52 protein-coding genes, 3 tRNA genes and 2 pseudogenes (1 of these 57 running past the window's edge) are annotated in these 55,483 nt (G+C 68.2%); 34 read left to right on the forward strand and 23 right to left on the reverse strand.

The window, feature by feature from the left end:
* A protein-coding gene (locus FGL94_RS03270) for a CbtA family protein (protein WP_144920890.1) crosses the window boundary here: on the forward strand, window positions 1-153 show its 3' end. Its footprint begins 570 nt before the window's first position; only the last 153 of its 723 coding nucleotides appear in the window; the start codon falls outside the window, past its left edge; the stop codon is at window positions 151-153.
* Window positions 153-500: a (2Fe-2S) ferredoxin domain-containing protein gene (locus FGL94_RS03275; protein ID WP_144920892.1), complete on the forward strand. Its 348-nt coding sequence runs from the start codon at window positions 153-155 to the stop codon at window positions 498-500. Before FGL94_RS03270 ends, FGL94_RS03275 begins: the two co-directional genes overlap by 1 nt.
* Before the next feature lie 15 nt (window positions 501-515).
* On the opposite strand, the gene FGL94_RS03280 is transcribed toward FGL94_RS03275, so the two are convergent.
* A complete protein-coding gene (locus FGL94_RS03280; RefSeq protein ID WP_144920894.1) occupies window positions 516-1,319 on the reverse strand; it encodes a DUF7839 domain-containing protein in 804 nt (267 codons plus the stop codon).
* A 150-nt stretch (window positions 1,320-1,469) separates the two neighbouring features.
* Here FGL94_RS03280 and cbiT point away from each other — a divergent pair, with 150 nt between their 5' ends.
* From cbiT to FGL94_RS03330, 10 genes are read left to right on the forward strand one after another with little or no spacing between them, the layout of a single operon-like run.
* Complete coding sequence (cbiT, locus tag FGL94_RS03285) at window positions 1,470-2,039, forward strand: precorrin-6Y C5,15-methyltransferase (decarboxylating) subunit CbiT (RefSeq protein WP_144920896.1); 570 nt, start codon at window positions 1,470-1,472, stop codon at window positions 2,037-2,039.
* A gap of 28 nt (window positions 2,040-2,067) precedes the next feature.
* Window positions 2,068-2,811 carry a cobalt-factor II C(20)-methyltransferase gene (locus tag FGL94_RS03290; RefSeq protein ID WP_144920898.1) on the forward strand — a complete coding sequence of 248 codons (744 nt, stop codon included), beginning with the start codon at window positions 2,068-2,070 and terminating at the stop codon, window positions 2,809-2,811.
* Window positions 2,804-3,736, forward strand: a complete 933-nt coding sequence (locus FGL94_RS03295) for a cobalt-precorrin-4/precorrin-4 C(11)-methyltransferase (RefSeq protein WP_144920900.1) — start codon at window positions 2,804-2,806, stop codon at window positions 3,734-3,736. The genes FGL94_RS03290 and FGL94_RS03295 overlap by 8 nt, the downstream gene beginning before the upstream one ends.
* Window positions 3,736-4,737: a cobalt-precorrin 5A hydrolase gene (gene cbiG / locus FGL94_RS03300; protein ID WP_144920902.1), complete on the forward strand. Its 1,002-nt coding sequence runs from the start codon at window positions 3,736-3,738 to the stop codon at window positions 4,735-4,737. The genes FGL94_RS03295 and cbiG overlap by 1 nt, the downstream gene beginning before the upstream one ends.
* Complete coding sequence (locus FGL94_RS03305) at window positions 4,734-5,675, forward strand: precorrin-3B C(17)-methyltransferase (protein WP_144920904.1); 942 nt, start codon at window positions 4,734-4,736, stop codon at window positions 5,673-5,675. The genes cbiG and FGL94_RS03305 overlap by 4 nt, the downstream gene beginning before the upstream one ends.
* Window positions 5,676-5,677: 2 nt before the next feature.
* Window positions 5,678-6,754: a precorrin-3B C(17)-methyltransferase gene (gene cobJ, locus FGL94_RS03310; protein WP_186313324.1), complete on the forward strand. Its 1,077-nt coding sequence runs from the start codon at window positions 5,678-5,680 to the stop codon at window positions 6,752-6,754.
* Window positions 6,744-7,025 carry a ferredoxin gene (locus tag FGL94_RS03315; protein ID WP_144920906.1) on the forward strand — a complete coding sequence of 94 codons (282 nt, stop codon included), beginning with the start codon at window positions 6,744-6,746 and terminating at the stop codon, window positions 7,023-7,025. The genes cobJ and FGL94_RS03315 overlap by 11 nt, the downstream gene beginning before the upstream one ends.
* Window positions 7,022-7,735 (forward strand): cobalamin biosynthesis protein, encoded by a 714-nt coding sequence (locus tag FGL94_RS03320; RefSeq protein ID WP_144920908.1) that lies wholly within the window; start codon window positions 7,022-7,024, stop codon window positions 7,733-7,735. Before FGL94_RS03315 ends, FGL94_RS03320 begins: the two co-directional genes overlap by 4 nt.
* Complete coding sequence (locus FGL94_RS03325) at window positions 7,732-8,949, forward strand: CbiX/SirB N-terminal domain-containing protein (protein WP_144920910.1); 1,218 nt, start codon at window positions 7,732-7,734, stop codon at window positions 8,947-8,949. Before FGL94_RS03320 ends, FGL94_RS03325 begins: the two co-directional genes overlap by 4 nt.
* Before the next feature lie 24 nt (window positions 8,950-8,973).
* A complete protein-coding gene (locus tag FGL94_RS03330) occupies window positions 8,974-9,351 on the forward strand; it encodes a DUF3209 family protein (RefSeq protein ID WP_144920912.1) in 378 nt (125 codons plus the stop codon).
* A 17-nt stretch (window positions 9,352-9,368) separates the two neighbouring features.
* Here FGL94_RS03330 and FGL94_RS03335 read toward each other — a convergent pair whose 3' ends face one another.
* The 3 genes from FGL94_RS03335 to FGL94_RS03345 form a co-directional block, all read right to left on the reverse strand.
* Window positions 9,369-10,601 (reverse strand): RNA-guided endonuclease InsQ/TnpB family protein, encoded by a 1,233-nt coding sequence (locus FGL94_RS03335; protein ID WP_144920914.1) that lies wholly within the window; start codon window positions 10,599-10,601, stop codon window positions 9,369-9,371.
* 3 nt (window positions 10,602-10,604) lie between these two features.
* A complete protein-coding gene (locus FGL94_RS03340; RefSeq protein ID WP_139246813.1) occupies window positions 10,605-10,751 on the reverse strand; it encodes a DUF2080 family transposase-associated protein in 147 nt (48 codons plus the stop codon).
* Window positions 10,752-11,121: 370 nt separating this feature from the next.
* Window positions 11,122-11,196 (reverse strand) — tRNA-Arg (locus FGL94_RS03345).
* Between the two features lie 204 nt (window positions 11,197-11,400).
* Here FGL94_RS03345 and FGL94_RS03350 point away from each other — a divergent pair.
* The gene (locus FGL94_RS03350) at window positions 11,401-12,003 is read left to right on the forward strand and encodes an RAD55 family ATPase (RefSeq protein ID WP_144920917.1); all 603 of its coding nucleotides are present in this window, start codon (window positions 11,401-11,403) and stop codon (window positions 12,001-12,003) included.
* A gap of 57 nt (window positions 12,004-12,060) precedes the next feature.
* On the forward strand, window positions 12,061-12,483 hold the full coding sequence (locus FGL94_RS03355) for a CoA-binding protein (RefSeq protein ID WP_144920919.1): 423 nt from the start codon (window positions 12,061-12,063) through the stop codon (window positions 12,481-12,483).
* Window positions 12,484-12,511: 28 nt separating this feature from the next.
* On the opposite strand, the gene FGL94_RS03360 is transcribed toward FGL94_RS03355, so the two are convergent.
* On the reverse strand, window positions 12,512-13,492 hold the full coding sequence (locus FGL94_RS03360) for a PLP-dependent cysteine synthase family protein (protein ID WP_144920921.1): 981 nt from the start codon (window positions 13,490-13,492) through the stop codon (window positions 12,512-12,514).
* A 162-nt stretch (window positions 13,493-13,654) separates the two neighbouring features.
* On the opposite strand from FGL94_RS03360, the gene thrS reads away from it, so the two are divergent.
* The 4 genes from thrS to FGL94_RS03380 all read left to right on the forward strand — a co-directional run bounded on the left by thrS (window position 13,655) and on the right by FGL94_RS03380 (window position 18,909).
* Window positions 13,655-15,631, forward strand: a complete 1,977-nt coding sequence (gene thrS, locus FGL94_RS03365; protein WP_186313325.1) for a threonine--tRNA ligase — start codon at window positions 13,655-13,657, stop codon at window positions 15,629-15,631.
* A gap of 85 nt (window positions 15,632-15,716) precedes the next feature.
* Window positions 15,717-16,883: a pyridoxal-phosphate-dependent aminotransferase family protein gene (locus tag FGL94_RS03370; protein ID WP_144920925.1), complete on the forward strand. Its 1,167-nt coding sequence runs from the start codon at window positions 15,717-15,719 to the stop codon at window positions 16,881-16,883.
* A gap of 88 nt (window positions 16,884-16,971) precedes the next feature.
* Entirely contained in the window at window positions 16,972-18,081 is a 1,110-nt protein-coding gene (locus FGL94_RS03375) for a guanosine monophosphate reductase (RefSeq protein WP_144920927.1), read from the forward strand.
* Window positions 18,082-18,189: 108 nt separating this feature from the next.
* Window positions 18,190-18,909 (forward strand): methyltransferase domain-containing protein, encoded by a 720-nt coding sequence (locus tag FGL94_RS03380; RefSeq protein WP_144920929.1) that lies wholly within the window; start codon window positions 18,190-18,192, stop codon window positions 18,907-18,909.
* A gap of 33 nt (window positions 18,910-18,942) precedes the next feature.
* Here FGL94_RS03380 and FGL94_RS03385 read toward each other — a convergent pair whose 3' ends face one another.
* Window positions 18,943-20,241 (reverse strand): MFS transporter, encoded by a 1,299-nt coding sequence (locus tag FGL94_RS03385; protein ID WP_144920931.1) that lies wholly within the window; start codon window positions 20,239-20,241, stop codon window positions 18,943-18,945.
* Between the two features lie 521 nt (window positions 20,242-20,762).
* Between FGL94_RS03385 and FGL94_RS03390 the strand changes: the two genes are divergently transcribed.
* The gene (locus FGL94_RS03390) at window positions 20,763-22,238 is read left to right on the forward strand and encodes a DUF7282 domain-containing protein (protein WP_144920933.1); all 1,476 of its coding nucleotides are present in this window, start codon (window positions 20,763-20,765) and stop codon (window positions 22,236-22,238) included.
* Between the two features lie 284 nt (window positions 22,239-22,522).
* On the opposite strand, the gene FGL94_RS03395 is transcribed toward FGL94_RS03390, so the two are convergent.
* Window positions 22,523-22,596 (reverse strand) — tRNA-Lys (locus tag FGL94_RS03395).
* A 288-nt stretch (window positions 22,597-22,884) separates the two neighbouring features.
* On the opposite strand from FGL94_RS03395, the gene FGL94_RS03400 reads away from it, so the two are divergent.
* Window positions 22,885-24,348 (forward strand): DHH family phosphoesterase, encoded by a 1,464-nt coding sequence (locus FGL94_RS03400; RefSeq protein ID WP_144920935.1) that lies wholly within the window; start codon window positions 22,885-22,887, stop codon window positions 24,346-24,348.
* 82 nt (window positions 24,349-24,430) lie between these two features.
* Window positions 24,431-24,649, forward strand: a complete 219-nt coding sequence (locus tag FGL94_RS03405; protein WP_144920937.1) for a hypothetical protein — start codon at window positions 24,431-24,433, stop codon at window positions 24,647-24,649.
* 48 nt (window positions 24,650-24,697) lie between these two features.
* Here FGL94_RS03405 and FGL94_RS03410 read toward each other — a convergent pair whose 3' ends face one another.
* Both FGL94_RS03410 and FGL94_RS03415 read right to left on the reverse strand, forming a co-directional pair.
* Window positions 24,698-25,672, reverse strand: a complete 975-nt coding sequence (locus FGL94_RS03410) for a sugar phosphate nucleotidyltransferase (RefSeq protein WP_144920939.1) — start codon at window positions 25,670-25,672, stop codon at window positions 24,698-24,700.
* Between the two features lie 126 nt (window positions 25,673-25,798).
* A pseudogene (locus FGL94_RS03415) lies at window positions 25,799-26,092 on the reverse strand (DUF5779 family protein); the annotation flags it as partial.
* 131 nt (window positions 26,093-26,223) lie between these two features.
* On the opposite strand from FGL94_RS03415, the gene FGL94_RS03420 reads away from it, so the two are divergent.
* The 4 genes from FGL94_RS03420 (at window position 26,224) to FGL94_RS03435 (ending at window position 30,639) form a co-directional block, all read left to right on the forward strand.
* Window positions 26,224-26,943 (forward strand): DsbA family protein, encoded by a 720-nt coding sequence (locus FGL94_RS03420; RefSeq protein ID WP_144920943.1) that lies wholly within the window; start codon window positions 26,224-26,226, stop codon window positions 26,941-26,943.
* 76 nt (window positions 26,944-27,019) lie between these two features.
* A complete protein-coding gene (locus FGL94_RS03425) occupies window positions 27,020-28,279 on the forward strand; it encodes an MFS transporter (protein ID WP_144920945.1) in 1,260 nt (419 codons plus the stop codon).
* Between the two features lie 100 nt (window positions 28,280-28,379).
* Window positions 28,380-29,153, forward strand: coding sequence for an NAD(P)-binding domain-containing protein (locus FGL94_RS03430; protein ID WP_144920947.1), 774 nt, complete (start codon window positions 28,380-28,382; stop codon window positions 29,151-29,153).
* A 25-nt stretch (window positions 29,154-29,178) separates the two neighbouring features.
* On the forward strand, window positions 29,179-30,639 hold the full coding sequence (locus FGL94_RS03435) for a small ribosomal subunit Rsm22 family protein (protein ID WP_144920949.1): 1,461 nt from the start codon (window positions 29,179-29,181) through the stop codon (window positions 30,637-30,639).
* 34 nt (window positions 30,640-30,673) lie between these two features.
* Here the strand turns inward: FGL94_RS03435 and FGL94_RS03440 are convergent, their stop codons facing one another.
* Both FGL94_RS03440 and FGL94_RS03445 read right to left on the reverse strand, forming a co-directional pair.
* Window positions 30,674-30,985 (reverse strand): hypothetical protein, encoded by a 312-nt coding sequence (locus FGL94_RS03440; RefSeq protein WP_144920951.1) that lies wholly within the window; start codon window positions 30,983-30,985, stop codon window positions 30,674-30,676.
* Window positions 30,986-31,047: 62 nt separating this feature from the next.
* Entirely contained in the window at window positions 31,048-31,770 is a 723-nt protein-coding gene (locus FGL94_RS03445) for an SOS response-associated peptidase (protein WP_144920953.1), read from the reverse strand.
* Between the two features lie 86 nt (window positions 31,771-31,856).
* Between FGL94_RS03445 and FGL94_RS03450 the strand changes: the two genes are divergently transcribed.
* Window positions 31,857-32,621: a ribonuclease H-like domain-containing protein gene (locus FGL94_RS03450; RefSeq protein WP_144920955.1), complete on the forward strand. Its 765-nt coding sequence runs from the start codon at window positions 31,857-31,859 to the stop codon at window positions 32,619-32,621.
* A 468-nt stretch (window positions 32,622-33,089) separates the two neighbouring features.
* Here the strand turns inward: FGL94_RS03450 and FGL94_RS03460 are convergent, their stop codons facing one another.
* A complete protein-coding gene (locus FGL94_RS03460) occupies window positions 33,090-34,397 on the reverse strand; it encodes a Glu/Leu/Phe/Val family dehydrogenase (RefSeq protein WP_144920959.1) in 1,308 nt (435 codons plus the stop codon).
* Between the two features lie 218 nt (window positions 34,398-34,615).
* Here FGL94_RS03460 and FGL94_RS03465 point away from each other — a divergent pair, with 218 nt between their 5' ends.
* Window positions 34,616-35,080 (forward strand): PH domain-containing protein, encoded by a 465-nt coding sequence (locus FGL94_RS03465; protein WP_144920961.1) that lies wholly within the window; start codon window positions 34,616-34,618, stop codon window positions 35,078-35,080.
* Window positions 35,077-36,957, forward strand: a complete 1,881-nt coding sequence (locus tag FGL94_RS03470; protein ID WP_144920964.1) for a PH domain-containing protein — start codon at window positions 35,077-35,079, stop codon at window positions 36,955-36,957. Before FGL94_RS03465 ends, FGL94_RS03470 begins: the two co-directional genes overlap by 4 nt.
* Before the next feature lie 36 nt (window positions 36,958-36,993).
* On the opposite strand, the gene FGL94_RS03475 is transcribed toward FGL94_RS03470, so the two are convergent.
* The gene (locus tag FGL94_RS03475; RefSeq protein WP_144920966.1) at window positions 36,994-38,139 is read right to left on the reverse strand and encodes an acyl-CoA dehydrogenase family protein; all 1,146 of its coding nucleotides are present in this window, start codon (window positions 38,137-38,139) and stop codon (window positions 36,994-36,996) included.
* Between the two features lie 179 nt (window positions 38,140-38,318).
* Between FGL94_RS03475 and FGL94_RS03480 the strand changes: the two genes are divergently transcribed.
* Complete coding sequence (locus FGL94_RS03480; protein WP_144920968.1) at window positions 38,319-39,386, forward strand: phytoene/squalene synthase family protein; 1,068 nt, start codon at window positions 38,319-38,321, stop codon at window positions 39,384-39,386.
* 29 nt (window positions 39,387-39,415) lie between these two features.
* Here FGL94_RS03480 and FGL94_RS03485 read toward each other — a convergent pair whose 3' ends face one another.
* From FGL94_RS03485 to guaB, 3 genes are all read right to left on the reverse strand, one after another.
* Window positions 39,416-41,398 carry a DEAD/DEAH box helicase gene (locus FGL94_RS03485; protein ID WP_144920970.1) on the reverse strand — a complete coding sequence of 661 codons (1,983 nt, stop codon included), beginning with the start codon at window positions 41,396-41,398 and terminating at the stop codon, window positions 39,416-39,418.
* 51 nt (window positions 41,399-41,449) lie between these two features.
* Window positions 41,450-42,052, reverse strand: coding sequence for a HalX domain-containing protein (locus FGL94_RS03490; protein ID WP_144920972.1), 603 nt, complete (start codon window positions 42,050-42,052; stop codon window positions 41,450-41,452).
* A 132-nt stretch (window positions 42,053-42,184) separates the two neighbouring features.
* The gene (gene guaB / locus FGL94_RS03495; protein ID WP_144920974.1) at window positions 42,185-43,672 is read right to left on the reverse strand and encodes an IMP dehydrogenase; all 1,488 of its coding nucleotides are present in this window, start codon (window positions 43,670-43,672) and stop codon (window positions 42,185-42,187) included.
* A gap of 710 nt (window positions 43,673-44,382) precedes the next feature.
* Here guaB and FGL94_RS03505 point away from each other — a divergent pair.
* From FGL94_RS03505 to FGL94_RS18145, 3 genes are all read left to right on the forward strand, one after another.
* Entirely contained in the window at window positions 44,383-45,423 is a 1,041-nt protein-coding gene (locus FGL94_RS03505) for a DUF5794 domain-containing protein (RefSeq protein WP_144920978.1), read from the forward strand.
* A gap of 99 nt (window positions 45,424-45,522) precedes the next feature.
* The gene (locus FGL94_RS03510) at window positions 45,523-45,750 is read left to right on the forward strand and encodes a DUF5795 family protein (protein ID WP_049912230.1); all 228 of its coding nucleotides are present in this window, start codon (window positions 45,523-45,525) and stop codon (window positions 45,748-45,750) included.
* 132 nt (window positions 45,751-45,882) lie between these two features.
* Window positions 45,883-46,057: transfer RNA gene (locus FGL94_RS18145), tRNA-Trp, on the forward strand.
* 185 nt (window positions 46,058-46,242) lie between these two features.
* On the opposite strand, the gene FGL94_RS03515 is transcribed toward FGL94_RS18145, so the two are convergent.
* The 3 genes from FGL94_RS03515 to FGL94_RS03525 all read right to left on the reverse strand — a co-directional run bounded on the left by FGL94_RS03515 (window position 46,243) and on the right by FGL94_RS03525 (window position 48,038).
* Window positions 46,243-47,442, reverse strand: coding sequence for an LEA type 2 family protein (locus FGL94_RS03515; RefSeq protein ID WP_144920980.1), 1,200 nt, complete (start codon window positions 47,440-47,442; stop codon window positions 46,243-46,245).
* Window positions 47,443-47,555: 113 nt separating this feature from the next.
* Window positions 47,556-47,753 (reverse strand): DUF5800 family protein, encoded by a 198-nt coding sequence (locus tag FGL94_RS03520; protein WP_008003718.1) that lies wholly within the window; start codon window positions 47,751-47,753, stop codon window positions 47,556-47,558.
* Window positions 47,754-47,855: 102 nt separating this feature from the next.
* The gene (locus FGL94_RS03525; RefSeq protein WP_050026968.1) at window positions 47,856-48,038 is read right to left on the reverse strand and encodes a DUF5786 family protein; all 183 of its coding nucleotides are present in this window, start codon (window positions 48,036-48,038) and stop codon (window positions 47,856-47,858) included.
* A gap of 174 nt (window positions 48,039-48,212) precedes the next feature.
* Between FGL94_RS03525 and FGL94_RS03530 the strand changes: the two genes are divergently transcribed.
* On the forward strand, window positions 48,213-49,343 hold the full coding sequence (locus FGL94_RS03530; RefSeq protein WP_144920982.1) for a polymer-forming cytoskeletal protein: 1,131 nt from the start codon (window positions 48,213-48,215) through the stop codon (window positions 49,341-49,343).
* Between the two features lie 621 nt (window positions 49,344-49,964).
* Here FGL94_RS03530 and FGL94_RS03535 read toward each other — a convergent pair.
* On the reverse strand, window positions 49,965-51,665 hold the full coding sequence (locus FGL94_RS03535) for an acyl-CoA mutase large subunit family protein (RefSeq protein ID WP_144920984.1): 1,701 nt from the start codon (window positions 51,663-51,665) through the stop codon (window positions 49,965-49,967).
* Window positions 51,666-51,773: 108 nt separating this feature from the next.
* On the opposite strand from FGL94_RS03535, the gene FGL94_RS03540 reads away from it, so the two are divergent.
* Window positions 51,774-52,130 (forward strand): hypothetical protein, encoded by a 357-nt coding sequence (locus tag FGL94_RS03540; protein WP_144920987.1) that lies wholly within the window; start codon window positions 51,774-51,776, stop codon window positions 52,128-52,130.
* Between the two features lie 42 nt (window positions 52,131-52,172).
* Here FGL94_RS03540 and FGL94_RS03545 read toward each other — a convergent pair whose 3' ends face one another.
* From FGL94_RS03545 to FGL94_RS03555, 3 genes and pseudogenes are all read right to left on the reverse strand, one after another.
* Window positions 52,173-53,867 (reverse strand): potassium transporter TrkG, encoded by a 1,695-nt coding sequence (locus FGL94_RS03545; RefSeq protein WP_144920989.1) that lies wholly within the window; start codon window positions 53,865-53,867, stop codon window positions 52,173-52,175.
* A 1-nt stretch (window position 53,868) separates the two neighbouring features.
* Window positions 53,869-54,552 (reverse strand): potassium channel family protein, encoded by a 684-nt coding sequence (locus tag FGL94_RS03550; protein ID WP_144920991.1) that lies wholly within the window; start codon window positions 54,550-54,552, stop codon window positions 53,869-53,871.
* An 81-nt stretch (window positions 54,553-54,633) separates the two neighbouring features.
* Window positions 54,634-55,476, reverse strand: a pseudogene (locus FGL94_RS03555) (universal stress protein); the annotation flags it as partial.
* Between the last annotated feature and the right edge of the window lie 7 nt (window positions 55,477-55,483).

Raw genomic sequence — 55,483 nt, forward strand, 5'->3', positions numbered from 1 at the left:
TCCGCCGGGCTGACGGCGGCGTTCCGATGGCTCGTCGGCTTCTCGCAGGCCGGCCTCTGGGCGCTGATCGCCGTCGCCTTCCACCATCTCGACCGACGTGTCGGTCCACAGACCACCGACTCGCTGTCGGCGGCCGCGAGGGGAACCGACTGATGGATCGACGGACGGAACAGATGCACGAGCGCGGGGTGAGCGCGACCGTCCTCGTCTGTACCAACGACCGGACGGAATACGCCGCCTGCGCCGCCGTCGACGGCGTTGATGTCGCCGACGCCGTCCGCGACTGGCTTCGCGAACGCGATCGCTACTGGTCGGAGGTCGCCGTCGCGGAGACGTCCTGCCTCGGGATGTGTAGCGAAGACGGCGTCGCCGTCGTCGTCCAACCGAACGACGAGTGGTTCGCGGAGGTAACGGTGGGCGACGTGCCGACGCTCATGGCCGAGACGTTCGGCGCCGCTGCGGACGATACCACCGCGACGGAGCCGACGACGACCGGCTGAACAGCCCGCAGAGGGCTAGAACGCGTCCGAATCGAGCACCCGGTGGGGAACGTTCTTATCGCGGAGTTTGGAGGTGTGTCGCGGGATCTCGTCGGTCACCGCGACCAGGAGAACGTCGAGGCCGAGCATCCCCGCCTCGGCGACGCCCTCTGCGGTCCCGAACCTGATGTCCGGGTCGACGTCGCTCTGAGAAACGAGCGCATACGCCTCCGTCCCGGCGACCGCAACGAGTCCCTCGTCCGGGACGTGTGTCGAGACCATGTCCGAATTCAGGCGGTCGTCATCGGTGACGGTCGGGACGGGCAACACCGAGACGCTTCCCGTGTCGTAGTCCACGACGCCCTCGAAGTCGGCGACGCCGACGGCCTCGCCCTTTTCGGCGCTCGTGACGGTGACCGCGGTCGCCGTGCCGCCGGCGGGGTTGGCGTGGAGAACACCCTCTCGCATCACCAGTCCGACCTCTCTCCCTTCCGCCACGTCGTCGAGCGCGATGGCAGCGTCGACCTCGACGCTGCCGAGGACGTCGGAATTCACCCGTTCGAGGTACGTCTCGAGGTCGTCGGTCCGGGAGATGAGCCAGTCGACCCCCTCCTTCGTCACTTCGTACCGACCGCGGCCGCCCTTCTCGACGTAGCCCGACTCGACCAGGTCCCGGACGTAATCGCTGACCGCCTGCGAGGTCACGCCGATCGTGTCGGCGATCTCACCCTGACTCACCGCGGGCTGTCGGGCCGCGATCTCGACGAGCACCTGGTAGCGCGTCGCGCTCCGCTTGTTCTCGAGGACGTCCGGCGATCCTTCGCCCGCTGAGTCTCCCATTACCGGATGTTCAGATGCCACAAATAAAGTCTTGTTGTCTATTTCACTGTTTACTTGTGCTGAGTGCGATCCTCAGCGCCTATCCGTAAAATTGACTTTTCTTAATACAACCAAAATTGTTTTGTGACGCGGTACACTTGTACATCGCGAATGCAGGCGACAAAACTCCCGAACGACGCGAAAGCGGGCCCGACCAAGCCGGAGGTCCGTGCGGTGTTGGCGCGAAAGCTCGCGCTCGGTCCCGACGACCACTTCGTCGAGGTCGGCTCCTGTACCGGCGCGGTAACGATCGAGGCCGCTCGCCGCGCGGGGCGGGTGACGGCGCTCGAACGGAAAGCGGAACGGCTCGAAACCACCCGAGCGAACCTCGCCGCGAACGAGTACGACGCCGACGTGCGGCTCGTCAACGCCGAGGCGCCGGAGCGGCTTCCGGACGACGGCGACGTGGTGTTCCTCGGGGGATCGCGAAACTACGAGCGCGTTCTCGACGACGCCGTCGCCGCCGACTACGATCGGGTAGTCATGAACGTGTCCCGTCTCGAGGTCGCGGGTGAAGCGGCTCGGGCCTTCCGCGACCGCGACCTCCTCGACGAGGCGCTGTGCCTCCAGATGGCGACCGGCTACGACCTCGCGGGCGCGACGAGCTTCGACGCCGACAACCCGGTGTACATGCTCGTCGGCGAGCCGGGGTCCAGTGACGAACCGGGTGATAGCGAATGACTCGGACGGTCCGGATCGGGGGCGTCGAATGACCCTGTACGGCGTGGGACTCGGTCCCGGCGATCCCGACCTGATCTCCGTTCGCGGACGGGAGATCCTCGACGGAGTCGACGTGGTGTACTCTCCGGGTCGACTCTCGCGGGCGGTCGCGACCGAACACGTCCCGGAGAGCCGGATCGGGGACCTCGATTTCCCGATGACGAGCGACGAGGAGCGGCTGCGCGAGGCGTGGAAGGAGGCCGCGGCCGAGATCGCCCCCGAAGCGCGCGCCGGCGACGTCGCGTTCGTCACGCTCGGCGACCCGAACGTGTACTCCACGTTCGGACACCTCAGCCGGACGCTCGACGCGTTCCATCCCGACGTCGACGTGGAGATCGTGCCCGGGATCAGCGCGATGACGGCGTTCGCGACCGCGCTCGACGTCGAGATCGAGGCCGGCGCCGGGCTCGCGCTCCGCGAGGCCGCCGGCGGACGCGCACCTACCGGGCCCGACAGGATGGTCCTGTTCAAAGTGACCGACGCCCCCGAGACGGCCCGCAAACTCGACCGGGCGGGCTACGACGTGCGGTTCGGGCGGCGGCTGTTCATGGAAGCGGGCGAGACGGTCGTCACCGGAGACGCCGAGACGGTCGCGGACCGCGACTACTACACGCTCGCGTACGCCGAACGCCGCGGTCTCGAGACGTCGCGGGCGACCGACGAGTTCGCGGCCGACGCGGACGCGAACGGCCGCGTCTCCGCGACCGCCGACGCAGAGGTGGGCGATGACTGACGAACCGGTCGATTCGCGGGCGGCCATCGACGCCGTTGGCGACCGGACGGCGGGCGAACTCGACCCGCGGGTCCACGAGTACACCGCCGGCGAGGACCAAGACGGAATTCCGTTCGTCGGTGCCGGCCCGGGCGACCCCGGCCTCCTCACCGTGCGCGGCAAGGAACTGGTCGACGAGGCCGACCTCGTCGTCCACGCCGGGTCGCTGGTATCCAGCGCGCTCTTAGAGGAACACTGCGCGGACGCGGAGCTGGTGAACTCCGTGGGCAAGGACCTCGAAGAGCTGATCCCGCTGATGCGGGACGCCCACGAGAACGGACGAACCGTCGTCAGACTCCACAGCGGCGACCCCGCGGTGTACGGCGCCGCCCTCGAGCAGATCGACGCGCTCGAACGCGAGGGCGTCCCGGCGTACATCGTTCCCGGCGTCACCTCGTCGTTCGCGGCGGCGGCGACGCTGCGCACCCAGCTCACGCTGAACGGCGTCGCGAACCACGTCGCGTTCACGCGTCCGCGGGGAAAGACGCTCGACGCGGAGGACGACCACGTCGCCGAGTTCGTCGAGATGGGCGACGTGACGACCTGTATCTACCTCGGCACCCACGCGGTGAGTGACACGATGGACCGCCTGCTCGACCGCGACGGCGTCGACCCGGAGACGCCGGTCGCGGTCGTCTATCACGCCTCGTGGGACGACGAGGACGTGATCACCGGATCGATCGCCGACATCGGCGAGAAGGTGGAGGCGGCCGGCTACCGCGCGTCCGCGATGGTCCTCATCGGCGAGGCCGCGACGGGTGCGGGATACGAGCGGTCGTTCCTCTACGGCGACTGGGCGAACGGCGGAGCGGCGGACGCGGGGAGCGACGGATCGAATAGCGCCGGAGACGCCGCGGAGACGACCGAAACGGAGGCCGACGACTGATGAGCACCGACAGCGACGGCGGGACGAACGCGAGTAGCACCGAAGGCGACGACTCCGGCGGCGGGCACTGTTCGACGGCGGACTCGGACGGCGAAGTGGCGGAGGAGATCGCGGTCATCAGCTTCGAGCGGAAGCTCGACACCGCCACGGAGATCGTCGAGGGGATCGGCGACCGCTACGAGTCGATCGACGTGATCGAGTACCACGGCGACGTGTTCGCCGAGCACTGGGGCGAGTACGACTGCTTCGTCGGACTGATGGCCTCCGGGATCGCCATGCGGAAGACCGCGCCGCTGCTCGACGACAAGTGGGACGACCCCGCGATCGTCGTGGTCGACGAGGAGCTCACGTGGGCGATCCCGATCACCGGCGGTCACCACGGCGCCAATCAAGTTGCGGACGACCTCGCGACGCTCGGCGCCGTGCCGGCCATGACCACCGCCTCGGAGGCGGCGGACAAACAGGGCGTCGAGAAGCAGGCGAAGGCGCTGTCCGCACACGTCGTCAACGGCGATTCCACGGTCGCGACGAACCTCGCCGTCCTCGACGACGAGCTCGGCCCGGTCGAACGGCTCGACGGGCCGCGTGCGGTGGTGGTCGACGACGACGTGACGGTCCTCAAACGAAACCTCGACGACGGGGTCGTACTCGGTACGGGCTCGGTCTCCGGCGCGGACGAAGACCGCTTCCTCGACGCGTGGGACCGAGCACTCGCCGAGATCGATCGGGACTGGGCCGACGTCGAGTTCGTCGCCACCGCGACGCGAAAGGCCGACGAGGAGGGGCTTCTCGCCGCGGCCGCGACGCGTGACGTCGGGGTCGTCGCGTTCGACAAGGAGACTCTGCTCGAGTTCGAGGGACCGACGCCGTCGAAGGCGAAGGAGCTCATCGGCTGGCCGGGCGTCGCCGAGGCGAGCGCTATCGCCGGCGGCGCCGACCACGAACTCGTCGCGGAGAAGACCAGCTACGAAAACGAAGTGACCGTGGCGGTGGGGCGATGACCGGGAACGGCTCGGCGCCCGGCGGCGCGGACGACGCGCCGGACGGCATGGGAACGCTGTACGTCGTCGGTATCGGCCCGGGACTCCCGCACGCGATGACGCAGCGGGCCCGCGACGTGATACGCCACGCCGACTGCGTCATCGCGTCGAACCTCTACCAGGAGTTCCTCCGGCGGGACGGGACCATCCCGCCCGAGTCGCGGACGGAGGAGGCCGCCGCCACGGACGGCGGTGCCGCGGTCGGCTCGGTCGACGACGCCGACTGGACGGCCGGAAACGTCGGCACCCATCCCGACGGCGAGACCGTCGAGATCGTGCGGTCCTCGATGGGACAGCAGATCGAACTCGCCCGCGAGGCATTCGAGCGCGTCCGCGCCGGACAGGACGTGGCGCACGTCTCCGGCGGCGATCCCAACGTGTACGGGAAGTCCGACCTCGTCTATCTGATGGCCGACGAGGACGACGCCGACGACGTCCCGATCGAGATCGTGCCCGGCGTGACGGCCGCGCTCGGCGGTGCCGCGATGGTCGGCGCGCCGCTCTCGAACGACTTCTGTACGATCTCGCTGTCGGACAAGTGGCGCGGCTGGGAGGAGATCGCGGAGAAGCTCCGCGCCGCGGCGGTGTCGGGGTTCACGATCGTCCTCTACAACTGCTGGCGCGACTACGAGCGCGCGATCGAGGTGCTCCGGGAACACCGCACCGACGACGCCCCCGTCGCGATCGTCAACGACGCCGGCCGCGGCGAGGCCGGCCGCAACCTGGACGACGAGACGTACACGCTGACGACGCTGGGCGAGGCGACCGACCACGACGACGAGGTCGGCGGCATGGGCACGTCCCTGGTCGTCGGCACCCACGAGACGGAAGTCTGGGAGAACGACTACGACCGGTTCCTCGTCACCCCGCGTGGCGGGCGAGACGTCGACGACTTCTGACAATGAGTGACACCACCTGCGGATCGACGGACGAATCGAGCTCGAACTGCGGCGACAGCGATCCCGAGACGGTGATCGACGGGGACGCGGCGAGCGACGGTGGCCGCGCAGCGAACGACGCGGCGAGCGACGGTGGCCGCGCAGCGAACGACGCGGTGAGCGACGGCGGAGCGGCGACGGAGAACACGAGCGCGTCGTCGCCGTCGTGCGGCGCGAGCGACTCCAGCGGCTCCTCCTCGTGCGGTGCCTCGAAATCCGCGGCGACGGACGAGAAGGTCGGAGCGACTGCCGACGACTTCGACGCCGACCCGGGGCGGCTGTTCGCCGTCGGACTCGGTCCCGGGCAGCCGGAGGGGATGACCCAGCGCGCCCGGGCGACGCTGCTGGAGGCGGACCACATCGTCGGGTACACGACGTACATAGACCTGATTCCGGACGACGTCACCGAGGCCGCCGACGAGCTGTACGACACGCCGATGTGCGGCGAGGTCTCTCGGACCGAAGAGGCGGTCGACCGAGCGCTCGCGGGCAACGACGTCGCCATCGTCGGCTCCGGCGATCCGAACGTGTACGCGCTCGGCGGGCTCGCGCTCGAGATCATCGAGTCGAAGGGCGCGACGGCGTCGGCGCTCGACTTCGAGGTCGTCCCCGGCGTCCCGGCCGCGCAGTCGTGTGCCGCCCGCGCCGGCGCGCCGCTCGTCAACGACTCGGTGTCGATCTCGCTGTCGGACCACCTCACGCCGATGGCGGACATCGAGTCGCGACTCCACGCGGTCGCGGCCGAGGGGTTCACGATCGCGATATACAACCCGTGGAGCCGGAAGCGACGCGAGAACTTCGAGACGGCCTGCGAGATCCTCTTGGAACACCGACCGGCCGACACGCCGGTGGGCGTCGTCCACGGCGCCGGGCGCGACGACGAGGCCGTCGAAATCGTCGAACTCGGCGGGCTGAAGTCGCTCGGCGAGACCGACCTCGTCGACATGACGACCACGCTGCTCGTCGGCAACGAGGAGACGTACGTCTGGGACGGCCGGATGATCACCCCGCGCGGCTACGAGAGCAAGTATGACTACTGAGCGCCTCGACACCGGGACGACGTACCGCGTCTCCGTCGATCTGAACGCCTGCGACGGCGTCTTCGCCTGCCTCGTCCGCGACGACCGGTTCGTCGAGGCCGACGGGGGGCTCGTCGGCTTCGACCTCACAGACGCCGTGGACCCGGTCGAGCGCACCGCCGACGAGGTCGCCGCGACGTTCCGTGACGGGCGCATCGACGAGGCGCAGGCGGCCGCGGCGGCCTGTCCGCTGGACGCGATCACCGTCGAGGAACGCGAGGGGGAGGCATGAGCGCCGTCGAGACGACGCCGGACGACATGCTCGCCCGACACCCGGAGACGGCCTATTTCTGGGGCCACGTCGCCGGCGGCGGCCAAGTGACCGATCGAGGGATCGAGATCGAAGTCGTCGATGAGGACGCGGCGCGTCGTCTGTCCGCGATCGCTGGCGGCGGAACCGTCGATCACCGGATCGCCGAACGCGACTTCGCTCACGACACGGCAGTCACCCGGCAGGCCGACGAGTACACGGTGCAGATCATCGATCCGACGCTGGCCGCGAACGCCGCCGCGGCGCTCGGACTGCCGGTGGGATCGGACTCCGGCGGATATCGGTTCGACGCCCTCCGCGACCACCGTCGAGAGCTGCTTCGCGGGCTGTTGGAGGCGTGCGGCGTCGTCTGCTTCCGCGAGTCGAGCGCCGCGGTCGGCATCTCGTTCGTCCACGACGACTCCCGGCTGTTGAAGCGGATCCGGACGACGCTCGACGCGGCGGGGTTCGACTCCGAGGAACCGCAACCGTCCTCGTCGGGCGGCCACTGGTTCGGAGTCGCAGACGGCGACACGACCGCGTTCGCCGAGTGGGTCTACGAGGGGGCCGGCGATAGCGGGCTGTTCGCGACGAACCGTCGCCGAAAGACGCTCCGAAGCGTCGAGCGGGCCGCGGGTCTCGATGTCGGGAGCCTCATCGAAGCGACCGACACGGACGGAGGAGGCTCATGAGCCGGGCGGCAGACGCCGTCGGAATCGGCGACGAGGAGACCGCGCTGCTCGTCGGCCACGGCTCTCGTCGGGACAAGTCGAACGAGGCGGTGCGCGAACTCGCGGCCGGTCTCGAGGACCGTCTCGGCGTCTCGACCGACGCCGCGTTCCTCGAACTCGCGGAACCGTCGATCCCCGACGCCATCGGCACACTCGCGCACAGTTCGTCGCGGATAACGATGGTGCCGCTGTCGCTTTTCGCGGCCAGTCACGTCAAAAACGACCTCCCGCTCGCCGTGAAGCGAGCGCGGAGCGAACACCCGGGCGTCACCTTCCACGCGGGCGCGCACCTCGGTATCCATCCGGCGATACTCGACCTCCTCGACGACCGGGCGCGGGACGTGGAGGCGGAGTTGGGGGTCGACCGCGACGACGACGACGTCGCCGTCGTGGTCTGTGCCCGCGGCTCCTCGGACCCGGACTCGAACGCGGACGTGCACAAACTCGCCAGACTCCTGTACGAGGGTCGCTCGTTCGACCGGGTCGAAGCCGGGTTCATCGGTGTCACCGAACCGCTCCTCGGCGAGGTGCTCCACGACGTCGCGAAGACGCGACCGGACGCGATCGTCGTGCTGCCGTACATGCTCGGCGACGGCGTCTTGACCGGGCGGATCCGCGACGGAGCCGCGGAGTTCGACGCGGAGTACCCGTACGTCGACGCCGCTGCCGGCGACCCGCTCGGAACGGACACCCGGCTGCTGGACGTTCTTTCAGACCGGTGGCAGGCGGCGCGGACCGACTCGGTCGACATGTCGTGTGACACGTGCAAGTACAAAGTCGAACTCGACGGGTACGAGGAAGACGAGGGTGGGGCACGCGCGATGCTCCGCGCACTGACCCACCAGCAGGCACACGAAGACCGTGACGACGTCGCCGACGAACCGCACACCCACGACGCTCCCGAGACACACCTCGCCGTCTGTACGAACCAGACGTGCGCGGCGGACGGTTCACCAGCCGTTCTGGAAAACCTCCGTCAGGCCGCCCGAGACGCCGACTCAGACGTTCACGTCACGCGATCGTCGTGTTTCGATCAGTGCGGCGACGGCCCGATCGTCGCGCAGTATCCCGATGGGGTGTGGTACGGCACCGGCGACGACGAAGACGCCGACCGAATCGTCTCCGCCGTCGAGCGGGACCGAATCGTTAGCGACCTCGTTCACCAAACGCTATGACCTACGATCAGACTTCGACCCACGATGAGCTGTGACGAAATCGAAGCCCTGCGGCTCGGGCTTATGAACACTCTCGGAACCTCGGACGACGCCGTTCGACGCCACGCAGAACAGGAACTCGGTGACAAACTCGACGAAGACACGCCGATCGCCGCCCTCGCGGCAGCCGAGTCCGTAGCGGAACTCCAACGACATCTCGACGCCGCACTCGTCGACTTAGAGGAGACAGTCGCAGCCCTCGACACGGACGACCCGGAATATGCATACACTCGAGGGCGCCTCGTGGCCGTTCGGGACGCAGAGCGATCGCTAGCTCGACTCGCCGACTCGGGCGAGTCGTTCCTCGCCGATCTCGGGGACTCCCATCACACGCTTCACGAGGTGTTCCCTACCGAGGAGTGAACGTGAACTACCCCACCCTACTCGCTCACCGCTGACGCGGTTCGCTCCTTGAGGGTGGGGCTTCCTGTTTCCACGACGCGCTTTGCAGACACCGAATTGGTGTCCGTAGGGAGCGCAGTCTCCACAGGCGTTGATTCGGAGTATCCCACTCCTATGTCTTCGAGACCGCGAGAAAGGATGTTCCACGCCGCATTCGCGTCCCTGTCCGCCTCGAACCCACACGACGGACACGAGTGTTCGCGCACCCACAGCGGCTTCTCCGTCTTGACACCGCAGGACGCGCACTCTTTCGTCGTATCTTTCGGGTCAACTGCGACAAAGTGCGTCCCCTTGCGCTCGCACTTGTATTCGAGCATCCGGAGAAACGTCCCCCACGCCGCTCCTGCCCGGTTGCGTGAGTTGCCCGGCAGTTCGATCAAGCCCTTCGCGTCCAAGTCCTCAACCGCCACGAGGTCGTACTCGCAGGCGTAGTAGTTCGACAACTTGTGAAGGAAGTCCCGACGCTTCCGCTTGAGGTCGGCGTGGCATTCGGCCACGATCTGCCGTTGTTTCTCCCAATTTGCAGAGCCGTGTTCCTTCCGCGTGAGGTCGCGTTGTGCGCGTTCGAGTCGCTCACGTTCCTCGCTGAAATTGGGACTCTCGATGGCGTACCCGTCGGTGTCGTGTGCGTACTTGAGGATTCCCACGTCGATGCCGACGACCCGCTCGGGATTCTGCGGCTTCTCTGGTGTATCCTCGTCCACGTCGATGCCGAACGTGGCATACCACTCGCCCGTGGGTTCGCGTTTGACCGCGACCTGTTTGATGATCGCGTTCTCGGGGATGTCTCGGTGGAGACGAATCGGAATCTCGCCGATCTTGCTCAACCACGGCGTGGGCCGACCACTCGTATTCTTGAGTTCGAAGCCGGACTGGTTGTAGGTGAGCGACCGATACTCCCGAGGTGGTTTCCACTTGAGCATTCCCACGGTGCGTCCATTCTCCTTCTGTGCTTTGAGCGTAGAGAGGTTGTCGTAGACGCGCTTGACAACCATCTGGAGAACTTTCGAGTGGACATCTCCGAGGTCGTTCCACCACGATTTGAGGTCGGGGAGTCGCCCCTGAACCTCGTAGCGGGCGGGAATGTTGTCTGCCTCGTTGAGCAGGTGGAGGACGTGGTTGTAGAGTTGTCTACAAGTATCGACGTGGTACAGAAGCTCCTCTTCGAGGGCTTCTGGCGGGGTGAGTCGATACTTGTAGTTGTAGTGCATGGACTATTCGTCTGGGTCGGGATCGGAGACGCGGACGACTTTCACGTCGGCCCCGCGCCAGCGTTTGGGGACGATGACGTGGGCACTGTTCCCCGAAGGTTTTGCGGTTCCGTCGAGGACTTCTTCTCCTTCGATTTCAAACCTATCCATCATCGACGTATAGACTTTGGATAGACATAAAGGTGGGTGGCCTGTGGGCCGAGCGGTGAACGTGTTTGAGAATCGTGAGGCGTTGACGAGACGCGCAGCGTCTCGTTCGCACACCAGAAATCAAAGATTTCTGAGGACGCTGTATCCCCTCCCTACTGCGCTACTCGGTCGCTTCGCTCCCTGCGTTGCTCCTTGAGGAAGGGGACTTAGCGCCTAATTCCAGTTAAAGAGTCATTTGCGGCGATGGTGGCCGTGAGACGACGTCTCTCGTTCCATCCGCACTGCCGACAGTACCGTCTCATAGTGAAACTCTCCGTCATCCAAATCAGCAAAGGTAGCCGTGTGGAATCCTAATCATCATGAAAACGAATGGGCGCTGCAGGATTTGAACCCGCGACAGCTTGGTCCGAAGCCAAGCACTCTATCCAGACTGAGCTAAGCGCCCGTACGCTTCGCTACTTCGGTGAGGATGTTAAGTCCCGCGATTCGAAATCGCTTCGGGTCGGCGCCGATGGCCACGGTGCCACGGGCGATCAAAAAGAATATTATCGGGACCGGGCATGGTTTCCGTAGTAGATGTGTTCTGGTCGTACGGCGTCACCGCCGAACGAGTGGCCCGAGTCGGTTCTGTCGTCGCCGAGGTACGCCTATGTATGACCTGAGGCCACACTTCGACGAGGAGGTCGATCCCGGGACGAACCTCCTTCTCACCGGGCCGCCGCTCACCGGAAAGCGATCGCTGATGATGGACCTGTTGGCGACCGGGACCGATCGCGGCGACGGCGCGATCGTCGTCACCACCAAGGACGGCGCCGACCGCGTCCTGAAAGACTACGAAAAGCGGACGCCCTACGAGGGGAAGCCCGTCGCGGTCGTCGACTGCGTCACCCGCCAGCAGGGGGTCAACGACGCTCGCGAGTCCGACCGGATCAAGTACGCCTCTTCGCCCGTGGATATGACGGGCATCGGGATCAAGCTCTCGGAGTTCCTGCAGGCCTTCGGGGACCGCGGGATCGAAGAGAACCGCGTGATGGTACACTCGCTGTCGACGTTGCTGATGTACTCTGACCTCCAGACGGTGTTCCGATTCCTCCACGTGTTCACCGGGCGGATCCAGAGCGTGAGCGGGCTCGGACTGTTCAGTATCGACTCGACCTCCCACGACGAGCAGGCGATGAACACCCTCAAACAGCTCTTCGACGGCATCATCACCGTTCCCGAGGACGGCGAACCGGAGATCCGGCTGGCCTGACTGCCGGGCACTTTAGCTGGCGGGGAGTTTAATCGTCGCGACCGCGTATCCGCGACTATGTCCATCACCGAAGACGAGAGGCTCGATCGACTGCTCGACGCCGACACGATCGCCGTAATCGGCTGCTCGACGACGCCCGGGAAGGCCGCCCACGACGTGCCGGCGTACCTCCAGCAGCACGGGTACCACGTGATCCCGGTGAACCCCTTCGCCGACGAGGTGCTCGGCGAGACGGCGTACGACGAACTGGCCGAGGTGGAGGCCGACGTGGACCTCGTGAACGTGTTCCGCCCGAGCGGGGAGGTGCCGGAGGTCCTCGGCGCCGTGCGCGAGCGACACGCGGAGCGCGGCGACGCGGGCGCGGCGTGGCTCCAGTTGGGGATCAGCCACGACGAGGCGGCCGCGGAGGCGGAGGCCGACGGGATCGAAGTCGTTCAGGACCGGTGTATGAAAGTCGAACACGGGCGGCTTCGCGGGTAGCGAAGCGAATCAGACGACGCCTCGATCCCTATCCTTCCCACTCCTCGAAGGAGCGGTACACGCCCTTCGAGAGGTATCGCTCTGAGGAGTCGGCGAACACGGTGGCGACCGTCTCGTAGGGGGCGTCGATCTCGCCGTCGCGGATCCCGCGAGCGACCCGCTTGGCCGCGATCGCGTTCGCGGCCGCGGAGGAGGCGACGAGCTGTCCCTCCTCGGCCGCGAGCCGACCCATCTCCCCGTGGACCTCACGGTCGGGGATAGCCCGAATGTCGTCGACGAGCTCCGGGTCGAACAGCTCGTTCCGCTCGATGTCGTGGGTGCCGATCCCCTCGGTCTTGTACTCCTCGTGGTCGACCTCCTCGCCGAGGAACTCGCGGTACGCGGAACCGGCGGGCTCGACGGCGACGACGTGGGTGTCGGGATGCCGCTCGCGGAAGTAGCGGGCCATCCCCATCAGCGTCCCGGCGGTGCCGCAGCCGGCGACGACGGCACCGACCCTGTCGTCGAGCGCGTCGCCGATCTCGGGGGCGGTGGTCGCGTAGTGCGCCTCGGCGTTGAGCGGGTTCGAGAACTGCTGAGGAACGACCGCGTCGTCGAGCTCCTCGGCGATCTCGTGGGCGCGATCGATGGCGAACCCCATCCCGTCCTCGCTCGGGGTGTTGACCACCTCGGCGCCGAGCGCACGCATGAGCTGCTGTTTCTCCACGGAGAACCGCTCGGGGACGACGAACACCGCGTTCAGCCCCAGCTGCCTGGCCGCGACCGCGATCCCGATCCCGGTGTTACCCGCGGTCGGCTCGACGACGGTGCCGCCCTCCCCAACGTCGCCGCGTTCGAGCATGCGTTCGAGCATGTACTTCCCGATGCGGTCCTTGACGCTCGCACCGGGGTTGAACGACTCCAGCTTCGCGTACACCGGCACCTCGTCCGGGGAGTCGTGTACCCGGACGAGCGGCGTCTCCCCGACCGTCTCCAACACCGACGACAGGGGCTCCCGATGGGTCGTCATATCCGCGCAATCGTTGCCGGCCCTTTTGCGTGTTTCCATGGCTGTGTCGGCCGCCTCTTGTCACCGGCGGCGGCGGGCGTTGCCGGGACTCGGGAGAGTAACGATCCGGGGGGAACCGACCGGATCGCGGACGTGACGGCGTGCCGTGGATCGAACAAACTTATGCCCCTCGTCCGGTTCCGAAGAGGTATGAGCGAGACCGATGCGCAGGCCGACGTGACGGTCGTCCTTCCGGACGGATCAGAGCTGGACGTTCCGGCGGGGGCGACAGTCGAAGATGTCGCCTTCGAGATCGGCCCCGGGCTCGGTCGCGACACGGTCGCGGGGAAGATCGACGGCGAACTCGTCGAAAAGCACGCGGAGGTCCACGACGGCGCGCGGATCGAGATCGTCACGGACCAGTCCGACGAGTACCTCACGGTGCTGCGCCACTCCGCTGCCCACGTGTTCGCGCAGGCCCTCCAGCGGCTCCACCCCGAGGCGACGCTCACCATCGGCCCCCCGACCGACGACGGGTTCTACTACGACGTGGCGGACGTCGACCTCGACGAGGACGACCTCGACGCCATCGAAGACGAGATGGACGACATCATCGCGGCCGACTACGACATCGAGCGCGAGGTCCGATCCCGCGAGGAGGCCACGGAGATCTACGCCGACAACGAGTACAAACTGCAGATCTTAGCGGAGGAGGCCGACGACGAGGAGGTCACCTTCTACGTGCAGGACGGCTGGCGGGACCTCTGTCAGGGCCCCCACGTCGAGTCGACGGGCGAGATTGGCGCGGCGACCCTGTTGGAGGTCTCCGCCGCCTACTGGCGCGGCGACGAGGACAACGACACGCTCACCCGCGTGTACGGGACGGCGTTCGCCTCCGAGTCCGACCTCGAAGAGCACCTCGAACTGCGCGAGGAGGCGTTAGAGCGCGACCACCGGAAGATCGGACAGGAGATGAACCTCTTCTCGATCCCGACGGTGACCGGCCCCGGCCTCCCGCTGTACCACCCGCCGGGCAAGACCGTGCTCCGCGAGCTGTCGGACTTCGCGAACGAGCTCAACCGCGAGCACGGCTACGAGGAGGTCGAGACGCCCCACGTGTTCCGAACGGAGCTGTGGAAGAAATCCGGCCACTACGAGAACTACAAAGAGGACATGTTCCTCCTCGACGTGAACGACGAGGAGTACGGCCTCAAGCCGATGAACTGCCCGGGTCACGCGACGATATTCGACCAGCAGTCGTGGTCGTACCGCGACCTCCCGCAGCGCTACTTCGAGAACGGGAAGGTGTATCGGAAAGAGCAGCGCGGCGAGCTCTCGGGGCTCTCGCGCGTCTGGTCGTTCACCATCGACGACGGGCACCTGTTCGTCCGGCCGGACCAGATACGTCAGGAGATCGAGTCGGTGATCGAGATGATCTTCGAGGTCGTCGAGACGCTCGATCTGGACGTCGAGGTCGCATTAGCGACCCGCCCCGACAAGTCCGTCGGCGGCGACGAGATCTGGGAGTCCGCCGAGGAGCAGCTCCGCGACGTGCTCGAATCGGGCGGCTACGACTACGACGTCGAGCCCGGCGACGGCGCCTTCTACGGCCCGAAGATCGACTTCGGCTTCGAGGACGCCCTCGGACGCGTCTGGGACGGTCCGACGGTCCAGCTCGACTTCAACATGCCCGACCGGTTCGATCTCACCTACACGGGCGAGGACAACGAGGACCACCAGCCGGTGATGATCCACCGCGCGCTGTACGGGAGCTACGAGCGCTTCTTCATGGTGCTCATCGAGCACTTCGACGGCGACTTCCCGCTGTGGCTCGCGCCCGAGCAGGTCCGCATCCTCCCCGTCTCCGACGAGACGCTCGGCTACGCGCACCGCGTGAAAAACGAGCTGGAGGACGCCGGCTTCCGCGTCGAGGTCGAGGACCGCGACTGGACGGTCGGCCGCAAGATCCGCGCCGGCCACGACGACCGGCTCCCGTACATGGTCATCGTGGGCGAGGACGAGCAGGAGGCGGGCACCGTCTCGGTCCGCGACCGCTTCGAGAATCAGCGCGGCGACGTCGATATCGACGCGTTCGTCGACCACCTCGTCGCCGAACGCGACGAGAAGCGGACGGAGCCGGACTTCGTCGACGACGAGTGACCGGCGAGACCCGGAGGGCCGTCGGTCTCCGGCCTGGCTCTCGGGTTCCGTCGTGTTTTTCATGCTGCTCCGGGTAGCTCACTCCATGGGTGACTCATCCGCGCTGACCGAGTCGAAACACGACGCACCGGACGTAGGAGAGCTGACACCGCCGGATCGGACGCTAATGGGACCGGGACCGAGCGACGTCCACCCGCGCGTGCTCAAGGCGATGAGCACGCCGCTCGTCGGCCACCTCGACCCCTCGTTCGTCGAGATCATGGACGAGGTCCAAGAGCTGTTGCGCTACACGTTCCGAACCGATAACCGGTGGACTATCCCGGTGTCGGGGACCGGGTCGGCGTCGATGGAAGCGGCCATCGGCAACCTCGTCGAGCCGGGCGACACAATGTTAGTCCCGACGAACGGCTACTTCGGCGGGCGGATGAAGTCGATGGCCGAGCGCGCGGGCGGCGATGTCGTCGAGGTCGACGCGCCGTGGGGCGAGCCCCTCGACCCGGTCGACGTGGAGCGCGCGTTCGACGAGCACCAGCCGGACGTGTTCGGGTTCGTCCACGCGGAGACCTCGACCGGGGTCCTCCAGCCGAACGTCCCCGAGCTGACCGACATCGCGCACGACCACGACGCGTTCGTGATCGCCGACACCGTCACGTCGCTTGGCGGCGTCGAGCTGCGCGTCGACGAGTGGGGGATCGACGCCGCCTACTCCGGCCCGCAGAAGTGCCTCTCGTGTCCGCCCGGCGCGAGCCCGCTCACGCTCAGCGACCGCGCGATGGACAAGGTGCTCGACCGCGACGAACAGCCTCGGTCGTGGTACCTCGACCTCTCCCTGCTCGAGGGATACTGGGGCGACGACCGCTCGTACCACCACACCGCGCCGATCACGAACGTGTACGCGATCCGCGAGGCGCTCCGGCTCGTCGCCGAGGAGGGGATCGAACAGCGGTGGGCGCGCCACCGAGAGGTCGCGGGCGACCTGAAGGCGGGGCTCCAAGAGATGGGCCTCGAGATGAACGCTCCCGACGAGTACTGGCTCCCGAGCCTGAACGCGGTGCGGGTTCCGGACGGGATCGACGACGGCGCCGTTATCGACTACCTCCTCGAGGAGTACGACCTGGAGATCGCGTCCGGGCTCGGCGACCTCGAAGGCGACATCTGGCGGATCGGCTGTATGGGCTACTCGGCCCGCCCGAAGAACGTCGAGTACGTCCTCGCGGCGCTGGAGGACGCGCTGTCCGAGCAAGGGTTCTAACCGCCGGGAAAGCGGCGGACCGTCCCGATCGATCGTCGATCGACCGCCGAGAGATTTATCAGTGAGTATCTCTCCCCTCGGTAGGGGTATGAACGATCTACGAACCGGGCTGAGCTACGGGGACGTGCTGCTCGTCCCGCAGCGGTCGTCAGTCGACAGCCGGAGCGACGTGGACCTCTCGACGCGACTCACGCCGGGCGTCGAACTGGAGACTCCACTCGTCTCGGCCGCGATGGACACCGTCACGGAGGCGGAGCTAGCGATCGAGCTCTCCCGCGCCGGCGGGATCGGCGTCCTCCACCGCTTTCTCACCGTCGACGAGCAGGCGACGCAGGTCGAGGAAGCGGCCGCGGCCGGCGAGCGGGTCGCCGCCGCGGTGGGCGTCAACGAGGACTACGTTGCCCGGAGCGCCGCCCTCGTCGCGGCCGACGTGGACGCCCTCGTCGTCGACGTCGCGCACGGGCACCTCGAACGAACGATCACGGCTGTCGAGGAGATCTCCGACGAGTTCCCGGAGACGGATCTGGTCGCCGGTAACGTCGCCACGCCCGCGGGCGTCGAGGACCTCGCGGCCGCCGGCGCCGACTGCGTGAAGGTCGGTATCGGACCGGGATCGCACTGTACCACGCGGAAAGTCGCCGGGGCCGGCGTGCCGCAGCTGACCGCGGTCGACGACTGCGCGACCGCGGCCGAGGACCTCGACGCGACGATCTGCGCCGACGGCGGGATCCGCACCTCCGGCGACGCGGTGAAGGCGCTGATGGCGGGCGCCGACACCGTGATGCTCGGCAGCCTCTTCGCCGGCACGGAGGAGGCGCCGGGCGCGGTCGTCGAGGTCGACGGGACGCGCTACAAGCGGTCGCGCGGGATGGCGACGACCGCCGCCGCCGAGGACCGCGACGACAAGGGATCGGACGTGGGAGCCGACGAGGGCGTCGAGGCGCTGACGCCGTACAAGGGGCCGGTCGCGACGGTCGCCGAGGAGTTCTGTCAGGGGATCCGCTCGGGACTTTCGTACTGCGGCGGACACACGCTCGAGCGCGCCCGCGACCGGGCCGAGTTCATCCGCGTCGCGCCCGGCGCGAAGGAACGCGAGGGGTTCCACACCGACGACGACTGGGAGGGGATCAGCGTGGACAGCGAGACGAAGCGGGTCGTCGAGTCGGCCGGCGGGTCGTCGATCGAAGGCGGCGACTGAGCGGCGGCCGACGACCGGCCAACCAGCCGACGAGCGCACGACTGCGGCCGTGCGACTGCGAGGCGATCCCACGAACCGTTTTTCAGGCCGGGCCGACAGGCTCGGCTCATGATCGACGCCTTCGGACGCGCGATCCGCGATCACCACCGCGGCGATCGGACCGAACCCCTCCGACAGGGCGACGGGGAAGCGACGCGCGAACACCCGATCGAGGCGTTCTACTTCGACGCGTTCGACCCGGGGAGCGATGCGGGATCGTGGCTGGCGTCGCGGCTGGCGGGGTCGCTCGTCGACCTCGGCGCCGGCGCTGGGCGCCACGCCCTGTGGTTTCAAGACCGGTTCGAGACTGTCGCGGTCGAGACCAGTCCGGCGCTCGTCGAGACGATGCGCGATCGCGGCGTCGCGGACGCTCGCGAGGGCGACATGTTCGCTCTCCGCGACGCGTTCGAGCGGGACCGGTTCGCATCGGCGCTCGCGATCGGCACGCAGATCGGACTGGCGGGTTCGATGCGCGGGCTCTCGTCGTTCCTCGGCGATCTGGCGTTCGTGACGACCTCCGATGCGACCGCCGTGATCGACTGTTACGACCCGGACCACTCCGGGGCCGCGGACCTCCTCGGGTACCGCGAGGACCCGACGCCGGGGCTCGCGCACCGCGTCATGTGGTTTGCGTACGACGGGGAGACGGATCCGACCCTCCACTTCAGGCTGTTCTCACCGGATCGGCTCCGCGAGGCGGCCCTCGGGACGGGATGGGAGGTCGCGGCGATCGATCGCGAGGGAACCGGGGACGGCCCACACTACCGGGCCGCACTCAGGAAGCGGTAGGCCTCGCGTCTCCCGGTTCCGAGAGCCGTGTTCCTACCACGCCGTCAGCGCCGCTCGGCCGTGGTCGTGCGCGAGCACCGCGAGGAATGCGAGGACTCCGGTGATCGCGAACGCGCCGCCGACGTAGAAGACGGACGCCATGCTCACCTCGACCATCAGCCAGCCTGCGATCAGCGGTCCCGCCACCGAGCCCGGCCGCCAGACCAGTTCGCGGATGCCGAAGCTGGACGCGACGCCGCCGTCGTCGGTGCCCTCGTCCGCGAACAGCGCCATGCTCGCCGGCTCGCGGAAGGAGTCGGCGACGCCGAGAAGTCCCGAGAAGGCGACGAGCGGCAGGTACGCGGGCGGCAACTCCCCGAGAACCGGGACCGTCACGTCGGTGCCGAGGAGCGCGCCGGCGGCCGGCGCGAAGGGGATCAGGACCGCGATCACCCCGTAGGCCCCTCCGCCGGCGAAGACGAACAACGAGCGACCGTATCCGTCCGAGAGGCGGCCGGTGAACAGCTGCCCGACCATGTTGGTCGCCTTCTCGGCGGTGACCGTCACCGCGACCGCGGTCGCGCCGACCGCGAGTCCGCCCGCAGCCAGTTCCGTGCCCGCGTAGATCGGGATCCACGTCCGCACCGTCGTCACCGCGAAGGCGTACTGCGCGCGGAACGTCGAGATCGTGAGGATCTTCCGGTTGACCGCGAGGTCGGTGAACGGGAACCCCTCGACACGGGTCGGATCCGGATCGAGGACGCCCCACGTGATCAGCCACGCGACCACCATCAGCGCCGTGATGATGGCGAACACCGGCCCGAATCCGACCGCATCGTACACCGCGCCCGCGCCGAGCGACCCGACGATGGAGGCGGCGAAGGCGGCGGCGTTCGCTTTTCCGATCCTGTCCGCACGCGTGCCCACGTCGGCGATCTGCCCGACCAGCGAGAGCGTCATCAGCCCTGCGCCGGTGACGACGAACCCCTGTAGCGCCCTGACGAGGATAAACGAGCCCGAGGAGTCGACCAGCGGGAACAGGGTGTACACGCCCGCACCGGTCCCGAGGACGGCGAGGAGTACGAGCCGCTTGTCGAGTCGATCGCCGGCCCACGCCAGGGGGATCACGGCGACGGTCTGCGCGAGGGTGAACCCCGTGGTGTACATCCCGATGATGAATCCGGCCGAGATGGTGACGCCGAGCACGGTCGCCGACTGGGGGTCCAACGTGTTGATATACGTCGGTAGCAGGGTCAGCAGGGTGATGAACCCGAACCCCTCGGCGAACCGAGTGAGATAGAGCGCCCAGAACTGCGATCGCTTCGGCCCGTTGCTCGCGCCCGCGTTGCTCACACCGGAACGGCGCGTACCCGTTCAAAAGCGGTTTCGGTTCGAAGCGCTTTCTGAGGCGAGTGGTGTGGGACGGAGGCCGCCGTCGGACTTATGAGGCATCCGTGCGGACACGCGGGCATGGGCGATCCCGCCTGCGATCGACGGTTCTGTCCGGAGTGCGACCTCGCCGTCTCGTGTGCCGACGAGGTCTGTCCGGAGTGCGGTGCGCGGATCGAAGGCGTCGAGGGGTGAGGTCTCGGACAGTCGCCGCCCTCCTCTCTTCCCCGCCAACTCTCGTCGATTTCAGTCTCTCCGGTCCCGTCCGCTCCTCTCCGATAGCCCCTGACTCTCACGGACCCGTCTCGGACAGCGTGTCGTGGAACATGCAGAATCATCATCAAATAATATCTAAATCACATGGGATCCGTACAGTCTCCGATAAATGAAAGTTGGCAAACACTTTTTGATAGTGGGACAGTGTTATGATACGCATGGAAGTTTCAACAAGAAAACTTATCGCAGTCGTACTAGCTGCGGTGATGATGAGCTCCGTCGTGGGGATGGTCGGAGCCCAAGAGCTGCGGCCACAGGTCGAGTCATCGACGAACACCAGCGCCACAGTAGCGTTTTCCGATCAGATGACCGACGGTACGTCGGTAACCGTCGACTCGGTGAACACGTCCGACGGCGGATTCGTGGTGATCCACAACGACAGTCTGCTCGACGGGGACGCCACGGGGAGCGTGATCGGCGTCTCGGAATACCTCGAACCGGGAGAAAACGAGAACGTAACGGTCACGCTGTTCGACGGCGTTCCGGGAGCGACGTTCGATCGAACGGAGCTGACCGAAGACGAGACGCTGATCGCGATGCCGCATCGCGACACGAACGCGACCGAGAGCTACGACTTCGTCGCGAGCAACGGGTCGGCGGACGGGCCGTACGTCGACAACGGCACGGCGATCACTGACTCGGCGAACGTCACCCTCGAAACCGCCGAGACCACCGGCGAATCGTTCGACGTGTCTGGCCTGAGTGCCTCCGAAGTCACCGAACGGGGCGACACGCTGAACGTCGGCGCGACGATCGAGAACCCCAACGACGTGGCGGACACACAGACCGTGGAGTACCGGTTCGACGGTAACGTGACGGCCCGCGAGGAGGTCAGCCTCGACGCCGGCGAGTCGACGAACTTCACGACGTCGGTCAACACGTCGGAGGTCGCTTCCGACGCGTACATCCACGGCGTGTACACGCGCGAAGAAGGGGAACCGGCCCAGATCCGGATCGTCGACGAGATCGCCTCGTTCAGGGTCACGGGGCTCACCGCACCCGAATCCGTGAACGTGGAAGACACCGTCGCGGTGAACGCAACGGTCTCGAACCCCAACGACTTCGCCATCGAACAGCCGGTCGAGTTCCGGTTTGACGGCGATCTCGTCGAGACCCGGACCGTCGACCTCGACGGCGAGAGCTCGACGGACGTTCAGTTCGAAGTCCGGGCCGCGGGTCCGCCGGGCGCGTATATCCACAGCATCTTCACGAACGATTTCGGACAGGACGCGATCATCGTCGTCGAAACGCCGAGCGAAGGGCCCCCGGCTGACGGCGACGACGGCGACGAGGGTATGGACGGTGACGACGGCGACGAGGGTATGGACGGTGACGATGGCGCCGACGATACGGACGGTGACGATGGCGAAGACGGAACAGACGGCGAAGACGGAACAGATGGTGACGATGGCGAAGACGGCACGGACGGCGAAGACGGTACGGACGGTGACGATGGCGCCGACGATACGGACGGAGAGGATAGTGAAGACGGTACGGACGGTGACGATGGCGAAGACGGTGAAGACGGAGAGGACGGCGAAGACGGTACGGACGGTGACGATGGCGAAGACGGTGAAGACGGAGAGGACAGCGAAGACGGTACCGACGATGAAGACGGCGAAGACGAGAACTCCAGCGGCGAGGACAGCGACGAAGAACAGGCGGACACCCCAGAGGACGCCTGAGTAACTCGCTTTTCTCGAGTTCCATATTTCGGCCTGCCGTCGCAGACATGGGGCATTCCGGTCGTCGGTAGCAACGACGACCTGTCGTGATCGGACTGAGCTGTGTCACGATCGGCGGCACCCATCACTGATGCTGTAGTGGGCGTCAACTATGACTTAGATGCCAGACGGCTTCGGGGCACGTTCAGTTACCGAACGAACTCGCTCGGAGATTCGAGCCGATTTAGAGGCGGTAGACTCGCCATCATGCGATCTACGCGACTCGGAATCGTTCGGTGAAAAAGCGGGCCGGGCGCGATTTGAACACGCGACCGACGGATTAAGAGTCCGTCGCTCTCCCTAACTGAGCTACCGGCCCTCACTGACTCGTACCCGTGTCGACGTAAAAGACCTTTTCATTCGACGGCGAGCGGAGTGTGTCGATCGGCAGAAAGTAGACGGATGGAAACGGCATTCACGACGCTCTCGACGGTCGCGACGACGCCAAGTCGTTCGACGGGCGGACTGACCCGGGCGCCGCGCTACTCGTGATCGACCTCGTCCGCAACCGCCGGCGGGCGGGAGGGCTCCCCGACGACGGCCACGCAGGGGCCTCGTCACGCCGAGAGCGCACTCGTTAAGTGTCGTCCCGCGGAAATCACAGGCAATGAGTAGTGCGGCATCCGGATCGGCGCGAACGCGATACGCGATCCTCGGCTGTGGGAGCGTCGGGCACGCCGTCGCGGAGGACCTGACTAGCCGCGGCAAGGACGTGCTCATCCTCGACCGCGACGAGAGCCGGGTCGAGGCGCTCCGCGACCAGGACCTCAACGCTCGCGTGCAGGACATCGCCGACTCGGACGTGGTCGAGGCGCTCGACGACCGGGACATCGTGCTGATTCTCGCGAGCGACGTCGAGGCCAACAAGGCGGCCGTCTCGGCGGTGCGCGACACCGGCGGCGACCACTACGTCGTCGTCCGCGCCTCGGATCCCGTCAGCGAGGACGAACTGCGCGAGCGCGGCGCCGACGTGGTGATCAACCCCTCGACGGTGATCGCCGACAGCGCGCTCCAGTCGCTCGAGACCGGCGAGCTGGAGTACATGGCGCGTCAGCTCGCGGAGATCATCGAAGAGGGGGACGGCCGGATGGCGATCCTGACCCACGACAACCCGGAGCCGGACTCCATCGCGTCGGCGACCGCGCTACAGGCCATCGCGGACGCGTTCGGCGTCGACGCGGACATCCTCTACACCGGCGACGTGGGCCACCAGGAGAACCGGGCGTTCGTCAACCTCCTCGGGATCGATCTGCTGGCGCGCTCCGAGGCCCCCGACCTCTCGGAGTACGGAACGGTCGCCGCGGTCGACCTCGCGAAGTCGGCCGAGGACGGCTTCGACTTCGACGTGGACATCGACATCTACCTCGACCACCTCGAGGCCGAGGTCCCCTTCGACGCCCGGTTCATCGACGTGCGGACCAACGTCTCCTCGACGTCGACGATCCTCACGAAGTACCTCCAGGAGTTCGACCAGTCGCCGACCGAGGCGGTCGCGACCGCCCTCCTCTACGGGATCCGCGCCGAGACGCTCGACTTCAAGCGGGACACGACGCCCGCGGACCTGACGGCGGCCGCCTACCTGCACCCGTTCGCGAACCACGACACGCTCGAACAGGTGGAGTCGCCGTCGATGAGTCCCGAGACGCTGGACGTGCTCGCGGAGGCGATCCAGAACCGCGAGGTGCAGGGGAGCCACCTCTTCTCGACGGCCGGGTTCATCCGCGACCGCGAGGCGCTCGCGCAGGCGGCCCAACACCTCCTCAATCTGGAGGGGATCACGACGACCGCCGTGCTGGGGATCGCCGACGACACCATCTACCTCGCGGCGCGCTCGAAGGACATCCGGCTGAACATCGGCAACGTCCTCGACGAGGCGTTCTCCGAGATGGGCGACGCCGCCGGCCACTCGACGCAGGGGTCGCTCGAAATCCCGCTCGGCATCTTCACCGGGATCGAGTCGAGCGGCGACAACCGGGACACCCTGCTTCACCTCACCGAGGAGGCCGTCCGCCGGAAGCTGTTCGACGCGCTCGGCGTCGAGGGCGGCGGCGACGGCGGGAACGGGTCGTGAGACCGGCGGAACCGTTTCCGTGAGACCGGCGGAGCGATTTTCTTTCCCCGGGTCGTAACGGGAGCCAACCGGGACTCCAACCATGTACGTCCCCGAGGACCCGCCGGAGACCTGCCCCGCCTGCGGCGACCCGTACGCGTCGGTGTCGCGCCACGACGACGGGTTCGTCGTCAACCTGCTCGACAACGAGCGGTACCGGCGCGTGTGTTTCCAGCCGGTCGATCCGGACGCCGACCCGGACGCCGCGTTCGACTGCTTCCACCACACGCACCGACAGGCCGGAAGCTCTGCGGGGAAGTGACGGGCGGAAAAATCGGAAGCCGGACGCCCGGCGATCGACGACCGCGCGCTAGAACTCGTCGCCCTCGGTGATCGAGGTGTACGAGCCGATCAGCGCGCCGGTGAGGTCCACGTTCTCCAGCGTGACTCCTTCGTCGAGCACGGAGTTTCGGATCTTCGAGTCCGCGATCGTCGCGTCCGGGAAGACGACCGAACGTTCGATCGTCGAGTCGGTGACGGTCGCGCCCGACATGACGTGGACCACGTCGCCGAGGTCGGAGTTCTCGACGGTCGCGTCGGCGGCGACGAGCGTCCCGCCGTCGAGCGCGTACTCGACCGCGTCGAGGTAGCTGTCGGCGGTGCCGATGTCGAACCACGCGCCGTCGAAGGTGTACGCGTGCACCGCGCCGCGCCCCTGAAGCCACTGGAGGAACCAGCCCGGCTCGTCGGGGTTGTTGCCGTCCGAGAGGTACGTTTCGAGGTCGGGGAGCGTCTCGGCCGGGAACGCGTAACAGGCGATGGAGACGAGCGTCGATTTGGGGTCGTCGGGCTTCTCCTGGAAGTTCACGACCTCGTCGCCGTCGAGTTCGACGAGCCCGTACGACTTGGCGCGCTCGCGGTCGCCAACGTCGTAGGCCGCCAGCGTCGGCGACCCCTTGCTCTCGAAGAAGTCGGCGAAGTCGGCCAGATCGAAGCTGATCATGTTGTCGCCGGCGACGACGATGAGGTCGTCGTCGACGCCCTCGCGCTCGACAAGCTGCGCGAGCGCCCCGACGACGCCGAACTTCTCGTCCTCTTCGACGGTCTCCTCGACCGAGAGGGTCGGCTTCTCGAACGGGCTGTCGGCGAGGTAGTCGGCGAACGCGTCGGCGAAGCGCTCGTTCGTCGAGACGAACACCTCGTCGACGCGGTCGTCCGCCTCCAAGTCCTCGAAGATCTCGTCGATGACGGTGTTCTCGCCGACCGGCAGGAACATCTTCGGTCGGGTCTCGGTGATCGGCCAGAGCCTCGTCGCGTAACCTCCGGCAAGTACGACTGCTTTCATACGGTTCTCGTCTCACCCCGGCGGCATACCTCTTTTGCTCGTGTCAACGGCGAGAAACGGATCGGAGGTGTCTCTGCGGGGTGAACTCCGATCGCGGCCCCGCCGCGGCGCCCTCGACGCCCGCTACTCGCTCAGTCGATCGGTGTCGATGTTCACGCCGGGCGGCGCGACGACGAGGAACCCGCGGAAGTGCATCAGCTCGCCGCCCATGTCCTTGACCTCGCGAGCGAACCCCGCGGCGAGCTCGTTGAGGTCGCCGTCGACGGACAACACGAGGGTGTTCCCGTAGTCGACGCTGCGGACCCACTCGTCGGGGTCGGTGGTCCCGTCGAGGACGCCGAGGACGACGTCGCCGGCGGCCGCGAACGCCTCGTCCATCTGCTCTTCGGCGTCGCGCAGGTCGAGGTCCCAGTCGCTCATACCTCAGGGTCGCGAGGCGGCGGCAAAAACGTTCGGACGCGTCCCCGGTGGCCAGCCGCGGACGCGTCCCGTCGCGGCCCGCCGATTACCCCTCTCGGTGCGGTTAAGTGCGCTGCGTCCGGATCGGCGGTATGGAACACACGCGGCGGTCCCTTCTCGCGGGCGCGGCCTCGGTCGGTGTCATCGGCGCGGCCGGCTGTCTCGGCGGCGGAAGCGGCGGAGGCGGGGCCGACGGAGACGGAAGCGGTGGCGGCGGAAACGACGGCCTCGACATCAGCGGCGTCGACCTCGATCCCGGCCAGTACGACTGCGATCTGACCGAACCGGAGGACCCGGACCTCGGCTACCGACCGACCCTCGGTAACCCGGACGCCGACGTGGTCGTGCAGGCGTTCGAGGACTTCACGTGTCCGCACTGCGCGACGTACAAGCTGGAGGAGTTCCCGACGATCCGCGAGGAGTTCGTCGAGCCCGGCGACGTCCGGTACGAGCAGTGGGACTTCCCGATCCCCGTCAACGAGACGTGGGCGGTCCCCGTCGCCAGCGCGGCCCGCGGGGTCGGCGAGCGGCAGGGGAACGAGGCGTACTTCGCGTTCTCGTCGGCCGCCTACGAGTCGCAGGGGAACTACAGCGGGGAGGCGATCGGCGCCGCCGCGGAGACCGCCGGCGCGGACCCCTGCGCGGCCATCGCCGACGCGCGGTTCGCGGCGTACGGCGAGGCGTCCGCGAGCGACCGGAGCGAGGGCCTGTCGATGGGGCTCGAGGGGACGCCGACGATCTTCGTGAACGGCGAGGCGGTCGACGGGTACGACGCGGACTCCATCGCGACGGCGATCGACTCGGCGCTGTAGGTGGGGACACACGCGGCGTCAGTCACGGTTCCCCCGAGCGTCGGCCTTTTGACCGTTCGGCACGTTTTATAAGTAGATGACGGAGGACGACCGCGGCGAGCGGCGGCGGCTGGGCGCCGTCGTGCTCGCCGTGTTGATCTCGCAGGTGCTCTTGTACCCCGGAGTGCCGGACCTAGTGGTCGCGCTCGGCGCGCCCGCCGGGATCGACGCCGGGATGTGGTTCCTCGTCGCGGAGTTCGGCGCGTTCGTGACCTTCGCGGTCGTCTGGGGCGCCGCGAGCGACGCGCTCGGGCGGCGGGCACCCCTGATCGTCGCCGGCGCGCTCGGGGGCGCGGCCTCGTACGTCGCGCTCGCCGCGGTCCCCGAGTTCGGGTTCGGCTTCCGGGCGGCGCTCGCGGTCCGGGTCGTGGGCGGCGCGCTCACCATCGGCGCCTTCTCGCTGGCGATCACCTCGCTGATGGACCTCCGGGGCGGCAACGGGCGAAACATGGGGGCCGCCGGGGTCGCGATCGGGCTCGGCGCAGCGGTCGGCTCGGTCGTGGGCGGCGCGCTCGCCGACCTGAACGCCTTTTACCCCGTGTACGCCGGCGCCGCGGTGCTCGCCGGGTCGGGACTGCTCGCGGCCACCGTCGACGACCGGGTCGTCACCGACCGATCGAGGACTCCGAGCGGAGGCGATTCGGACGGCGACGTGGGCTTCCGCGACGTGCTCGCCCGGGCGCGGACGACCCGCGGCCTCTTGGTCCCGCTCGCGTTCGGCTTCGTCGACCGACTCACGGCCGGCTTCTTCGCGCTCGTCGGCGTCTACTACTTTCAGGACCCCGCGACGTTCGGCCTCTCGGCGGGGGCCGCGGGGGCGACGCTCGCGCTCTTCTTCGTCCCCTTCGCGGTGCTACAGGCCCCGTTCGGCTCGCTGTCGGACCGGGTCGGCCGCTTCCTTCCCGTCGTGATCGGGTCGATCGCGTACGGGATCGTCACGATCGGCGTCGGCGTGGCGCCGGTGTATCACCTCGCGGCCGCGCTCATGGTGCTCGTCGGCGTCTGCGGCGCGCTGATGGCGCCGGCGACGATGGCGCTCGTCACGGACCTCGTCGAGCCCGAGGCCCGCGGCGCGGCGATGGGGCTGTTCAATGTGTTCGGCTCGCTCGGCTTCCTCGCGGGCTTCCTCATCGGCGGGAGCGCGACCGAGACGTTCGGCTACACGCCCGCGTTCCTCGCGGTCGGCGGGCTCGAACTCGCCATCGCGCTAACGCTGTTCCCGGCCGTGAAAGCGATCGCGCCGGGCGACGGGTTCCTCGGGCTCGGCGGCGGGACCGGGCGGTCGCCGTCGGAGTGACTCCCGCCCGCGACGCGAGCCCGACGCGGCCCGAGACGGGCGGTTCGGCCGTCCGAGTCGAGCCCTTTTAACGCGCCCGTCCCTTCAGTACGGACGACAGATGGACATCCTCGTGGTGGGCGCCGGCGAGATCGGCCGCTGGATCGCCGACACCGTGTCGGCCGACGAGTCGCCGGTCGACGCGACCGTGGCGTTCGCGGACCGCGACCCCGACGTCGCCGCTGACGCGGCCGCCGCGCGCGACGCGGAGGCGGTTCCGACCGACGGCGACACCGTCCACGACGCGGTGTGTCTCGCGGTGCCGATGTCGGCGGTCCCCGCCGCCGTCGAGGCGTACGCGCCCCGCGCGGAGCGGGCGATCCTCGACGTCTCCGGGGAGATGACCGACGCGGTCGCAGCGATGCGCGAGCACGCCCCGGACCGCGAGCGCGCGAGCTACCACCCGCTGTTCGCGCCGCCGCGCGTCCCCGGCAACGTCGCCGCGGTCGTCGACGAGGCCGGACCGGTCGTCGAGGGGATCACCGCCGCGATCGAGGCCGGCGGCAACGAGGTGTTCGAGACGACGCCCGCGGAACACGACGAGGCGATGGAGACGGTGCAGGCCGGCGCGCACGCGGCCGTGCTCGCGTGGCGGCTCGCGGGCGGCGACGTGCGCGAGGAGTTCCACACTCCTGTCTCGGCCGCGCTCGACGAGGTCGCGGACACCGTCACCGAGGGGGCGCCCGAGGTGTACGCCGAGATCCAGCGCGCCTTCGACGGCGCCGACGACGTGGCCGCGGCGGCCCGCGAGATCGCCGACGCCGACCCGGAGGCGTTCGCAGCCCTGTACGAGCGCGCCCGCGGCGACCGCGAGGAGCGGGAGCGACACGAGTGACGCGACAGCCGACGCCAGTGATTTCATGATAGACAGAGAGGCCGTCCGGAACAACGCCAACTACCTGCGCAACGTCAGACCGATCGACCCCGAGGAGATCGCGGAGTACATCGAGGGGAGCGCCCACCCCGCCGTCGTCCGCGAGACGCTCCGCGAGGAGGCGTTCGACCTCCGGCTCCGCGAGCGCGACGACGGCGCCTTCGAGCCCGTCCCCGAGGAGCCCGTCCCCGATCCCGGCTGGGCGCCGACGGCGTTCCCCGAGGAGTACTCGTTCGCCCTCGAAGACCTGCTCGTCCGGGAGTTCGGCGCGAACTGGCACCGCGGGGAGTCCGGCGACGAGCTCCGCGAGGCGGTGCGCCGGCTGAAGGACGACTACCTCTACGGGAACGACGTGGCGTACGACCGGGTCGCGGCGCTCGGCTACGCGGTCTACCACCTGCCGGCTTACTACGCGACGATCGGCTACGTCCTCGACGACCTCGTGGAGAACGGGCTGCTCGACCGGACCCTCCGCGTCCTCGACGTGGGCGCGGGCGTCGGCGGCCCCGCCCTCGGCCTACACGATTACCTCCCTGACGACGCCGTCGTCGACTACCACGCCGTCGAGCCGAGCGCGGCCGCCGACGTGCTCGACCACGTGCTCGACGAGACGGGGCGGAACTTCCGGTCGACGATCCACGAGGAGACGGCGGAGTCGTTCCTCGGACTCGACGGCGGGACGGCGGGGGGCGGCACCGCCGAGGGCGACGACGCCGCCGACGAGTTCGATCTGGTCGTGTTCGGGAACGTCCTCTCGGAACTCGACGACCCGATCGCGGTCGCCGATGCCGCGCTCGGCGGACTCGCCGACGACGGGAGCGTCGTCGCGTTCGCGCCCGCCGACCGCAACACCGCCATGGGGCTCCGCGAGGTGGAGCGCGCGGTCGCGACGCCCGAGAGCGGCGTCGAGACGTACTCGCCCACCCTCCGGCTCTGGCCGAACGCGACCCCCTCGGACGGCGGGTGGTCCTTCGACGTGGCCGACGACCTCGATGTCCCGCCGTTCCAGCGACGGCTCGACGAGGCCGCCGAGCGGGGCTCCGCGGACGAGCCGGGCGAGTTCGTCAACGTCGACGTCCAGTTCGCGTACGCGATCCTCCGTCCGGACGGAAAACGACGGGTCGACGTGCGGGCCAGCGGCGGTCGCTGCGCGCGCATGGCCGACTCCGAAGACCACGTCACCGACCGCGTGAACCACCTCGCCGTGAAGCTGAGCCACGACCTCAGCGACGGCGACAACGCCCTCTACCGCGTCGGCGACGGCTCGCAGACGGTGGACCACTACCTCGTCTGTACGCGCGAGACCGTGCTCAACGACGACCTCCGAACGGCCGACTACGGATCGGTGGTCTTCGTCGAGAACGGGCTCGTGCTCTGGAACGACGACGAGGGGGCGTACAACGTGGTCGTCGACGACGAGACGGTCGTCGATCTGGTGGCGCGCTGAGAGCGGTCGCGGTACCCGGCCCGACCGCAGGGCGTCACCGGACCGGAGTCACGGACGGCGGCTCACGGTCAGCCCGTTCCCGCCGACCTCGTCGCGGACGGCGGCTCACGGTCAGCCCGTTCCCGCCGACCTCGTCGCGGACGGCGAAGTAAAGCGTCCAGACCACGACGCCGCCGAGAAGCGCGGCGACCGTCCACGCGAGCGCGTGGCCGCTGTTCCGGTCCACCGCGTCCAGGTAGATGAACAGGGACGCGAACACCACCGGGACGGCAACCACCGTGGCGAGGAGGAGGACGACGAACAGTTCCGGACCGCCGGGAAGGCCGACTTGGAGGGCAGAGAGCATCTACTCCTCGTTCAGTTAACAGGAATAAAAAGATTCCTTCGAACGGACACGTCGCGGGACCGTCACCCGATCGGTTCGATCAGCTCCGGCGTGTCGACGCCGGGGGAGTTCACGCGCGTCGAGACCGGATGGACCGTCATCTCGTCGGCCGGATGGGGGCCGAGCAGCGCGGCGGCCTCGTCGGGGTCGCCCCGGAGCCACGTCTCCTCCTCGTCCGGATCGAGGATCACCGCCATCCGGTGATGGAGGTCGGCGACGAGGTCGTTCGGCTCGGTGGTGACGACCGTGAACGTATCGATGAGCTCGCCGGTGTCGTCCGAGTCGTCCTCCTCGCCCGCCCCGCCGCCGAACGCGCCGAGCCCCGTCTGCGTCGTCTCCGGCTCAGGCGGCTCCCACCGCTCGTAGAGCCCCGCCATCGCGAACGGGCGGTCGTCCTCGAAGGCGACGCGGTAGGGCGTCTTGTCGCCCGATCCCGCCTCTCCATCAACCCACTCGTAGAAGCCGTCCGCGGGGACGAGACACCGCCGGCGCTCGAAGGCGTCGGCGAAGCTCCGCTTCTCGCGGACCGTCTCCGCGCGGGCGTTGATCAGGTCGAACGACTCGGCGGCCCACGAGGGAGTGAGCCCCCACTCCATCCGCGTCGCAGCGGTCGGGTCCTCGTCGGCGATCACCGGGAGGTCCTGGCCGGGCGCGCAGTTGTAGCTCGGCTCGACGCCCGCGAAGTCGGCGTCGAACCGGGCTTCGAGGTCGGTGGCGGGAGTAAAGAGAGTGTAGCGGCCGCACATGCGTAGCCGCCCCTTCGGCCCGCGTCGGCATAAATCGCGCCGCCGCCTCCCGTCGGGTTTTTGCCCGCTCGCCGCCGCGGTCGAGTATGCGCATCGAGAACAGCTTTATCCCGGTCGAGGGGGTCGGCGAGACGACGGAGCGCCGGCTCTGGCGCGAGGGCGTCACCACGTGGGAGACGTTCGACCCCGCGGTCGACGTGCCGGGCGTCGGATCGACCATCGCCGACCGGATCGAGTCGTTCATCGCCGAGGCGCTGACGCGCCTCGACGACGGCGACGCCGCCTACTTCGACCGCGCCTTCCCGAGCGGGGAGCGCTGGCGGCTCTACGAGAACTTCCGCGAGGAGACCTGCTTCTTCGACATCGAGACGACCGGACTGGACGAGCATCGCAATCAGGTGACGACGGTGAGCTTCCACCAAGCCGGCGAGACGACGACGCTCGTCGCCGGCGAGGACCTCACCGCGGAGCGCCTCCGCGAGCGGTTCGCCGACGCCAGCCTGCTCGCGACGTTCAACGGCGCGCGGTTCGACGTGCCGTTCTTAGAGACCTCCTTCGACATCGAGATCGACACGCCCCATCTCGATCTCATGTACCCCTGCAAGCGGATCGGGCTCTCCGGCGGGCTGAAGCCGATCGAGAAGGAGATCGGGATCGACCGCGACCGCCCGGACATCTCGGGGCGGGACGCCGTCCGACTCTGGCGCGAGTACGAGCGCGGCGACGACGACGCGCTCGACACCCTCGTCTCGTACAACCGCGAGGACACGGAGAACCTCCGGGCCCTCGCGGACGCCGTCACCGAGACGCTCCACGAGGACGTGTTCGTCGGCGACACCGTCGAGCGGTAGTCTCTGCAGACAGAGCGGCGAGCGATGACGGGAGTACGTCTCTCAGTGTGGTGGTGTGGTCATTTATAAGTCGGATCGGGGTGTTGCTGTTGGTGGTTTATAAGTATTCGACGCTGTGGTGACGACCTCCAAAGCCCCGGCCGCGAGGACTCGCGCGGCTCGCTGCGGTCCTCGTCACTCGCGTTGCTCGTTCCTGCGGTCCTTGCGTCGCCGTGCTTCGTCCTCGCGGCCGCCCCTTTGAGTCCCACCCGCACAGCACCGCAGCCTCACACCTCCCCAACCTCGCGATTCGCGCTCTGCGAGCGCTCACCGCGTCCCTCGCGCGTGCTCCTCGCGCCCGGTGGGCGCTCGGAGGCACGCGCCACCGCACTCGTCAGTTATAAGCGATCGTCGCCGTCGCTCATGGCTATTTAAATACGGTTACGCAGACGCCGATCTGCAAGACCAACTCCCGCTATCGATCGCCGCTTACGGGAACAGCCCGCGGTACTCGTGGGCGCTCGCGGTGCGTTCCAGCGCGAGCGTGTACGCGGCGGTACGGAGGTCCGGGAGCTCCTTCTGGTCGAACTGGTCGATCGTCTGGTCGAAGGCCGTACCGATGCGCCGCTCCAGCTCGGCGTTGACCGTCTCCAGCGGCCACGAGAACTCCTGCGCGTTCTGGACCCACTCGAGGTACGAGACGATGACCCCGCCGGCGTTCGCGAGGATGTCGGGGACGACCTGGACGTCTCGCTCCGTGAGCACCTCGTCGGCGGCGACCGTCGTCGGCCCGTTTGCCGCCTCGACGATCACGGAGGCCTGCAGGTTGTGGACGTTGTCCGCGGTGATCACGCCCTCGACCGCGGCGGGGATCAACACGTCGACGTCGAGGGTCAACAGCTCCTCGTTCGTGATCTGGTCCGGGTCGTCCCACTGGTTCCCCCCGCTGGTGCGCCGGTCCTCGGGCATCGCTCGGGGCTCTCCGGCGACGTACTCGTCGATCAGGCCGCCGGCGTCGACGTGGGCCCCGAGCGCCGCCACGTCGAGCCCGTCGGGGTCGTAGGCGGCGCCGGTCACGTCGGAGGTGGCGACGATCCGCGCGCCGGACTCGTCGAGGAGCCGAGCCGCGTTCGATCCGACGTTGCCGAACCCCTGGATCGCCACGGTGGCGTCCGAGAGATCGCGGTCGAGGTAGTCGAAGAGCCGCTCGGTGACGATGGAGACGCCGCGGCCGGTCGCGGCGACGCGGCCCGGAGTCCCGCCGATTTCCAGCGGCTTCCCGGTGACGACCTGCGGGACGGTGTGGCCCTCGTACATCGAGTAGGTGTCCATCATCCACGCCATCGTCTGCGGGTTCGTGTTCATGTCCGGCGCGGGCACGTCGGTCTCGGGACCGATCATCCGGCGAATTCCCTCGGTGTACCGCCGGGTCAGGTTCTCCAAGTCGTTCTGGGTGAGGTCCTTCGGCTCGCAGATGACGCCCCCCTTCGCGCCGCCGTACGGGAGATCGACCAGCGCCGTCTTCCACGTCATCCACCCGGCGAGCGCCTCGACCTCGCGCTGGGTGACCGACGGGTGGAACCTGACGCCGCCTTTAAATGGGCCGCGGGCGCTGTCGAACTGGCAGCGGTACCCCTCGAACACCTCGACCTCGCCGGAGTCCAGCTCCACCGGGAGGGTGACCTTGAGCGTGCGCTCCGGGTGTTTGAGCCGCTCGAAGATACCGTGGTCCACGTCGGCGTACTCCTCCGCGCGGTCCATCTGTGCGAGCATGTTCTCGAACGGGTCGTCCGCCATGGTCGGCTCGACTCGGGCACGGGTGATATCGGTTTCGGCAATTATCGCCAGTGTCAGAGGATAACACTCATACCGAACCGGCGAGCCGGCAGCGGGGTGACGGCGCGTCGTCGACAGCGGATCGACGGCGGTCGCCCCCGTCGTTTTCCGCCCGGACTTATACGTGGGCGCCGACAACGACGGCCCATGACACTCGGACGCGCGTTGGAGGTGCGTCGATGACGACACAGACGCTTCACCCTCGCGTTCAGGTCGTGTGGGTCCTCCGTGCGGTTCTCATCGCGGCGGTGTTGACGGCACCGTTCGCCGGCGCGGTCTACTTCGATCGGCTCCCGGAGTGGGTGCCGATCGCCGCCGGTGCCGCCTTCCTCATCCTCGGCGTGGGACACGCGCTCCTCCGGTACCGTCGCTGGAGCTACGAGATCCGGGAGGACGCGCTGTACCTCGACCGCGGCGTGGTCACGCAGGTCCGGACGACGGTGCCGCTGGTGCGGATCCAGCACGTCGACTCCCGGCGCGGTCCCGTCGAGCGCGGCGTCGGGCTCGCCTCCTGCGTGGTGTACACGGCCGGCTCACGCGGCGCGGACGTTCGGATTCCCGGGCTCACGCCCGACGGGGCGAGCGACCTCCGCGAGGAGCTGAAGCGACTGGCCATCCGCGCGGACGGGGAGGACGCGGTGTGAAGCTCGCGCCCCAGTCGGTCCCGTACCGCGCGCTCCAGAAGGTGTCCGGGATCGTCGTGATCCTCTTTTTCGTCGTGAACAACAACCCCGACTGGGGGTTCGCGGCCGCGACCGCCGTCGCCGTCGCGGTCGTCGTCGCGGCGCTCGCGTACGAGGTCGCGTACTACCGGCGGTTCGACTACGAGCTGACCGAGGACACCCTCGACATCTCCTCCGGCGTGATCTCCCGACGCGAGCGGGAGATCCCCTATCGACGGATCCAGAACGTCGACGTGAGCCGGAGCGTGCTCCAGCGCGCGATCGGCGTCTCCGCGGTGGACTTAGAGACCGCCGGCGGCTCCAGCACCGAGGGGTCGATCCGCTTCGTCACCCCCGAGGAGGCGACACGGCTCCAGCGCGAGGTCCAGCGCCGCAAGTCGGCCGGGTCCGGCACGGAGACGCGCGGCGAGGGTGCGGACCGAGCGGGAAGCGAGGCGAGCGGCGCGACGGGCGCCGGGAGTGGGGTCGGTCCCGCCGAGGAGGAGCTGTTCGCGATCTCGCCGGGCGAGCTCGCCTTAGTGGGAGCGCTGTCGTTCGACGGTCGGCTCATCGGGCTGTTGGCCTTCTTGAGCTCCGGATCCGTCCCGGTGCTTTCAAGCTTCATTCCGGACGCGTCGGCGATCGCGCTCACCGCGACCGCGATCGTCGGCGTCGGCGCGCTGTTCCTCGTGTCGTGGGTGCTCGGCGCGGGAATCGCCTTCTCGAACTACTACGGGTTCCGTCTCTCCCGCGCCGGCGACGAGCTCCGGTACGAGCGGGGGCTGTTCCGCCGGTACAGCGGCTCGATCCCCACGGAGAAGGTGCAGACGCTCCGGATCGCCGATAACCCGGCGAAGCGGGCGCTCGGCTACGCGAGCCTCTCGATCGAGACCGCCGGCTACGCCCCCGGACAGGGCGGCGATCAGGGGAGCCAGGCGGCCGTCCCGATCGCGACGACCGACCGGGTGTATCGACTGGCGCGCGAGGTCGAGTCGTTCGGCGACCCGCGGTTTCACCGCCCGCCCAAGCGGATCCGCTGGCGGTACGCGTTCCGGTACGCGATCGTCGTCGGCGTCCTCGTCGCGGTCGCGTTCGGGACCGACTGGTACCTCGGCGCCGGCGCCCCGTGGTACGCCCCGGCCGCGCTCCTGCTCGCCGTGCCGCCGGCCGCCCACCTGAAGTGGAAGCACCGCGGCTACTGGCTCGGCGAGGACCACCTCCTCACCCGGAACGGGTTCTGGAGCCGCACGGTGACGGTCGTTCCCTACTACCGGATCCAGAACGTCATCGACACCCGAACCGTCTTCCAGCGCCGCTGGGACGTGGCGACGATCGTCGCCGACACCGCCGGCAGCAGCTCCATCGCCGGTGCCGACGCCGCCGCCGTCGACTTCGCGACCGACGAGGCGGTCGACCTCCGCGAGACGCTTCGGGAGCGGCTCCGAGTCGCCGTCGCGGAGCACCGCGAGCGACGGGACCGGTTCGAGTGGTTCGAGGGCGACGTGGCGGACGCGGGTCCGGTCGACAGACCAACCGGGCAGGCCGACGAACCGACCCCTGACGACGGCGAGGGGCCGACCTCCGGCGTCGACGACAGCGAATCCCTCGACGATGGCGACGAGGGCGCCGAGGCCGACGAGGACCGGTCGGATATCCCGGACGACGGCGTGATCCGCCCGGACTTCTCGGGAAGCGACCGCGACTACTCCGAGCCGGCCGAGCGGATCGACACCGGCGAGTACGCGGTGGACCGCAACCCCTCGGACATGGGAGGGAACGAAAAGGACGAAAAGGGCGAAAAAGACGACGAGGACGAGGTGGACAACGCCGACAACGACGCGGACGACGCCAAGAAGTAACGCGTCGTCCGCGCCGTCCGCATCGCTCGTGCCGCCCTACTCGTCGAGAAGCTGTTGGGCGATCGTGTTCCGCAGGACCTCGCTGGTCCCCTCGTAAATCTCGTTCAGCTTCGCGTCGCGGTAGAACCGCTCCGCGGGGAAGTCCTTCGTGTAGCCGTAGCCGCCGTGGATCTGGATGCCCTCGTTGGCGACCTCGCGGGAGATCTCGGAGGCGTACAGCTTCGCCTGCGCGGCCTCCTTGATGTAGTCCTCGCCGCGCATCTTCAGGTCGGCCGCCTCGTGCATCAACAGCTCGGCGGCGCGGACCTTCGTGTCCATGTCGGCGAGCTTGTGCCGGATCGCCTGGAAATCGGCGATGGCGCGGTCGAACTGCTCGCGTTCCTGCGCGTACTCGGTCGCCTCGTCGAGGGAGGCCCGCGCGATCCCGACCGAGCGCGCCGCGATGGTGATCCGGCCGCCGTTCAGCGTCTTCAGCGCCTGCACGAACCCCTCGCCCTCCTCGCCGAGCAACCGGTCCTCCGGGATCCACATGTCGTCGAACCGGAGCTCGGCGGTCGGACACCCCTTGTCGCCGAGCTTGTCCTCGGTCCCCTCCACGACGAACCCGTCGTCCTCCTCGGGCCGGACGACGAACGAGGAGATCCCCTTCCGGCCCGCGTCGGGGTCGGTCTTCGCGAACAGCGTTACCGTGTCGGCGACGGAGCCGTTCGAGATCCACAGTTTGCCGCCGTCGACGAGATAGCCGTCGCCGTCGCGCTCAGCCCTAGTGGTCATCGCCGGTACGTCCGAGCCCGCCTCGGCCTCGGAGAGCGCGAAGGCGCCGATGTCCTCGCCGGTGTTCAAGGCGGTGAGGTACTCCTCCTTCTGTCGCTCGTCGCCGAACTCGTACAGCATGTTGCCCGCGAGCGACGTGTGGGCTGCGACGACCGTCCCGAGCCCGCCGGAGCCGCGCGCGATCTCCGCGAGCCCGATCGCGTAGCTGTGGTAGTCGAGCCCGGCGCCCTCGTACTCGACCGGGAACGGCATCCCCATGAGCCCCAACTCCGCCATCTCGTCGATCAGGTCGGCCGGGAACTCGTCGGTCTCGTCGATCTCGGGCGCGCGCGGGACGACCTCCTCGTCGACGAACTCCGCGACCGTGTCCCGGATCTGACGCTGCTCTCCGGAGAGAGTGAAGTCCATGATCGTGGGTGTCCGCACGGGAACTTATCCGTTTCTACACGGTTGTACACGCCTCCGGCGTCGAGCAGAACGCGAGGCGAGCGAAAAGCGGACACCGTGGGGCCGCGACCGGCTACGCGGGCGTCCCCCGACGTTCCACGAGGCTTTTTATGCGTTGTGCCGTAAGTGTCCGTAACCGAATGAGCGGACGAGAACACGGTCCTGTAGAGCCCGACCTCCAGTGGTGTCACGAGGCGGTTCAGGGCGTTTCCCGGACCTTCGCGCTAACGGTCGACGTGTTGGAGGAGCCGATGGCCTCGCACATCTGCGTGGGGTACCTCCTCTGTCGGGTCGCCGACACCGTCGAAGACGCCGGACACATCCCCCCCGAAGCCCAAAGCGACGTGTTGCGGACGTACCGTCGCGCGATCGATCCCGACGACGACACCGACATCGCGGCGTTCCGCGACGCGGTCGACGAGTGGCTCCCGGCGCCCGCGGAGCGCAACGACGACTGGGAGGTCGTCGCCGAGGTTCCGACGATCGTGGCGACGTTTTCGGAGTTCGAGCCCGCGGCCCGCGAGGCGATCGTCCCCCCCGTGTTGGAGATGGTCGACGGGATGGCGATGTTCGTCGACCGCCACGCCACCGAGGGCGGACTCCGCATCGACGACCGCGACGAGTTGGAGCAGTACTGCTACTACGCCGCGGGGACGGTCGGGAATCTCATCACGAACCTGCTCACCCGCGGCGACATCACGGAGGACCGCGCGCGACAGCTGCGTGACACCGCCGAGGAGTTCGGGCTCCTCCTCCAGCTCGTGAACGTCTCGAAGGACGTGTACGACGACTACACCGAGGAGAACAACGTCTACCTCCCCGCCGAGTGGCTCGCCGACGAAGGGGTCGACCAGGAGCGCGTCGTCCACCCCGACAACCGCGAGTCGTCCGCTCGCGTCGTCGACCGAACCGCCGAGTACGCCCGCTCGTTCCTCGACGACGCGCAAGCGTACTTGGAGACGATGCCGCTCTCGAACGGGAACACGATGGAGGCGTGGACCGTCCCGTACCTGCTCGCGGTCGGCACCCTCCGCGAGCTCAGCTCCCGCCCCGAGGACGCGCTCACCGAGACGGGCGTGAAGATCTCCCGGCAGGAGGTGTTCGCGGTGATGGCCGTCGCCGGCGACGCCGGCCGCGACTCCCTCGCGGACCTTCGGCAGACGATCGCGCGGACTCCCTTCCACCGGGCCGTCGAGCCCGCCGACTGATCGGCGTCCGTCCGCTCCCTTTTACCGCGTCACAGCCGCGAGCGCGCCCTCGCGGCCGCCGGCACGCGCACGCCGATCGTCTCGGCGAGCGCCTCGGCCGCGCTCAACAGCCACTCGGCGCGCTCGACGCGGGAGTCGAGGTCGCCCGGCCCGATCCGGTACGACTCCACCAGTTCCTCGACGGTCGCGCCGCCGATCCACTCGTCGAGGATCCGCGCCGTCTTCACCGACTCCAGCCACTCCTCGAAGTCGTCCGTCTCGTCCATCGCCGTCGTCAGGGTCCCCGCGTTCGCCCGGGCGAACCGGTAGATATCGGCTCGTTCGGCGTTTCCGAGGTAGGTGTCCTGCATGTCGGGCGTGTCGCAGATCACCTCGAAGACGGTGAGCGTCGTCGCGTTCGACATTTCCGCCGCGGTCCGGATTCCTGAGACGATCCGTTCTGCGGTCTCCGGTCTGACGTACTGCTTCGAGGCCGTCTCCCCGACCGGGGTGGCGGTCAGCCGGTACGCCTCGACGCCGCCCTCGCCCGTCTCCCGGCGGACTAGCTCCCCGGAGACGAGGTCGTCGACCGCGACGGCGACCGCGTCGGCCAGCCCGCCGGCGCCCGCCTCTCGGGCGTAGAACGTCCCCTCGAACACGTCGAGGATCTCGGCCTCCGTCTCCGCGAATCCGGTCGCGACCGCCGAGAGGACGTGCGTTCGGAGCGACGCCGGGTCGGCGAGCGTCGATTCGACCGCTTCCGGCTCCCCCTCGACGTACCGCTCGACGAGTTCGGACTCGGTGTCCGCGTCGCCGACGAGCACGGCCTCCCCGTACGGGTCCAGTCCGGGGCGGCCGGCGCGCCCGCACATCTGGTGGACTTCCAGCGTGGGGAGCCACTCCATCGCCGACCCCGCGTATCGCTTCTGGTCGCGGACCACGACCCGCCGCGCGGGGACGTTGACGCCGGCGGCCAGCGTCGGCGTCGCGCAGATGCAGGCGAGTTCGCGGTCGCGGAACGCCTCCTCGACGACCGCCCGGTGTCCGGCGCGGAGCCCTGCGTGGTGGAAGGCGACCCCGGACCGCAGGCAGTCGGCCAGCTGCCGGCCGGTCGCGGTGCCGTCCACGTCGGCCGCCTCGTCGCCCGCGGCCGCGGCCGCCGACTCGACTCCCAGGCGCTCGGCGAGCCCGTCGTCCGCGAGCCGCTCGGCCAGTGCGACCGCCTCGGTCCGCGACCGGACGAACGCGAGGCACTGACCGCCCCGATCGACCGCGTCGGCGACGAGGGCGGCGGTGACCTCGGTGTCGTCGGGCGAGTCGTCGTCACTGCGTTCGTCGTTGGCGTCGCCCTCGCTGGCGTCGTCTCCGACCTCGACCGCCAGCTCCGTCCCGTCGTCGAACGTCACGTCCCCGCCGACGGCGACCCCGGTTCGGAGGTCGACCGGGCGCCACGCGGACTCCACGAGGGTCGCGTCCAGCCACTCCGCGATCGCCTCCGGGTTGTCGACCGTCGCGGACAGCGCGACGACCTGTAGTTCGGGGTTCCGACGGCGGAGCGTCGCGAGAGTCACTTCGAGGGTCGGGCCGCGGCGCTCCGCGCCGAGGAGGTGGACCTCGTCGACGGCGACGCAGGCGAGCTCGTCGACCCACGACGCGCCGTTGCGGATCGCGGAGTCGACCTTCTCGCTCGTGGCGACCACCACGTCGTTGCCCGCGAGCGCCTCCCCGGACGCGTCGAAGTCGCCGGTCGAGATCGCGGCGTCGACGCCGGGCAGCGCCGCGAACGCCTCGTACTTCTCGCGGGCGAGCGCTCGGAGCGGGCAGACGTACAGTCCCGGTCCATCGGCGGTCAGCAGCGCCAGCTCGGCGACGAACGTCTTCCCGGAAGCGGTCGGCACCGCGGCGACGACGTTCTCGCCCTCGCAGACGCCGGCGTCGACCGCGGCGGCCTGCGGCGGGTACAGCTCGCGGATCCCTCGGTCGGCGAAGTGGTCGACGAACCGCTCCGAGAGCGGGAGATCGCGAACGCGCATTCGATCTGCGGGTTCGGCCGGACCGTACTTAAAAAGTCGCGCGGTGCGGCGTCACTCGTCGATATCGGCGCCGACGTCGTCGTCGAATTCCTGAAACAGCTTCTCGAAGTCGTCGTCCTCGGTCACCGCCTCCAGCGACTGGTCGGCCCGCGACCGGAGTTCGTCGATCCGGTCGGTGAGCCGCTGGTACTCCTCGTTGTCCGCGAGCTCGGTGGCGCTTTTTTCAGTCTCCAGCATCGCCTTCTTGGAGGTCAGGGAGAACAGCTCCTGCATCTCGGTGTCGTACTCTCCGCGGCGGAGCAGCCCTTCGACCGTCTCGCAGAGGGTGTCGCTGGTGACCGGTTTCACGAGGTAGTCGTCGAATCCCATCTTCAGGATGTCGAAGTCGGGCTCGACCGCGGTCACCATCGCGACGCGGCAGTCGATGCCGCGCTCCCGGACCGCGGCGAGGACCTCGTCGCCGGAGAGCCCCGGCATCCGTCGATCCAACAGGATCGCGTCGACCTCGTCGTCGGCCTCGTCGAGCTCGTCTAACGCCTCCTGGCCGCCGTACGCGGTCCGGACGCGATACTCGTCGCCGAGCCACGCGGCGTACAGGTCGGCCAAGTCAGGTTCGTCCTCAACCACGAGGACCAGCGGCGGTTGCTCACTCATGGATGACCCGAGCGACGACGTATTCGCTCACACGTTTCGTCTCTGCGCGGACTATATTAAAATACCTCTTCGGGTCCGCGTCACCGGTTTCGAGATCGTTCGACCCCGGAACGCGATGCCGTTACCGCCGCGTCACTCGTCCGGGCTGTAGTTGGGCGCCTCGTCGGTGATCATCACGTCGTGGGGGTGTCCCTCGGTCTGTCCGGCGCTGGAGACGCGGACGAACTCGGCGCGCTCGTGCAGCTCGGGGACGGTCCCGGCGCCGACGTACCCCATCCCGGAGCAGATGCCGCCCGTGAGCTGATGGAGCTCGGAGGCGAGGCTCCCCTTGTACGGGGTCGCGGCCTCGACGCCCTCCGGGACGAACTCCTCGTCTTCGTCCTCCTCCTTGAGGTAGCGGTCGCCGCCGCCGGACTTCATCGCGCCGACCGACCCCATCCCGCGGTACTGCTTGTACTTTTTCCCCTGCATCGTGATGACGCGGCCGGGCGCCTCGTCGGTGCCAGCGAAGTAGGAGCCGAGCATGACCGCGCTCGCGCCTGCGGCGAGCGCCTTGATCGCGTCGCCGGAGTAGCGGATCCCGCCGTCGGCGATCACCGGGACGCCGTGTTCGGATGCCACGTCGGCCACCTGCGAGACGGCGGTCATCTGGGGCATCCCCGCGCCGCTCACCACGCGGGTGGTGCAGATCGAGCCCGGACCGATGCCGACCTTCAGCCCGTCCGCGAAGTCGACGGCGGCCTCGGCGGCCTCGCGCGTCCCGACGTTGCCGACGACCACGTCGGCCTCGACGGTCTCTTTGATCGCCCGCGCCGAGTCGAGCACGTTGAGGTTGTGGGCGTGCGCGCAGTCGATGAAGATCACGTCGACGTCGGCCTCGTCGGCCGCGATCGCTCGCTCCTCCTCGAAGGGGCCGACCGCGACGCCGGCGAGCAGGCGACCGTCCTCGTCGCGGGCGGCCTCCTCGTGCTCGCGGCGCTGTAAGATTCCCTGCATCGTGACGAGCCCGACGAGCCGGTCGTCGTCGTCGACTATCGGGACGCGCTCGATCTTGTGGTCGTACATCAGTTCGAGCGCCTCGCGGGCGTCGACCTCCTCGGGCGCGGTGATGACCTCGTCGGTCATGGCCTCGCGAACGGCGTCGTCCTCGCCGACCTCCAGGTAGGGGCGGATGTCGGTGCCCGAGATGATCCCTAAGACCGTGTCGTCCCCGTCGACGACCGGGGCGCCGGAGACGCCCTGACGCTCCATCACGGCGTCGGCCTCGCGAACCGTGTCGTCGGGGGAGACGGTCACGACGTTCTCGCGGCGGATGACGAGTTCGTGCGCGCGCTTGACGCGACCGACCTCCGCGGCCGTCTCCTCGACGGTCATGTTGCGGTGGAGCACGCCGAGTCCGCCCTCGCGGGCCATCGCGATCGCGAGGTCGCTCTCGGTGACCGTGTCCATCGCCGCCGAGAGGACCGGGACGGTGAGCTCGACGTTCTTCGAGACGCGCGCGGAGAGGTCCGCGTCGTCTGGCTCGACGCGGCTCTCTTTGGGCTTTAACAGTACGTCGTCGAACGTCAACGCTTCCGGGACATCGAGCTTCGCTGAGAATCGACCGGAGTCTGTCGCCATATAAACCGTCGTGAGTCGCCGATAAAAAGCGTTGCGAGTCAGCACGGACGTGTACGTCGTTGTCATCCACATTCACGTAATATGCATTCTCGTGGATCGATATTGATCGGCGTTGAGTTGCGCGCCGAGTTCTGTTTGCGTGACGAGTCCGGTGTTGCGCGCCCCCTCTCCGGAGGCATCGACGCTCCGCGTTCGGAGTCACGGCCGTCGACACGGTTCGGTAGCGCCGACGAGTAGCAGTCTGGCGGTCGAAAGTCGGTCGTCCGTTTGAGTGCTCGCTCCGATACCCGATTCGATCGGCGTTCCCGCTCCGTTCGCCCGACGGCGAACCGATCGGACACGGATCGCTCATCGATGTCGGCGCGTCTCCGAGGAATCGTCACCTACACCGTATCTCCGCCGATACATCCATGAGTTGCTTATAAAGGCCGTGTACCGATCTCTCGCCCCGTGCGGGCACGTCTCACACAACCTTTAACGCAACCGAAACGGATATATGAGGTATGGACTCCGACAGTCCCGTGAATGCGCGTACCGCCGGCCAGCCGATCCTCAACCTCGGCGCCCGCTTTACAGCCGGCAATTCGCGCAAACGCTTTACATGGGCTCGTCGGGCCGCTCGCGGATTCGACTCCGCACTCCGGGCCCTCGGCTATCGCCGGTCGCCCGCTTCCTACCGTGTACCCGTCGGTCAGGGTTATCGCCCCTGAATGAGCGTCTCACGTCACCCGATCGCCCTCCGGCTGGAACAGCAGGTCGGGAGCGCGACGAAGCTGCTCGCGACCGTGATGGTGCTGCCGCTCGTCGACGGGATCTTCCCCGCCCTCGTCGTCGCCGGCGTCCTGACGACGGCGACGGGCGTGATCGAGACGGGGATCCTCATCTTCGGCGGCTCAGCGACCGCCGCGGTGATCCTCGCGGAGATGGACGGCAGCCGCCGGCAGATGGTCGTCTCCGTGCTGCTGATCGGCGCGGTCATCGTCCCGCTCGCCGCGATTGAGGCCGCCTTCGCTCCCACGTTCAGGGGGTTCCTGAACCTCCCCGTCTTCGAGCGCTTCGCCGGGCTGGTGATCCTCACGATCGCCGCCAAGACCGCGAGCTCGGAGATCGGCGAGTACCTGCCGAGCCCCGGCGTCATCATCTCGCTCGGGCTCGTGGCCAGCTTCGAGCCGTCCGGGTTCGCCCTCCGGACCTCCCCGGAGTACGTCCTCAACGGCGCCGCCGCGGCCGGCGTCGGCGTCGCGTTCGCGCTGGCGATCGCGCTGCTGTCGCCGCACCTCCGCGGCCGCGTGGACATCGACCGGTTCCGGTTCGGCTCGGCCGTCGCGCTGGGCGTGCTCGCGCTGCCGATCCTGCTCGGCCCCTTCGACCTCATGCAGACCGAGGCGCCCATCGCGCTGGCGGTGCTCGGCGTGACGACCCTGTTCGCCTACGACCCGAACGCCGGACCGGCGGACGGTCCCGCGGGCGAAGGCGCCGGCGACGACCCGGACGATCCCGACGCTGCCGCCGGAGACGACGCCGACGGCGCGAACGACGTCGACGGCGACACGGACGCCGACGGCGACGCGGACGACGGCGGAGACCCGGATTCGACCGAACCGCCGCTCGACGCGCCGACCGCGCCCGGCCCCATCGTCGACGACGACGTGGCGGTGATCGCCAACGGCGGCGACTCCTCGACCCCGAGCGACGACGGGGACGGCACGGACCCCTTCGCGGACGACGACTCCCGGGCGCCGTGGCTGTAGGCACTGACTAGATCGGGGGCCGAGGGAGACGCGGTCGACGAGATCAGCTCCCGCCCCGCGTGTCGCCGGTGTTTAGGTGCTCGGCGGTGAACGGTGGGTATGTCCAATCGCGTTGTGCAGGGGCGGATGGTGACGCCCGAGAAGCTCGCGGAGTTGGTCGAGGGCGAGTCGGTCCTCGAAGCCGAATCGATCGCGGACGCCGACCGCGACTGTCCCGAGTGCGGTAGCGACGTCATCTCGGTCGGCTACATGCCGAGCGTCACCGAGTTCGTCACGGGCTACAAGTGTCAGGAGTGCGACTGGAGCGCCGACGACCGAGAGGAGTGACCGCGCGGCCTCGTCGTCTCCGGTCCGCCTCGCTTCGTCTCGTCCGGCCCGCTCGGCCGTCCCGTCGCCCGATCGCTCGCGATCGAAACCCCTTTATCCGCGTTTCGGCAACCAACTGATGCGAGATCACGCGGGGCTGTGGCCAAGCCAGGCATGGCGACTGACTCCAGAGGCTTGCGCCCGGGACGACACTCCAGACTGATATACCGAGCGGCCGACTGATCATCGGTCGTGTTGACGACCCTCTGGAGTTCCGAGGCGCACCGGAGATATCAGTCGATCGGGGGTTCAAATCCCTCCGGCCCCATTATCTCAGTTCCCAAACGCTGAGCGGTGCGTACGTCCACAATTATCCGTCCGCGAATAATCGCGCTTGGATGCCGGCGATCTGTGGCCGACCTGTTCGAAACTGGCTGAGGACAGAAGAACTCGGCGTGCGACTCCACTTCGATCGATCGGCTGCCAAAATCGAGCGCAGTCGACCAGAAGCCGTTATAACGGTAACACGCCGTCGTCATCATCGCCGTCGTCAGTCTCGTTCTCCGTTCCGTCATCCGAACCGTCGTCGGTCTCGTTTTCGGTGGTGTCGCCGTCGCTGTCGTCGGTTCCGCTTTCACTATCGGTCGTGTTGCCGCCGTCAGACGCGCCGTCGTCGGTCTCGTTTCCGCCGTCTTCGGTGCCGGACCCGTCCCCTGACGGGTCGGTCCCGTTCCGCACGTCGTCGCCCTCGCCGAAGATGTCCGTCTCGATCGTCTCCTCGTAGGTGAGCGCGTCGAGCGGGACGGTGGCCTCCCCGCCGCCCGGGAACTCGATCACGGCGTAGAACTCGATCCGGAGGCCCGTCACCTGGTGTCCGCGAACGTCCTCGTCGAGGTGGGTGACCCACCAGTCGTCGAGGTGGCGGTTCTGGAGCGCCGTCGTGAACTCGACCGTCTCGGTGCTCTGCGAGGGGATCACGTACCCCTCATCGGTCTGTCCCGATCCCATCTCCACCCCGTTCATGGTGATGTCGTAGCCGATCTCCGTGACGGCGTACGGCTCGATGTTCGGGTTGTACACCGTAAACGCCATCTCGATCGGCGTCTCCGACTCGCTGACGGTCCCCCACTCGCCCCGCGTCTCGTTGACGTAGAGGACGGGGTCGTCCGTCAGCGGGCTGTCGGCGTTCACGGGCCGCGTCTCGTCGGAGTTGAACGCGCCGAGCAGATCCGTCCGGATCTCACGGCTCCGCGAGAAGTCGACGCCTCGGCCGAGGCGTTCCGAAGTGGCGGTCGCGTCGATGTCGAGGGTCGTCCGCTCGCCGTTGCGGACGTGGCTCACCCACCACGGCGGAATCCCGTCGTTTCGCAGCCGCGTCTCGAGGTTCAGTGTGGAGTTCCCGGTGCCGATCTGCACGCCCTCCCGGCCGCCCTGCGCCATCTCGATGTCGTTCATCGAGACCGTGTAGTTCACCGAGACGCCGTCGAGGCCGACGCCGACGGGGTTCGGGTTCGAAACGACGAGATCCGTCTCGATCTCCGTGGTCTCGTTCGTCACGTCGCCGAACGTGTTGTCGACGGCGGCGACGCTCGGCACGCCGAGCACTCCGAGAGCGAAGGCGCCGCCGACGGTTCCGCCGAGGACGAGCACCCCGAGGAGCGCGACCCTGAGCTTCGAGCTGACGAGCGCGGAGAGAACGTCGCTCGGATTCATACTCGCTCAACCTCGTCGGAGCGTAAAATCGTACCGCATTGGCATCGTGTCGCACACTTTTCGCCTCGGTAACAGGTCTCGCCGTCGCGCGTCCGGTCCGTCTATGTCGCGACCTACAGGACGTCGCCGATCCGTACCGGCTCGCCGTCGAGATCGGGCTCCTCGGCGACGATCTGTAACACTTCGTGATCGGTGACGTCGCGGTACCCCTTCCCGGTCGCCTCCTCGATCAGGTCCTTTTCGAGTTCGAACTCGGTGCCCTCGTAGACGACGTCGACGCCGTCATCGGTGAACGTCAGGTCGGTGCTCATGGAGGGAGGTAGGCTGCGACCGGATAAAAGGGGCGTGACACGGCCGCGATCGACCCGAAAACCGTTCTCCAGCGCTCTCCCGCGTTCGGGGCGACGGGCGACCTACTCGTCGTCCTCGTCGTCTTTCATCTCCGAGAGCCGGCCGACGAGGTCGTCGGTCGACGCGCCGCCCTCGATGGAGACCTCGCCGTCGTGGTCGTTCTCGTGGACGTTCACGGCGCTGTCGTCGTCGGTATCTACGTCCTGATCCTTCTGCTCGCTCTCGTCGTACGATCCGAATCCCATGCCTGAGCCTTCCGCGCCGGCCTCATAAGGGTAGTGACACCGCGACGGTTCGGCAACGCCCCCCACACGGAACCGGGGCGGACCGACCGTCGTGTTCCGCGCACTGCCCGTCCGCGTCCGACGCGCGTCGGACGACCCCACACGGTTTATACGGGCGGAGGGAGTTCTCCCGGTGTGTCGCTGAGGGGAGGCGGTCCGATAGAGGAGCTCGCCGTCCCGTCCGGGACGACCGTCGAGGAGCACGACCTCGTCACCGACGGCGACGTGCTCGTGGGCGGCCAGTCGACCGTGGAGTTCGGGCTCCGCGGTCGCAACGTCGCGCTGGGCGAGCGCGTGAGCGTCGAAAACGACATCGAGGCCGAGGGCGACTGCCGGTTGGACACCTGGTGTTCCGTCGACGGCAACGTCCTCGTCGGCGAGGACGCGTACCTCGGCGAGCGGGTGACCGTCACCGGCCGGCTGATGGTCTCCGGCGACCTCGACATCGGCGACGACGTGACGATCGAGGAGGGGTTCGAGGCGAACGGGTGGATCGTCATCCGGAACCCCGTCCCCACCCTCGTCTTCTACTTCATCGTCCTCTCTCAGCTCTTACGGCTCGGCGAGACCGACGCGGCCGACGACCTCGCGGAGGCGCTCGCCGACGGCGAGGAAGTGCGAGACCCCCTGCTGGTCCCGCGCGGCGCCGAGATCTCCGACGACGCGTGGCGCGTCTCGACGCCCGCGACCGTCGGCGACGACTGTCGGCTCCACGGCAACCTCCGGGCGGAGTCGATCCGCGTCGGCGAGCGCGACGAGGTGTTCGGCTCCCTGCGCGCCCGCGAGGGGATCACGGTCGGCGCGGACACGACGATCCACGGCGACGTCACCACGCGCGGCGGAACCGTCACCGTGGAGGCCGGCGCGCGGGTCCTCGGCGACGTCTCCGCCGGCGACCTCGTCGTGCACGACGGCGCCGAGATCGACGGCACCCTCCGCGCCCGCGGCGAGATGAAGCTCGTTCAGGAGACCGGCGGCGACGAGGGTGGAGCTGGAGAAGAGGGGGCCGATAGCGATGGCGGCGACGACTCCACGGACGACGTTAAGTCGGACTCTGAAGCGACGGACGACGAACGGGCGGACTCGGAAACGATGGCCGACCCCGACGAGGACGACGCAGCCGACGAGGACGCAGCCGAGGACGACGCCGAGTCCGGCGGTGAGAGTTCTGACGATGAGTCCGATGCCGAGGACTCGGAGCCGAAGGGTTCAGATGATGATGAGCCAGAGCCCGAAGAACCAGACGTCGACGCTGAAGCGACGTAGCTGAGGTCATTTACAATCGATGAGGTCCGTTGAAATCCTCCTCTTCAGACAGAGAATCGTCCGAAACGACCGTTCTCCCAAGCGTGCTTCTTGATCGATAGCGGGAGTGAGTGTTGCAGATCGGGGGCGGTGATGACGTATTTAAACGACTGTGAGCGACAGCGACGGTCGCTTATAAATGGGTCTGCGGTGGCGCGCGCCCGTGAGCGGCCGACAGGCCGCGAACGGCGCCGCGCGAGGGAGTCGGCCGGCGCTTATAAGTGCCGGCCGACGAGGCTGGGGAGGCGTGAGGCTGCGGTTGCGGTGCTGGAGGACTCAAAGGGGCAGTCGCGAGGGCGAAGCACGCCGCAGTAAGCACCGCAGCGAGGGAGCGCTAGCGACTGAGCGAGGAGCACAACAAGGCGCGCGAGCCCTCGCGGCTGGGGCTTTGGAGACCCTCACCGCAAAGCCGTCGATCGCTTATAAACAGCCGACAGCAACACCGCGACCCGACTTATAAACGACCAATCAACCGCACCGATATACCTACTCCCGCTATCGATCAAGAAGCGGTCCACATCGACCAACCCTTTCGGACTGACAGACGTGCGAACCGGAGGTGTTCAACGGCGCTTCATTCGCTTACGCCACGCCGACCCGCTCCCGGTAGGTTCCGTACTCCGCCTCGAACACCGCCATGATTTCGCCCATCGTGGCGTACTCCTTCACCGCCGCGACGATCGCCGGCATCACGTTCTCGTCGGCGTCGATCGCCCCCTGCAAGTCGTCGAGGGCCGCCTCGACCGCGTCGTCGTCGCGCTCCGCTTTCACCGATTCGAGCCGGTCGAGCTGTCGCTCCCGCGTCGTCTCGTCGACGTGGAGCAGGTCCGGGCGCGTGTCGTCGTCGATCTCGTAGGCGTTGACGCCGACCACGGTTTCCTCGCCGCTGTCGACGCGCTCCTGGTACTCGTAGGAGGCCTGCTGGATCTCGCGGTGGAAGTACCCCTCCTCGATCCCGCGGAGCACGCCGTCGCGGACGGAGCCGTCGCCCATCTCCCTGATCTCCTCGATGTACGCGGTCGCCTCCGCCTCGACCTCGTCGGTGAGCGCCTCCACCGCGAACGACCCGCCGAGCGGGTCGACGATGTCGGCCGCGCCCGACTCCTCGGCGATGATCTGCTGGGTGCGGAGCGCGACCCGGACGGCCTGCTCGGAGGGGAGCGCCAGCGCCTCGTCGAAGGAGTTGGTGTGGAGGCTCTGGGTGCCGCCGAGCACGCCCGCGAGCGCCTGGAGCGTGACGCGGACGACGTTATTCAAAGGCTGTTGGGCCGTCAGCGACTGGCCCGCGGTCTGCGTGTGGAACTTGAGCCGCTTCGAGGCGTCGGCCTCCGCGTCGTACCACTCGTCCATGATCCGCGCGTAGATCCGGCGGGCGGCGCGGAACTTCGCCACCTCCTCGAAGACCGAGTTGTGCGAGTTGAAGAAGAAGGAGAGCTGCGGGGCGAACGCGTCGACGTCGAGCCCGCGGTCGAGGCAGTCCTCGACGTACGCGAACCCGTCGGCGAGGGTGAACGCGAGCTCCTGGACCGCCGTCGACCCCGCCTCGCGGATGTGGTACCCCGACACCGAGATGGGTTTGAACTTGGGGGTCTCCTCCACCGCGAACTCGATCGTGTCCGTCACGATATCGAGGGATGGCTCCGGCGGGACCACCCACTCCTTCTGCGCGATGAACTCCTTGAGCATGTCGTTCTGGAGGGTTCCCCGGACCTCCTCGCGCGGCACGCCCTGCCGGTCCGCGATGGCGACGTACATCGCGTAGATCACGGGCGCGCTCGGGTTGATCGTGAAGGAGGTGGACACCTCGCCCACGTCGATGCCGTCGAACAGCACCTCCATGTCCCGGAGCGTGTCGACGGCGACGCCCTCCTTGCCGACCTCGCCGAGCGACATCGGGTCGTCGGAGTCGAGCCCCATCAGCGAGGGCATGTCGAAGGCGGTCGAGAGCCCGGTCTGGCCCTCGTCGATCAGGTAGTGGAAGCGCTCGTTCGTCTCCTCTGCGGTGCCGAAGCCGGCGAACTGCCGCATCGTCCACGTCCGCCCGCGGTACATCGTCGGGTAGACGCCGCGGGTGTACGGCTCCTCTCCTGGGAAGCCGAGGTCCGACTCGTAGTCGATGTCGGCCACGTCCGCGGGCGTATATAAGCGATCAACTTCGTGGTTCGACACCGTCGCGAACCGGTCCTTTCGCTCGCCGTGGCTGTCGAGGGCCGGATCGAGCGTCTCCGCCTCCCACTCCGCGTGGGCCTCGCGGATCTCGGAGAGCTCCTCGTCGTCGTACATGCCGGCAGCTACCCGCCGGTCCCGTATAAATATTCATTATGATTGGAGACTCTCACGGTCCGATCATCCCACGGATCCATTATATGCGCTCGGAATCAATCCCCGACTATGGCCGACTCCTCGGAGCGTCCGACGCCGCCCGAAGGATTACCGCCGACGATCGTCGACGCGCTGACCGGTTGCACGCCCGATGAGCTTCGGAAGGCGATCGTTCACGCGCAGGAGCTGCTCCACTTCCACGGGGAGGCGGAGCTTCCCGTCGAAGCGGAAGCCAACGACGACATTCTCCGAGTCACTGAACACGAGGGGTACACCGAGGTCGTGAAGCAGTTCCGGTGTGCCGACGGCTGCGACGACTGCCCGCACGGCCCCTACCTCTACCACGTCACGGAGGAGCCCCAGCCGGACGGGAGCCGCAAGGTGCACTGGTCGTTCATGGGAACGGTACAAGCACAAGAGGAGTGAACGAGAGACGGAGGCGGTCGGTTCCGACGGGTTACCCGGGTGCTACGGGTTCAGCCCCCGGATCCCGGCTCGGATGAACACCAGCACCGGAATGATCTCCAGCCGCCCGATCCACATGTTGAAGAGGAACATCGCCTCCGCCACCGGCGACATCGACGGCCCGGTGATCCCGGACGAGAGGCCGACGTTCCCCTGTGCGCTGGCGACCTCGAACAGCGCGTCGGCGTAGTCGAACTCCGGACCGGCGACGTTGACGAGCACGAGGCTCCCGACGACGAGCGCGACGAGCCACAGCAGGGTGACGATGGCGGCCTCTCCGAACTCGCGTTCCATCGTCTCGCGGTCCAGCGTCCGATCGCCGATGCGCGCGGTGACGACGGCGTTACTCGGGAGGAACACGCGGGAGAACTGCCAGATGATCCCCCGCGCGACCGTGTACGCCCGAACGATCTTGATACCGCCGACCGTGGACCCGGCGGCGCCGCCGAGTACCATCGCCCCGACGACCAACACCTTCGCGCCGGCGACCCAGTTCCCGATCGGCGCCGACTGGAAACCGGTGGCGGTCATCGCGCTGATCCACTGGAACGTCGAGTCCCGGACCGCATCGAGTCCCGCTCCGTCGAGGAGCGGCACCGGAAACGCGAGGAACGACTCCGTCGCGAACGCGTCGGTAGCCACCGGAACGGACGCGACGTTCTGCACCGAGAGCGCGGCGACTCCGGCCCCGAGCAGGGTAAACAGCCACCGAGTCTGGAGATCACCTACCAGCTCGCGCAGACTCCGATCCCTGAGGACGACGTAATGGACGGGAAACGCGATCGCGCCGAGGATCATGATCGGCAGCAGCACGGCCTCGACCAGCGGCGAGCCGTACGTCGCGATCGAGTCGTCCGTGACGGAGAACCCGCCGGTCGTCAGTCCGGTCATGGCGTGGTTGAGCGCCTGCCAGGCGGTCTCGCCGAGCGAGAGCGACTCGGCGTAGTCGCTCCCGCTCGCGCGGATCGCGACGAACAGCGCCGCGAACGACAGCAGCGTGTAGCCGACCACGAGCTTCCAGACGGTCCGGACCGTCGAGACGACGCTCGGGTGGATCTTCCGCTCTCGGGCCTCGCTCCGGTAGAGCGCGTAGCTCCCGCTGCCGGGACGCGAGAGGATGGAGACGGTGAGGACGATGACGCCCACGCCGCCGACCCACTGGATGAACGACCGCCACCACTGCACCGCCCGCGGCAGCGACGGCTCGTGGACCGCCATCGTCAGGCCGCTCCCGGTCCAGCCGCTCATGCTCTCGAAGAAGGCGTGCAGGGGGTCGCGGAAGTAACCGAGACTGGAGAGCGTCGTGGCCCCGCCGACCCCGATCGGTTCCCACGACGACGTGTCCGCGGCGGCCGGAACGAACGCGTCCATGACGGCGGGCGGCGTCACCCACGCCGTCAGAAACAGCGGGAGGGCGCCGAAGGCGGCGACCATGAGCCACCCGCCGGCGGCGATCACCATCCCGTGTTTCATCTTCGGCTCCGGGGCGTCGGCGAACCGCCGGTTAGCGAGGCCGCCGACGAGGGCGGTCACCCCGCCCGCGACGAGGAAGCCGAGCGCCGCGTGGAGTTCCCGAAACCCGAGGGCGACGATAACGGTGACGGTCATCAGCCCCGCCTCCATCAGGAGGAGCGAGCCGATGTCCCGGGCGATCACAGCCAGATCGGACGGGAGTCGGCCGCCGTTCCGTTCGGCCATCTCAGCCGTGGTCCTCCGGGTGACCGAACACGTCCGTCACCTCGGGAGTCACGCCGCTTCCCGAGTACACCGTGAGCAGGTCGCCCGCCTCGATTCGCGTGTTTCCCCGCGGTGTTATCGGAGTGTCTGTCCCGTCGCGCTCGACGGCGACGATCAGCGTCTGTCCGCCGATCAGGCCCGCCTCGTCAGCCTCGCGCAGCGTCTTCCCGGCGATCGGCGCCTCGGGCCCGACGGTGATCTCGAACACCTCCGCCTCCTCGCCGATGTGCATGAAGTCGACAACCGACGGTCGGCTCACCGCCCGGTAGAGGTACTCCGCGATAAGGCTCTGGGGGTTCTGCATCGTGTTGACCCCGATCTGTTCGAACACGTTCATATGCTCGGGGTTGTGGACGACCGAGACGATGTTCGGGACGGACAGCTCCTGTGCCAGCAGACAGACCATGATGTTCGTCGCGTCCTGATCCGTCGTCGAGATGAGGGCGTCGGCGCGGTCGGCCCCGGCGTCCTGTAACGTCTCCTTCGATGTCGCGTCGTCGTTGATGACGAGACAGTCGTACCCTCGGGACGCCCGCTCCGCCCGTTCCTCGTCGCGCTCGATGACGACGACCTCGTTGCCGCTCTCGGTCGCGAGCTTGACGAGCGGCGTCCCGATGTCGCCCGCGCCCACGACGACCAAATACATGTGACGGCGTTTCAGAAGCGACCACCGAAAGCCTACCGCTCCGCGCGGAAACACGGGCCGGGTCCACCGCAGCGGACGCTCTCAGTGCCCGCCGAACAGCCGCTCGCGGAGCGACCGCGAGGACGGTCGCTCCGCGAGCAACACCGGCGTGTCGAGGCGTTCGATGGCGTCGTACGCCAGCGATCCGCGGACGATCCGCGAGAGCAGCCCGCGCTCCGTCGCGCCGACGATAACGAGGTCGTACCCCCCACCGAGACGGCCGATCGCGTCGTCGACGTCGCCCGTCTCGATTCGCAGGTCGGCGTCGCCCAACCCGTGGCCGTCCGCCCAGTCGACGAGGAACTCACGGCCGGCCGCCTCGGCGCCCGACTCGACGACGTGCAGCAGCGAGACGTCCGCCCCGGCGACGTCCCGGAGCGCCGTCGCGACTTCCGCGGAGAGGTCGGAGGAGGGGCCGCCGGCGGTCGGCACGAGCACGTCCGAGGGGTCCAGCCGCCGGCCGTCCAGGACGAGGAAGTCGCACGGGAGGTCGTGGGTGAGTTCGTCCAGCGACCCCTCGACGCGCCCGCCAGCGAACCGCGTCCCGCCGTACCCCATCACGACGGTGTCCGCGTCGTTCGTCCGCGCCGCGTCGAACACCTCCTCGATCCCGCGGTGCGAGAGGACCGTCTTCGTCTCTATCGGCACGTTGAAGGCGGCCGCGTCGGCGACGGCGGCGTCGAGCAGCTCCTCGGAGGACCGGTCGAGCTTCTCCCGGTCCTCCGCCGCCTTCTCGAGCGACGTCTGATCCGGAACCGTCACGACGTGCGTCGCGAGCACGCGCCCGCCCTCGTGCCGGGCGAGCGCGCCGGCGAGGGCGACGAGCGCGCTCTCGGTCCGCGGGTTCGACACCGCGACCATGACCGTCGGTCCCTCGGTCTCCGTCGGCGCG

This window comes from Halorubrum salsamenti (assembly GCF_007671685.1).
Taxonomy (GTDB): Archaea; Halobacteriota; Halobacteria; order Halobacteriales; family Haloferacaceae; genus Halorubrum; species Halorubrum salsamenti.

What these genes read in the sequence shown, in the direction of transcription:
- FGL94_RS03275 (WP_144920892.1), top strand. Translation starts at nt 153, where the DNA reads ATGGATCGACGGACGGAACAGATGCACGAGCGCGGGGTGAGCGCGACC.
- FGL94_RS03280 (WP_144920894.1), bottom strand. Translation starts at nt 1,319, where the DNA reads ATGGGAGACTCAGCGGGCGAAGGATCGCCGGACGTCCTCGAGAACAAG.
- cbiT (WP_144920896.1), top strand. Translation starts at nt 1,470, where the DNA reads ATGCAGGCGACAAAACTCCCGAACGACGCGAAAGCGGGCCCGACCAAG.
- FGL94_RS03290 (WP_144920898.1), top strand. Translation starts at nt 2,068, where the DNA reads ATGACCCTGTACGGCGTGGGACTCGGTCCCGGCGATCCCGACCTGATC.
- FGL94_RS03295 (WP_144920900.1), top strand. Translation starts at nt 2,804, where the DNA reads ATGACTGACGAACCGGTCGATTCGCGGGCGGCCATCGACGCCGTTGGC.
- cbiG (WP_144920902.1), top strand. Translation starts at nt 3,736, where the DNA reads ATGAGCACCGACAGCGACGGCGGGACGAACGCGAGTAGCACCGAAGGC.
- FGL94_RS03305 (WP_144920904.1), top strand. Translation starts at nt 4,734, where the DNA reads ATGACCGGGAACGGCTCGGCGCCCGGCGGCGCGGACGACGCGCCGGAC.
- cobJ (WP_186313324.1), top strand. Translation starts at nt 5,678, where the DNA reads ATGAGTGACACCACCTGCGGATCGACGGACGAATCGAGCTCGAACTGC.
- FGL94_RS03315 (WP_144920906.1), top strand. Translation starts at nt 6,744, where the DNA reads ATGACTACTGAGCGCCTCGACACCGGGACGACGTACCGCGTCTCCGTC.
- FGL94_RS03320 (WP_144920908.1), top strand. Translation starts at nt 7,022, where the DNA reads ATGAGCGCCGTCGAGACGACGCCGGACGACATGCTCGCCCGACACCCG.
- FGL94_RS03325 (WP_144920910.1), top strand. Translation starts at nt 7,732, where the DNA reads ATGAGCCGGGCGGCAGACGCCGTCGGAATCGGCGACGAGGAGACCGCG.
- FGL94_RS03330 (WP_144920912.1), top strand. Translation starts at nt 8,974, where the DNA reads ATGAGCTGTGACGAAATCGAAGCCCTGCGGCTCGGGCTTATGAACACT.
- FGL94_RS03335 (WP_144920914.1), bottom strand. Translation starts at nt 10,601, where the DNA reads ATGCACTACAACTACAAGTATCGACTCACCCCGCCAGAAGCCCTCGAA.
- FGL94_RS03340 (WP_139246813.1), bottom strand. Translation starts at nt 10,751, where the DNA reads ATGGATAGGTTTGAAATCGAAGGAGAAGAAGTCCTCGACGGAACCGCA.
- FGL94_RS03350 (WP_144920917.1), top strand. Translation starts at nt 11,401, where the DNA reads ATGTATGACCTGAGGCCACACTTCGACGAGGAGGTCGATCCCGGGACG.
- FGL94_RS03355 (WP_144920919.1), top strand. Translation starts at nt 12,061, where the DNA reads ATGTCCATCACCGAAGACGAGAGGCTCGATCGACTGCTCGACGCCGAC.
- FGL94_RS03360 (WP_144920921.1), bottom strand. Translation starts at nt 13,492, where the DNA reads ATGACGACCCATCGGGAGCCCCTGTCGTCGGTGTTGGAGACGGTCGGG.
- thrS (WP_186313325.1), top strand. Translation starts at nt 13,655, where the DNA reads ATGCCCCTCGTCCGGTTCCGAAGAGGTATGAGCGAGACCGATGCGCAG.
- FGL94_RS03370 (WP_144920925.1), top strand. Translation starts at nt 15,717, where the DNA reads ATGGGTGACTCATCCGCGCTGACCGAGTCGAAACACGACGCACCGGAC.
- FGL94_RS03375 (WP_144920927.1), top strand. Translation starts at nt 16,972, where the DNA reads ATGAACGATCTACGAACCGGGCTGAGCTACGGGGACGTGCTGCTCGTC.
- FGL94_RS03380 (WP_144920929.1), top strand. Translation starts at nt 18,190, where the DNA reads ATGATCGACGCCTTCGGACGCGCGATCCGCGATCACCACCGCGGCGAT.
- FGL94_RS03390 (WP_144920933.1), top strand. Translation starts at nt 20,763, where the DNA reads ATGAGCTCCGTCGTGGGGATGGTCGGAGCCCAAGAGCTGCGGCCACAG.
- FGL94_RS03400 (WP_144920935.1), top strand. Translation starts at nt 22,885, where the DNA reads ATGAGTAGTGCGGCATCCGGATCGGCGCGAACGCGATACGCGATCCTC.
- FGL94_RS03405 (WP_144920937.1), top strand. Translation starts at nt 24,431, where the DNA reads ATGTACGTCCCCGAGGACCCGCCGGAGACCTGCCCCGCCTGCGGCGAC.
- FGL94_RS03410 (WP_144920939.1), bottom strand. Translation starts at nt 25,672, where the DNA reads ATGAAAGCAGTCGTACTTGCCGGAGGTTACGCGACGAGGCTCTGGCCG.
- FGL94_RS03420 (WP_144920943.1), top strand. Translation starts at nt 26,224, where the DNA reads ATGGAACACACGCGGCGGTCCCTTCTCGCGGGCGCGGCCTCGGTCGGT.
- FGL94_RS03425 (WP_144920945.1), top strand. Translation starts at nt 27,020, where the DNA reads ATGACGGAGGACGACCGCGGCGAGCGGCGGCGGCTGGGCGCCGTCGTG.
- FGL94_RS03430 (WP_144920947.1), top strand. Translation starts at nt 28,380, where the DNA reads ATGGACATCCTCGTGGTGGGCGCCGGCGAGATCGGCCGCTGGATCGCC.
- FGL94_RS03435 (WP_144920949.1), top strand. Translation starts at nt 29,179, where the DNA reads ATGATAGACAGAGAGGCCGTCCGGAACAACGCCAACTACCTGCGCAAC.
- FGL94_RS03440 (WP_144920951.1), bottom strand. Translation starts at nt 30,985, where the DNA reads ATGCTCTCTGCCCTCCAAGTCGGCCTTCCCGGCGGTCCGGAACTGTTC.
- FGL94_RS03445 (WP_144920953.1), bottom strand. Translation starts at nt 31,770, where the DNA reads ATGTGCGGCCGCTACACTCTCTTTACTCCCGCCACCGACCTCGAAGCC.
- FGL94_RS03450 (WP_144920955.1), top strand. Translation starts at nt 31,857, where the DNA reads ATGCGCATCGAGAACAGCTTTATCCCGGTCGAGGGGGTCGGCGAGACG.
- FGL94_RS03460 (WP_144920959.1), bottom strand. Translation starts at nt 34,397, where the DNA reads ATGGCGGACGACCCGTTCGAGAACATGCTCGCACAGATGGACCGCGCG.
- FGL94_RS03465 (WP_144920961.1), top strand. Translation starts at nt 34,616, where the DNA reads ATGACGACACAGACGCTTCACCCTCGCGTTCAGGTCGTGTGGGTCCTC.
- FGL94_RS03475 (WP_144920966.1), bottom strand. Translation starts at nt 38,139, where the DNA reads ATGGACTTCACTCTCTCCGGAGAGCAGCGTCAGATCCGGGACACGGTC.
- FGL94_RS03480 (WP_144920968.1), top strand. Translation starts at nt 38,319, where the DNA reads ATGAGCGGACGAGAACACGGTCCTGTAGAGCCCGACCTCCAGTGGTGT.
- FGL94_RS03485 (WP_144920970.1), bottom strand. Translation starts at nt 41,398, where the DNA reads ATGCGCGTTCGCGATCTCCCGCTCTCGGAGCGGTTCGTCGACCACTTC.
- FGL94_RS03490 (WP_144920972.1), bottom strand. Translation starts at nt 42,052, where the DNA reads ATGAGTGAGCAACCGCCGCTGGTCCTCGTGGTTGAGGACGAACCTGAC.
- guaB (WP_144920974.1), bottom strand. Translation starts at nt 43,672, where the DNA reads ATGGCGACAGACTCCGGTCGATTCTCAGCGAAGCTCGATGTCCCGGAA.
- FGL94_RS03505 (WP_144920978.1), top strand. Translation starts at nt 44,383, where the DNA reads ATGAGCGTCTCACGTCACCCGATCGCCCTCCGGCTGGAACAGCAGGTC.
- FGL94_RS03510 (WP_049912230.1), top strand. Translation starts at nt 45,523, where the DNA reads ATGTCCAATCGCGTTGTGCAGGGGCGGATGGTGACGCCCGAGAAGCTC.
- FGL94_RS03515 (WP_144920980.1), bottom strand. Translation starts at nt 47,442, where the DNA reads ATGAATCCGAGCGACGTTCTCTCCGCGCTCGTCAGCTCGAAGCTCAGG.
- FGL94_RS03520 (WP_008003718.1), bottom strand. Translation starts at nt 47,753, where the DNA reads ATGAGCACCGACCTGACGTTCACCGATGACGGCGTCGACGTCGTCTAC.
- FGL94_RS03525 (WP_050026968.1), bottom strand. Translation starts at nt 48,038, where the DNA reads ATGGGATTCGGATCGTACGACGAGAGCGAGCAGAAGGATCAGGACGTA.
- FGL94_RS03535 (WP_144920984.1), bottom strand. Translation starts at nt 51,665, where the DNA reads ATGTACGACGACGAGGAGCTCTCCGAGATCCGCGAGGCCCACGCGGAG.
- FGL94_RS03540 (WP_144920987.1), top strand. Translation starts at nt 51,774, where the DNA reads ATGGCCGACTCCTCGGAGCGTCCGACGCCGCCCGAAGGATTACCGCCG.
- FGL94_RS03545 (WP_144920989.1), bottom strand. Translation starts at nt 53,867, where the DNA reads ATGGCCGAACGGAACGGCGGCCGACTCCCGTCCGATCTGGCTGTGATC.
- FGL94_RS03550 (WP_144920991.1), bottom strand. Translation starts at nt 54,552, where the DNA reads ATGTATTTGGTCGTCGTGGGCGCGGGCGACATCGGGACGCCGCTCGTC.